This is a genomic window from Mesorhizobium sp. WSM4976, assembly GCF_029625685.1.
Taxonomy (GTDB): Bacteria; Pseudomonadota; Alphaproteobacteria; order Rhizobiales; family Rhizobiaceae; genus Mesorhizobium.
Genome location: NZ_JARTVT010000019.1, coordinates 54,645 through 110,043, shown reverse-complemented (window position 1 = coordinate 110,043; position 55,399 = coordinate 54,645). Strand labels below are relative to the sequence as shown.

Genomic DNA, 55,399 nt, shown 5'->3' with positions numbered 1-55,399 from the left:
CGGCCGCTTCGCGGCCACCTCTCCCCCGCTTTGCGGGGGCGAGGAAAATCAGCGCTGCCGCAATCTTCAGACCGCGTAGCGCGCCGCCGGCTTGCCGGAGAACAGGCTGCCGAAGAACTGGTCCCTGGCGCCGAGATAGGTCGTCAGCCCGGCTGAGTCGGCAAGGCCGGGCGCGGTGACGGTCTCGCCCTGGGCGAAGCCGGCAAGCGCCGCGTCGACCAAATCGTCGGCGCTCATGATCCAGTCAGGATTGATGCTGTCGAGGCTTATACCGGAGACGTCCCACAACTCGGTGCGGATCGGACCGGGCACGACGGACTGGACTTTCACATTGGTGCCGGCGACTTCCTTCTGCAGCGCTTCGGTGAAGTTCGCGACATAGGCCTTGGTGCCGCTGTAGATGCCACCGACGGCGATGCCATAGGCGACGACCGAGGCGATGTTGATGATCCCGCCGCGATTGCGCGCAAGCAGGCCCGGCAGCACCGCGCGGGTCAGCCTGGTCAGCGCAATGACATTGACCTTGATCATGCGCTCCGCCGTGTCGGCGTCGGCGTCGGCAATCGTCTCCAGACCGGCCACGCCGGCATTGTTGATCAGCAGCGTCACGCTGTCATCCATCGCGACCGCCTGCTCGACGCGGCGCAGATCGGCATCGACCGCAAGGTCGGCGACGATCGTCTTGACCTTGCGGCCGTAGGCATAGGCGAGCCTGTCCGCCACCTCCTGCAGCCGGTCGGCGCGGCGCGCCACCAGCACCAGATCGTAGCCCTGCCCTGCCAGCCGGTCCGCATAGACCGCGCCGATGCCCGACGATGCGCCGGTGATGACGGCCGTACCCTTGTTGTCCTTCGTGCTCATTGTCCTGTTCCTTTGTTTACTTCGCCCAGCGCCGGTGATCGCATCATCCGCCGAGTCCCACATTTCTTTTAGTGGCATATGCCACTTTTTCCGAAGTAGGTATATGCCACTATCTTGTCAACGGCAGCTGCAAAAACTATTTCTGCGGCAGGCCGGCGCGTCTTTGCGCCGGCAAGGAGTGACCAATGACCGAAGCTCGCAAGCCCGGATTCAGCGATTGCAACAATGCCACGCTGCGGCGCGCCGCGCGCAGCCTCGGCCGCTTCTACGACGACGCGCTGGCGCCGTCGGGCCTCAAGGGCACGCAGTTCGGGCTGCTTTTTCAGATCCATGTCAGCGATGAGCCGGCAATGGGCACCATCGCCGAGGCGCTGATCATGGACCTCTCGGCGCTCGGACACACGCTGAAGCCGCTGATCCGCGACGGCTATGTCGAGACCTTTCCCGACAAGGACGACCGCCGTGTCAAGCGCGTGCGGCTGACGCCACAAGGTCAGGCCAAGCTCGACGAAGCGCTCAAGCTCTGGAGAGTCGCGCAGCAGCAGTTCGAGAAAAAGGTCGGCGCGGAGCAGGCGGCAAAGCTGCGCGCCGCACTGGACGCCGTGGCCGAGCTCGACCTGGAAATGCCGGCGGCCGCTCCTTCTGTCTGAAGAAGCGGCCGCCAATCAGGCTCTGTGTACCGGCTTACTCGGCTGGCATTGCGGCAGGGCTAGCCAACATCCGACCGGCCAGCACGACGCCCAGGCCGACGATCGGGAATACCGCCGCAACCAAGCCGAGATCGGCCGGGACGCCGAAGCGCAGCACCGCGGCGCCGACCACCGCGCCCAGCGCGACGCCGAGATAGAGCGCCGAGGCGTTGAGCGACAGCACGATGGGCGCGGCATCGGGCGCAAGCTTGATGATGCGGCTGGCCTGCGCCGGCGGGAAAGCCCAGCCGACGATACCCCACGGCACCATCATGGCCATCAGCGCCGGTCCGGCGAGATGGTGCGGCAGGAAGGCCGGGATCAGCGAGAAGGTGACGAGCATCGCGGCCGACAGCGTCAGCGACCAGGCGACGGTGCGTGTGGCGCCGAAGCGGTCGGCGGCCTGCCCACCGGCGATATTGCCGATGACGGCGCCGACGCCGAAGGCGAGCAGCATGCCCGGCAGCGCGATCGGCGAGAGCCCGCCGCCTTCGATGGCCAAAGGCGCGATGAAGCTGAACACCGTGAAGGCTCCGACCAGCGCGAGCGCCGTCGTCAGCAGGATCGGCATCACGCCGGGGCGCACCGCCGCCGCCAGCCTGCGCTTCAGCGGCAGCCTGGTGCCGATGATGCCGCGCGGCAGCCGCCACCACAGGATCGCGCCGGACAGCGCGCCGAGCGCGGCGATGGCGAAGAACGTGCCGCGCCAGCCGGCGATCGCCGCAACCAGCGCGCCGAGCGGTGCGCCGACGGCGACGGCCACCGTGGTGCCGCCGACGACGACAGCAATGGCGCGCGCCCGGTGATGGTCGTCGACCAGCGCCACGGCCGTGCCCTGCGCCGTCGCGGCGAACAGGCCGGACGACAGAGCCATGACGATGCGCGCGATCAAAAGCAGCTCGAAGGACGAGCTCACCGCCGCCACCAGATTGCCGATGACGAAGAAGACCAGCGTCCACAGGATGACGCGCCGCCGGTCCCATTCGCCGGTCAGCGTCGCCAGCACCGGCGCGCCGATGGCATAGGCGAGCGCGAAGGCGGTGATCAGCGAGCCGGCGAGCGGCACGGAAATGCCGGCGTCGGATGCAATGTCGGGGAGAAGGCTCGAGATGACGAAGCCTTCGGTCGAGATCGCGAACGACCCGAGCGCCAGCCAGAAGATCCGCTTGTCCATGAGAATTGTCCTTAGTTCAAAAGTTATTGAACAATTGGACATAACAAGGCATGATGTCAACCGAGCTGGGAGAAAATAGCTGAACCCTGCTGACAGCCCTGTGTCAGGACCGGACCGGACGAAAGAGGCTATATCTATCGGCGGAAAGGGAGCCGCGTTGAAGTTCGTGCCGTTTGTGCTTAATTCTGGGTCATGAGCCTGCCCCATCCAACCGCCGACCAGATCAGCCTGCCGATCGTGCTTGCCGTGCTCGGCGACCCGACCCGGCTTTCCATCGTGCGCTATCTGGCTCGCAAGGAAGGCGTGCCGATGAACTGCAGCAAGTTCCTCGACCTCGCCTCCAAGACCAATCTCAGCTACCACCTAGCCAAGCTGCGCGAGGCGGGCGTCACCCGCAGCGAAGCGGTCGGCACCAGCCGCCTGATCACGCTGCGCCGCGCCGACCTCGACAAGCGTTTCCCCGGCCTGCTCGACAGCGTGATTGCCGCGGCTGACGGCGACAAGGATCTGCCGGCGGTCGGCACCGCCGACATCGAGCTTTCGGCCTGAGCGAGATTTGCGCGTCCCGAGCCTCACAATCGCCGCTAAATTCAGGATGACATCCGGCGGACCCGCCGCCTATATCTGATTGCGCCTGGGACATTGCAGCCAAAAGATGAAGCGCAAAGCTACGCTCCGACCGACGCTGAAGACACTCTTGGCCGCTCCATTGCTGCTCACCCCCCTGTCGGCCCTGGCTCAGGATGCCCCCGGGACAATCATCTCGATCATCGGCGGCCTCGCGCCGGATGATTTGCTCAACATTCGCGCTACCGCTTCAGCGGGCGGAAAGATCGAAGCGCGCCTGCCCAACGGCGCGGCGCTGAAGAATTACGGCTGCAAGACCGTCAACAACAATCCGTGGTGCAAGGTCGAGGACACGCAGGACGCCCACATAACCGGCTGGGCGCCGGCGCGCTACCTCAGCCCCAACAACCCTGCGTCGCCCCCTGAAGACACCGCAGCGCCGTCGGCCGTGGCTGCCGCGCCTCAGCCAGCTCCCGAAGAACCGCAGCCCGACATAGCGGCGCGCCTGGGCGGCGGCGAGCCGGCCGACCCACCATCCGCCGCCGAGATCGGCAGGACCGCCATGCAGGACGCCTACCGCCTCGCCTTCGCGACCTCGGCTAGCGCCGAGCCCGACGCCCCTGCCCCCCACGCCGCAGGCGGCATCCCCTGCGCGCGCCGCATTGGCCAGCCAATGACCCGCTGCGACGTCAGCGTTGCCCGCAAGGACGGCGACAGCACGGTGACCGTGACCTGGCCCGACGGCGGAGCGCGCGTCATCATCTTCCATGGCGGCCAGCCGGCCAGCTCGGATTCGCCCGACGAATTGCGGTTCACGCGTGAAGGCACGCTGAACATGATCCGCGTCGGCGTTTCCGAGCGTTTCGAGATCACGGACGAACTAGCGCTGGGCGAATAGAGGGATTAGGCCGTCGGGGAAGACCGATCCGCAGCTTACTCCCCTTCATTTTCGGGGTTACATCCCGCAAAACTCTTCCCTATAAGGCCCTCCTAGCCTGATACCAGAATCGCAAGCACAACCGGCCGGGTCCTCCCCCCGTCCCGGTTTTTCGTGCAAGCCGCTCGCCGAACGGATTTTTCGAATATGCCAAGACGCACCGACATCAAGTCGATCCTGATCATCGGGGCCGGCCCCATCGTCATCGGCCAGGCCTGCGAGTTCGACTATTCCGGCACCCAGGCCTGCAAGGCGCTGAAGGAGGAGGGTTTCCGCGTCATCCTGGTCAACTCCAACCCGGCCACCATCATGACCGACCCGGAGCTGGCCGACGCGACCTATATCGAACCGATCACGCCCGAAGTGGTGGCCAAGATCATCGCCAAGGAGCGGCCGGACGCGCTGCTGCCGACCATGGGCGGCCAGACGGCGCTGAACACGGCGCTGTCGCTGCGGCGCATGGGCGTGCTGGAGCGCTATCAAGTAGAGATGATCGGCGCCGATGCGCATGCCATCGACAAGGCCGAGGACCGCGCGCTGTTCCGCCAGGCGATGAGCAAGATCGGGCTGGAGACGCCGCGCTCGATGCTGGCCAACGCCACCGACGTCAAGAACGCCGACCGCAAGACGCATGAGGCCGAGCGCGCCGCGCTCAAGGCGGAAAACCCGGAAAATCTCGACGCCGCGCTCGACGCGCTGGAAACCCGCTGGAACCTCGGCGAAGGCGACCGCAAGCAGCGCTATATCAGCCACGCCATGGCGATCGCAGCCCAGGCGCTCGACCATGTCGGCCTGCCGGCGATCATCCGCCCCTCCTTCACCATGGGCGGCACCGGCGGCGGCATCGCCTACAACCGCGCCGAATTCTACGACATCGTCCAGTCCGGCCTCGACGCCTCGCCCACCACCGAGGTGCTGATCGAGGAGAGCGTGCTCGGCTGGAAGGAGTATGAGATGGAGGTCGTCCGCGACAAGGCGGACAACTGCATCATCGTCTGCTCGATCGAGAACCTCGATCCGATGGGCGTGCACACGGGCGACTCGATCACCGTGGCCCCTGCCCTGACGCTCACCGACAAGGAGTATCAGATGATGCGCAACGCCTCGATCGCGGTGCTGCGCGAGATCGGCGTCGAGACCGGCGGCTCGAACGTGCAGTTCGCCGTCAACCCGGCCGACGGGCGCCTCGTCGTCATCGAGATGAACCCGCGCGTCTCGCGCAGCTCCGCCTTAGCCTCGAAGGCAACCGGCTTCCCGATCGCCAAGGTCGCGGCCAAGCTTGCCGTCGGCTACACGCTGGACGAGCTTGAGAACGACATCACCGGCGGCGCGACGCCGGCTTCCTTCGAGCCGACCATCGACTACGTGGTGACGAAGATCCCGCGCTTCGCCTTCGAGAAATTCCCCGGCGCCGAGCCGGTGCTGACCACCGCCATGAAGTCGGTGGGCGAAGTGATGGCCATCGGCCGCACCTTCCAGGAATCGCTGCAGAAGGCCTTGCGAGGACTGGAAATCGGCCTAACCGGATTGGACGAGATCGAGATCCCCGGCCTCGGCCACGGCAGCGCGCCCGCCAGTCACACCGACGATCGCAACGCGATCCGCGCCGCGCTCGGCACGCCGACGCCGGACCGGCTGCGCATGGTGGCGCAGGCGATCCGCATGGGCACCTCGCTGGAAGACGTGCACGCCATGTGCAAGATCGACCCGTGGTTCCTCGAGCAGATCGCCGGCATCATCGCCATGGAGGAGCGCATCCGCGAGCACGGCCTGCCGCAGGACGCCGTCAATCTGCGCATGCTGAAGGCGATGGGCTTTTCCGACGCCCGTCTCGCCTCGCTGACGAAGACCGATGCCGAAGCTGTCCAAAAGGCCCGGGAGAAGCTCGACGTTCATCCGGTCTACAAGCGCATCGACACCTGCGCCGCCGAGTTCGCCTCGCCGACCGCCTATATGTACTCGACCTATGAAGTGCCTTTTGTCGGCGAACCCGCCAACGAGGCGCGCGTGTCGGCGCACAAGAAGGTCGTCATCCTCGGCGGCGGCCCGAACCGCATCGGCCAGGGCATCGAGTTCGACTATTGCTGCTGCCACGCCGCCTTCGCGCTGCGCGATGCCGGCTATGAGGCGATCATGGTCAACTGCAATCCGGAGACCGTCTCGACCGACTACGACACCTCCGACCGCCTCTATTTCGATCCGCTGACGGCGGAGGACGTGCTGGAGATCCTGCGCGCCGAGCAGGCCTCGGGCGAGCTGGTCGGCGTCATCGTCCAGTTCGGCGGCCAGACGCCGCTGAAGCTGGCCGACGCGCTGGAGAAGGCCGGCATCCCGATCCTCGGCACCTCGCCCGACATGATCGACCTCGCCGAAGACCGCGACCGCTTCCAGAAGCTGCTGCACAAGCTGAACCTCACCCAGCCGAAGAACGGCATCGCCTATTCGGTCGAGCAGGCCCGCCTCGTCGCCGGCGAGCTCGGCTTCCCGCTGGTCGTGCGCCCCTCCTATGTGCTCGGCGGCCGCGCCATGCAGATCATCCATGACGAGAGCATGCTGCAGACCTACCTGCTCGACACCGTGCCCGGCCTGGTGCCGGAGGACATCAAGCAGAAATACCCCAACGACAAGACCGGCCAGATCAACACGCTGCTCGGCAAGAACCCGCTGCTCTTCGACACCTATCTCAAGGGCGCGATCGAGGTCGATGTCGACTGCCTGTGCGACGGCAAGGAGACCTTCGTCTCCGGCATCCTGGAGCATATCGAGGAGGCCGGCATCCATTCTGGCGACAGCGCCTGCTCGCTGCCGACGCATTCGCTGCACCCGGACCTTGTCGACGAGCTGGAGCGCCAGACCGCGGCGCTCGCCCGCGCGCTCAATGTCGGCGGCCTGATGAACGTGCAATACGCCATCCAGGACGGCACGGTCTATGTGCTGGAGGTCAACCCGCGCGCCTCACGCACCGTGCCTTTCGTCGCCAAGACCATCGGCCGCCCGATCGCCAAGATCGCCGCCCGCATCATGGCCGGCGAGACGCTGGAAAACGCCTTCGCCCATTACGGCGCCATGCCCGACCCGCGCAATCCCGGTCACATCGCGGTCAAGGAAGCCGTCTTCCCCTTCGCCCGCTTCCCCGGCGTCGACATCCTGCTCGGTCCGGAAATGCGCTCGACCGGCGAGGTCATGGGCCTCGACCGCGATTTCGCGCTGGCCTTCGCCAAGAGCCAGCTCGGCGCCAATGTCGACCTGCCCCGCTCCGGCACGCTGTTCGTCTCGGTGCGCGACGAAGACAAGAAGGGCATCCTGCCGGCGGTGAAGCGCCTGGCCGAGCAAGGCTTCAAGGTGCTCGCCACCTCCGGCACCGCCCGCTTCCTCGCCGAGAACGGCGTGGTCGCCGAAAAGATCAACAAGGTGCTCGAAGGCCGCCCCCACATCGAGGACGCCATCCGCAACCGCCAGGTCCAGATCGTGTTCAACACCACCGATGGCCAGAAGGCGGTGTCGGACTCAAAGTCGCTGCGCAGGGCCACGCTGATGCAGAAGGTGCCGTATTACACGACGCTGTCGGGGGCCGCGGCCGTGGCCGAGGCGATTGCGGCGCTGCGGGCGGGGAACCTCGAAGTGCGGCCTCTGCAGGAGTATTTTGCTTAGGGGGATGGCTGAATCTTTACCCTCTGTAGGGGAGATGGTCAGCAGGCCAGAGGGGCTGCCCAATCGATTTGGCTGGCTAGCTTTTCAATCCTGTTCCCAGCAAAGACGGTATCACGCCTACGCGAACACCAGGCTACTCCCAGTTGTCACGCTCCGCGTCTCAAACTGATCGACGATCACCTGCCGGAGATTCCGCTCCGAGATACTATATTGTTTCCGATAAACACTGATTCCTGTTTTCTCAGGAACTCCCATGTCGACGTTGGATAGCAAACCTCGAAGTGAACAGACTGTTTTTGAAGAGCTCCGAGAGCTCGCAAAGGCTCCCGGATTTGCTCACGCCATTGCGTACATATGTTTCCGAGATAACGTATTCACTTTCAAAGACAAAATATCAGTTGACGATATCCACCAAAAAAATCGAAATGAACAACTCACAAGAACCGAAATTTCCACCTTAATCGGCCTGCTCGCTCAAGGCGAAATGGACTTGCGGCACCCTGGCCCTCGAACAATGCAGTCCTATATAGATCAAAGCGGAGCACTGCTGCACGAACTGCACCTAGCCCTGATGGAACCGATGATGATCGCAATGCGACGCGCGGTCGAGATGGGCAGAGAAAATGCTGATCCCTTCAACTCAGGCGCCGCGATGAGGGAACCGATCTTTTATGGTGGCGAGTCGGCCTACGATTTTCAATACGCCGCACTGGCAGCCGAGAAATACGAAGCTGACGCGGAATGGCTAGTCGCTAACAAAGGGTTTTCGCTTCGCGACCTGCTTGCCGTTGAAGCACATATCAAGGCGATTCAACCTGCCCGGCTACTTAACCACCGCAGCATCCTTCGAAGGACTCATCCAGATGACTGGACGTTCCTAGAAGTGTTCACTCTGAGCATAGATGAAGTCGCCAAATCCACAAAATTGAGTATTGATATTGTCAGGGCTATTTTTTCATCTTTTTCTGATAAAACAAGGCCTAGAAATTCAGGATTTAAGTCTCTCGGTGATTTTAACACGGCAAACTCTAACCCTTTTATAGATATCGATGGTGGCCAGAGATATTTACTTTTTCAGCACTATAGCTTTGTAGAATCGATATACGAATCGCCGTTCTATTGGATGATTTCAGATAAGACTTACAGAGAGATTGCCGCGGAGAACCGCGGCCGCTTTACGGAGCATTTTACCGCCGAGCGGCTACGATCAGTATTCGGTCACGATGCAGTGTACGAAAACGTCAAATTTGTCGATCGCAGCAAGACAGTGAAGGGGGAAATTGACGTAGCTGTAGCCTTTGGAACTAGATTTCTCGTGATACAGGGGAAATCAAAGCGGCTGACTATTGCTGCCAGGAAAGGCAATGACCAGGCTGTTCGTGCAGATTTTGCAGCAGCCGTTCAAGACGCATACGATCAGTGTCTCAGCTGCTCCGATCTTCTTTTGGACGCTAATTTCGACATGATCGATAGTGGCGGTAATATAATTACTCGACCGAAAACGATTGATCGAATCATCCCTCTTTGCGTCGTCTCGGACAACTATCCGGCGCTTGCGTTTCAAGTTCGGCAATTTCTAAGGCACGTAGAAACGACTAAGCGTATCGCGCCTTTGGTAATGGACGTATTCCTTATAGACGTTATTTGTGAGATGCTGTCGACGCCATTGTCTCTTATAAGTTATTTGGAGAGGCGTTCTGGTTATCATGAAAAACTTGTTTCAACCCAAGAACTTGGAATCCTAGCTTATCATCTTAAGTCAAATCTGTGGGTCGAAGATAAGTTCAGCATGGTTATGATTGCTGACGACTTCAGCGCCGGGCTTGACATCGCCATGATGGCTCGCCGTGCAGGGGTGCCCGGCAGAAAGACTCCTGAAGGGATACTGACAGTTCTGGCAAAGCCGCCGATAGCAAATATTTTGAAAGCTCTTGAGAAATCGGATCAACCTGCGAAGTTTAATTTAGGGCTTTTACTTCTAACGTTAAGTGGAAAGACCATAGAATTTCTAACCAAGGGTATTCAAAAAATCGTCAGAGAGGCTCGCGCCGATGGGAAGAAACATGATTTTACCGTCTCACTGAAGGGTGGCAAAACGGGATTAACGATTCACGTTACAACAGAACCGCTGCCGATTTGCGGACCGAGTTTGTCCGATCATGTCAGGCGCAGAAAATATATCAGTAAGGCTGAGAGCTGGTTTGGTCTAATTCTCGATCCACACACTGTTTCGCCACGAGCCGGGACCGAGATAAGCTCGCCTTGGACCAACTCGGCGGATATGGAGGAATTGACCGAGGGTATGCGCCCTGATCCTGCCGAAGTGCCAGACAACGCAACGTTCGAAACTATGACTCGTAAGCCCGGCAGAAATGAGCTTTGCTGGTGCGGCAGCGGAACAAAGTATAAGCGTTGTCACCTTGATGACGATATCGAACTTGGACGCTTCTCCAAGAGATAGGCATTCTCCAAGGTCAGGCGCACAGCGTCTCGGAGTTGTCAAAGCCAGTTCGAGGAGAGACGCAAGCTGCCCTCACGCCACCGCCACGCACTCAATCTCGATATCGAACTCCATCGGCCATGACGCCACCGGCACGAAGCTGCGCGCCGGCGGATTGGTGGCAAAATACTTGGCATAGATCCGGTCGATGGCATTGTAGAAGCCGGAATTGACGGCGTAGATGCGCACCATCACCACCTTGTCCAGCGATGTGCCGGCCGCTTCCAGGCAGTGTTTCAGCGCCTTCAGCGACGCCTCGGTCTGGTCTCGATGTCGCCGCGCACCATCTCGCCGGTCACCATGTCGACCGGCGGCGTCGCCGAGATGAACACGAAGCCGTTGGCCCGCACCGCCGTCGAGCACGGCAGGCCGAGCGCGCGCACCTTTGCCGACATCACGGGTACTTCGATGACTTCCTTGTCCATGGTGGGTCTCCCTAATTTGCGAGGGAGCTTAGCGCGGCGGCGAGGGAACGCCAGCGGCTTAGCCCTGCCCCGGATTATACGAGCCGTGACAGATCGAGCTGAAGAGCCAAGCGCCGGTTTGGTATTCGTCTAGAACCGATGGAAAATGCGCAGCGTCGCGATCCTTCGCGCCCCCCTCTGTCCTGCCGGACATCTCCCCCACAAGGGGGGAGATCAGATGTCGCCCCGGCCTTCGCCAATCGCCAGCGTTGCAGGACGAGCGAGGCGCCGAAGCCGCTAGATGTCCGGCAGGACAGAGGGGGCGCCGTAGAGCGCCATCGCTGGCCGCTTGCCCAGCACAGGCCCCCTCACTGATGCGCGACCGCCAGTTCCTTCACGTGCTTCTCGTGCATCTTCAGCACCGGCAGCGTCTTCTTGGCGAATTCCTTCATCGCCGGGTCGTCGCCGGAATTGGCATAGGTGGAAAGCAGCGCGACAGCATCCTTGTGCGCGTCGCTCTGCATCTTGATGTATTTGGCGTCGAAATCCTTGCCGCTGGCAGCCTTCAGTTCGTCGAGCATCTGCTGCTCCTTCGGCTGCAGCGCCGGGCCCGCGGGCTTGATCGACGCGGTGGTCTGGCCTTGGCTGAGCGCGGCCTTGAAATCCTCGCCGGCCTTGGTGTGATCCTTGATCATATCGGCGGCGAAAGCCTTGACGTCGGCCGATGCCGACTTCTCCTCAGCCAGCTTGCTCGACTGGATCTCGAACGCGTTGGCGTTGGGCACGGTGGTGACGAAGGTCTGGGTATCGACCTTGTTCTGGGTCACCATCGGTCCCACGGCGTCTGTGTTGGTGTCGTTCGATTGGGCGAACGCGGCGGGCGCGCCGGCAATAAGCGCGACGGCGACCAGGGGCAGCAGCGTTTTCATCTCGATCTCCGATCCGAAACAGCCCCTCCGCCTTCCCCAACGCGGCACCGGCGTCAGGGTTGCCTAAGGCCACCTCGAAAAGCAGGCGGAACCGGTCCGGCTTTGCCGCATTGCTTCGCGTCAGCTAGAACCACTCGGGAACGGGGAGCAAAAATGTCCGAAACCGAAGAAATCGACCTGCGCTGCCCGCAGGTCGTTGCCGACAACGCCGCCAAGGGTCTGAGGCTGCGCAAGGAATTCGGCCGAGGCGGCACCGAGATCGGCGTCGCGCGCGCCACCGAGCTCAAGAACCGCAAAAACCTGTCGCCCTCGACCATCCGGCGCATGGTCAGCTATTTCGCGCGCCACGAGGTCGACAAGAAGGGCCGGAATTACGGCAACGAGGACAATCCTTCCGCCGGCTACATCGCCTGGCTGCTGTGGGGCGGCGATGAGGGGCGCGCCTGGGCGCTCGACATGAAGAAGAAGGTCGGCAACGCGCCCGACATCTAGCCCTTCACCCCGCCGGCGGTGAGGCCGGAAACGATGCGGCGCTGGAAGATCAGCACCAGCACCACCAGAGGCACGGTGACGATCACCGAGGCGGCCATGATGTTGCCCCAGGGGATCTCGAACTGCGAGTTGCCCGACAAAAGCGCGATCGCCACCGGCACGGTGCGCTGCGTGCTGGTGGAGGTGAAGGTGAGCGCGAAGAGGAACTCGTTCCAGGCGCTGATGAAGGCAAGCAGCCCGGTGGTGGCGAGCGCCGGCCACATCAGCGGCAGGAAGATGCGCGTCAGGATGATCCACGGCCCCGCCGCGTCGAGGATCGCCGCCTCCTCGATCTCGACCGGCAGGTCGCGCACGAAGGTGGTGAGCACCCAGACCGTGAACGGCAGCGTGAAGATCATGTAGGACAGGATGAGCGCCAAGAGCGAATTGTAGAGATGCAGCGCCCGGACGATCTCGAACAGCCCGGCAAGGGCGGCGACCTGCGGAAACATGGAGACCGACAGGATGGCGAGCATCAGCGCCGAGCGCCCGCGGAAGCGGATGCGCGCCAGCGCATAGGCCGCGGTGACGCCGAGCAGCAGGGAAACCGCCACCACCGCGCCGGAGACGATGAGCGAGTTGACCAGATTTCGCAGGAAGGGCCCTTCGGTCAACACATTGCGGTAGTTGGCAAGGCTGAACGATCGCGGCCAGAGCCCGGCCTGGAACAGTTCGGTCCCTGACTTCAGGCTGGTGACGATGGCGTAGTAGAATGGAAACACCGCGATGAGGACGATCGCGAGAAGCAGCAGATAGAAGGCGGCGCGCTTCAGCATTTTCACCTCACCGCCCTCCCTCGAAACTCAGCCGTCCAAGCCGGATATAGGCGATGGTGAGCAGGCCGATGATCAGAAACAGCAGCGTCGAGGCGGCTGAGCCATAGGCGAACTTGTCGAACTCGAACAGGTTCTCGCGCGCGAAGATCGACATCGATTTGGTCTGGACGTTGTTGGGCGTCAGCACATAGATCAGATCGAAGATGCGCAGCGCGTCGAGCGCGCGAAAAATCACCGCCACCATCACCGCCGGGCGGATCAGCGGCAGAGTCACGCGCCAGAAGATCTGCCAGGGGTTCGCGCCGTCGAGCTTCGCCACTTCGAGGATCTCGCGCGGCAGCATCTGCAGCGCCGCCAGGATGAGCAGCGCCATGAACGGCGTCGACTTCCAGATATCGACGATCAGCACCGCGATCATCGCTGTGTCGGCGCTGGCGGTCCAGGCGATCTTGTCGTGGATCAGGCCGAGATTAAGCAGCACGACATTGATGATGCCGAACTGGTCGTTGAGCATCCACTGCCACATCTTGGCCGAGACGATGGTCGGGATCGCCCAGGGAATGAGGATCGCTGCCCGCACGATGCCGCGTCCCGGGAATTCGGCGTTGAGCGCCAGCGCCACGATCATGCCGAGCACCGTCTCGCAGGCCACCGAGATAATTGCGAAGCGCACCGTGTTCCATACCGCCCGCCACCAGACCGGGTCGACCAGCAGCCCGTCATAGAGCAGGCGCCCGCTCGGCAGGCGCAGCACCGAGAAATAATTGTCGAAGCCCACCCATTGCCGCGCGTCGAGATCGGCCAGCGAAGCGTCGGTGAAGCTGTAATAGACCGTGCGCAGGAACGGCCAGCCGGCGACGGCGGCGAGCATGAAGAGCATCGGCGCGAGGAACAGCCAGGCCGTGCGCACGCGCCGGCGCGTCAGCGGCGATCGCCCTGCCGCGCTCACCAGCCCTTGCCTTTCAGCTTGTTCAGCCTCGCCTCGAGATCGGCCAGATTGTCGGCAGCGGTGCCGTTGCCTGAGAGCGTGTTGTGGACCGCGGTCCAGAACAGGCTCGACGCCTCGTTGTATTTGATCCTGAAGGTTGCCGACGGGCGCGGCTGCGCGTTGAGGAAGATCTCTTTCCAGCGCGGCACAATCGGCTGTTGCCTGGCGATGTCGGGGTCGTCATAGAGCGCCACGATAGTCGGCAGGTTGGCCGTCTTCAGCGTCCGGTATTTCTGCATCTCGGGCGAAGCGATGAACTTGACCAGATCGATCGCTGCATCCGGATGTTTCGAATATTTGGACACGGCAAGGTTCCAGCCGCCCAGTGTTGCGACCGGATGCCCGCCATCGCCGGCCGGTAGCGGCGCCACGTCGAACTTGCCCTTTATCGGCGAATTCTCGCTGTTGCCGAGCGCATAGGCATAGGGCCAGTTGCGCATGAAGACCGCATTGCCGGTCTGCCAGACGCCCCGCGCTTCCTCCTCCTGATAGGCGAGCGCGCCCGGCGGCGCGATCGTGCCGATCCAGCCCTTGACCCTGTCGAGCGCCGCCGCCGCCTTTGGATTGTTGATGGAGATGCGGCCGTCCGGCTCGATGATCGCGCCGCCGCCATTCGACATCACCCATTCGAGCGCATTGCAGGTCAGTCCCTCATAGGCATTGCCCTGGAAGACATATCCCCAGAGGTCCTTGTTGCCGGCCGCCCGCTCCCTGTCCATGACGAGCTTCGCGGTGTCCTGCAATTGCTGCCAGGAGGTGGGTACCTGGGCGCCATACTTGTCGAGCAGGTCCTTGCGGTAATAGAGCGCCGGCGCGTCGGTGAAGATGGGCAGCGCGACCAGCCTGCCGTTGACCGTCTGCGATTGGACGATCGACGGGAAATGCTTGCCCACCACATCTTTGGTCGCCTCCGTCAGGTCGACCAGTTGGCTGGCAAGCTGCGGCGCCCAGATGACATCGGTCTGGTAGACATCGATATCGCTGCTGCCGGCGGCAAGCCAAAGCCGGTATTGGCCGAACTGGTCGGTGGTCGAAGGCGGGATGACGACGATGTCGACCTTGTTGCCGCTCTTCTTCTCGTAGAGGTCCAAGATCTCGCGCAGCACCTTGATGCCGTTGCCGGTGTCGCCCGAGACGATCGACAGTTCGATGGCTCGTGCATGGACAGTGCCCAGCAGGATGACAACGGCCAGCGCAAGGAACGCGCAAACAAATTTCACGGGATTGCGGGCCTCCCTCAGCGGCCGGCGGCGCCATCTCGGCGTCGCGGCTCATCCAGGCCCCTGCGATGAATGCACGATGCCGCTTAGGGTTCCATGCGCCCGAGCGCGCCGGGCCGGCCGGCAGGTCGGTGAAGCCGCCTCGGTCGGCGCGACCGCGGCGGCGTCCTGCTTCCTTCACCCGCTTTCACGAAAGCGGACGGGCTCCGAAACCCCCGCCCCGGAGCCCGTCTGGGAGTGGCTGACGCATGCCGGCACAGCCCCCTCCGACGCCTTGCCAGCGTCGATCCGCCGATCGGCCGCCCGGCACGACAACGCATTAGCATGCCCTAACGTCAGCCTATGTGAAGGAGTTCACAATGCCGGGACGCCATTAACCTTCCCAGTCGACCGGGATCATGCCGAGGCGCGCATCCCGATGCTCGAACGCGCTTCCGGCCAATGCGGCACGGTGAGCGTGTGGCCTAGCAGCTTTGCGCAGGCGGATGTCGTTGGGCGCCGGCGGGCGGGGAGTCGTATTTTCAGGCATGGCGCTGTCTCGAAACGCCGGTGCCGGACTGTCCGCTCAGGCGTCGGGCGGCAGGCGATGCCGCCTGCGGTCGAGGCCAAGTCCCGTCGCCTCGAGCAGGCCCTTGCGCTTGGCGTCGTAGTAATAGCCGGTCTGGTAGAGCGTATCGGCGCGCTTGGCGTTGCCGCCCGAAACCAGCCAGGCGCCACGCAGATATTTCACGGCATATTTGAGATTGGTCTCGGCGTCGAACAGGCCGGTCGCCGGGCCATCGTAACCCATGCCGCGCGCCGTAGCGTGCTTGATCTGCATCAGTCCCCAATGGCCGTGATTGTAGGCCTTCGGGTTGAAGGTGCTCTCGCGGTTGACGACATGGCGCACCAGCTCGACCGGCACTTCATAAAGCGCCGAATATTTCTCGATCAGTCGCTCGATCTCGCCGCGCGGCCCACTGGCGTGCTGCTCGGGCTGGCCGGGAGCCGCCAGCAGAGCGGGGTTGTCCGGCGCCACATAAGCAACTTGCTGGACACCGGGCATCGGGGCGACTTTCGCCGACTGGCCGGTGACCGGCATGGCGACGCCTGCGGTCGTATAGACCGCCGCTTGCTTGGGGGATCCCGCCTGTTTGATCGATCCGGGACCGGTGGGCGAGCCACCGGCCGTCAGCACCGGCGGCGGCGGAAACTTGCCGGCCATCGGCGTCGCCCCCGCGAAAGCCGCGGGCTGAGCCAGCGCCGCGCCGGGCTGGACAGGAGGCGGCAAAAGCGCGCTTTGCGTCGCAAGCGAGGCGGGCGTCACGGGCGCGCCGGAGGGAGTCGCCATGGCAACGGTATCCCCGGTAAGCGCGGCGGTCTGCACCTGCGCGAGGCCGGATGGCTCCGGCAGCACTGCCACCGTTTCGGGCAGCGCGACCGTCGGCGTGTCGTCGGCCACGGCAGGCGTCGAGGCTTCCGCAAGCGCTGGCGCGGCCTTCATTTGCGAGGTCGACGTGCAACCGCTCAGACCAGCAGCGGCAATAAGCACGCCGATCGCGGTGAATATGATTTTAGCTGGCAAGCCGTGAGGGTCCGGTTTGTCTGTTGTTAAGGAGTCCTTACACCAGCGATTCACACCCGGCAATCGGGGCCACCAGGCGGTTTTCGGGTGGCGGGAACAGGGCCGAAATGCCATATTGTTCTGGATATGTACTCGTTTTTCGCTGTTTTGCCGAAGGAAAACGCCATGAAACCCGCATCTGAGATCACGGCCGGCCACGCAGTGTTAGAAACAGTGATCGGCTTCATGGGCATTGCCTGGAACGAGAAGGGCCTGATCCGGCTCTGCCTGCCCGAACGCAGTCGCGAGGCGATCGAGCGCCGGCTGTTCCGCCACGCCGGTGTTTCGGCCGCAACCGACCAGCCGCAATGGGTGGTCGATTTGATCGCCTCGATCCAAGCCTATGCGGCCGGCGAGAACGTCGATTTCTCCAATGTGCCGGTCGATCTCGACGGCGTCGATGACTTTCGCCTCGCCATCTACGATGCCGCGCGCAAGCTCCGCTTCGGCGAGACCACCACCTATGGTGAATTGGCCAAGCGCGCGGGCCATGCCGGCCTTCCGCGCGAAACGGGCGCGGCGCTCGGCGCCAATCCGGTGCCGCTGGTCATCCCGTGTCACCGCATCCTCGCAGCCGGCGGCAAGATCGGCGGCTTCTCCGCGCCGGGCGGGTCGGCCACCAAGGAGAAGATGCTCGCCATGGAAGGCGTTCGCGTCGGCCCTCCGCCCGCCGCGCAGGCCTCGTTCGGGTTCTGAGATCCCGCCGGATTATCAGTGGCGGCGGGGGAAAAATCGTCGGCGGAAATGATCGAAATCCGGCCGCTTGCAGACATAGACCGCGCAGGATTTCGTGTCGGCGCTGGGCACATAGGCTCGCGACCTCACCTCGCCCGCGTTGCAGAAGCGCTCGTCGCGTACATAGCGGTCGTAGAGCGGCAGCCCCGGCACGCGCGTCGACTGATAGCGCAGGATGACGGCGCCCTGCCTGGCGATCGTCGCCTGCACCCGGTCGCAGCTCATGCGCGTCGGATCATAGCGTGACACCGCTTGCGCCTCCGCGGCCAGCAGCAGGAAGCAGGCGGCAAGCAGAATGGTTTTCATGGGGCTCTCCCTGGAACGGCAAGCATCTCATCTCTCCACAACGTGAGACGGGTGTCAAAACTTCCGTGCGCCGCTTCCAAACGCCTGAGACTGCACGCCGGCAGCGCGCGAGCGACCGTCTTGTTTTCCTGCAAAAACTATCCTATATCCGAGGCATTGAATTTGGCCGATCGATCGGGCCGCGATCTTCGCGTTTGCTGACGTCTATCTCCAAAGTTTCGATATCGCCGGCCGGACATTGGTCCGGTCAAACAAAAGCAAATGTGAAGGGCATTCTATATGGCAACTGGTACGGTCAAGTGGTTCAACGCCACCAAGGGCTACGGCTTCATCCAGCCTGACAATGGCGGCGCGGACGTTTTCGTCCACATCTCCGCTGTCGAGCGCGCCGGCATGACGAGCCTGGCTGAAGGCCAGAAAATCAACTTCGAGATCGAGCAGGACCGCCGCACCGGCAAGTCCGCAGCTGGGTCTCTGAGCAAGGCAGCCTGATTTGGCTTAAGCATTTTGCAGCCAAGCGCAATCGCTTGGCGTTGCAGAAATGCGGCTAAGTAAAGGCGCGCGCCGGACAAAGGTTCGGGGCGCGCGGCAAGTCACGGATGTACTGACGGTCGCGCGATAAGCGCGCCGGAGCGGAAAGACCGACAAGCTGGAACAGCAGATAGCTGCCAGCCCGAACCGGACGCTCCCGATCAGGCTACCGGCATAGGAAGGCGGGCATTGCCCGCCTTTTTTGTTGTCTGGATTTGGGCGATTGGCATCCTTCTTCACGGGGAGAAGGTCGCTGTCGCTTAGGCCTTTCGGCAATCGTCAGCGTCACTCAGGCACCCACTCGATCGGCACATGTCCCTTGTCCGCCTCGACCCGTTTCAGCCAGGCGGCGACGGCCGGATAGGCGTCGAGCTGAAAGCCGCCCATCTCGGCGGTGTGGGTATAGGCGTATAGCGCGATGTCGGCGACGCTATAGGCGTTGCCGGCAAAGAATGCGTTCTGCTCCAGATGCTGGTTCATGACGCCCAGCGCCTTGTTGCCGCGCTCCAGCGTTAGCGCCAGCCGTTCAGGCGTGGCGTCCTTCGCCCGTTCCGGAAAAGTCAAAAGCGCCTTGCGCACTGCAATATAGGGCTCATGGCTGTATTGTTCGAAGAACAGCCACTGGTAAGCCAGCGCGCGTTCGTACTTGTCGGCCGGCAGGAAGCGCGTGCCTTCGGCGAGAGAGAGCAGGATGGCGTTGCTCTCGGCGATGCGCCTGCCGTCGTCGAGCTCCAGCATCGGCACCATCGCGTTCGGATTCTTGGCAACGTAGTCGGGTCTGCGCGTCTCGCCGGTATGCGAGCTAACCTCGACCCGGGTGAAGGGGATGCCGAGCTTGGCCATCAACAGCCGCGGCTTGTAGCAGTTGCCGCTGTCGGCCATGTCGTAAAGGATCATGCCCCTTGGCCTTTCGAGTCTCCTGGGACCGCTTTAGCGCGCGCAGCTAGTTCCCATCCAGTGATTTGTTTTTGCGAAAAACCATCAGCGGCGCTGATAGGTTGTCGTGGGCATCAGCCTTGCTGGTGCAGGGGCACAACCTTGTTGCCGGGGTCGAGCAGGTCGTCCACGGAAAGCGGCTCTTCCTTGAAGATCGTGCCTGCGAGCGCCGGTCGGGCGAGATGGAAACCCTGCAGCAGGTCGGCGCCGCCCTCGAGCGCGACGCGCAAGTGCTGGGCACTCTCGATGCCCTCGACCAGCACTTTGGCGCCTCGCTCCTGCAGCATGCCCACCAATGGCCGGAAGAAGCGCTCTGCGGCAGCGTGGCGGCAGAGCGCGCCGAACCAGGCGCCGTCGATCTTCACGATGTCGGGCGCGAGCAGATTGATGCGCGCCTCGGTGGAATGCCCGGTGCCGAAATCGTCGATGGCGATGCGAATGCCGTCGCGCCGCATTTCGCGCACTAGGCTGGAAAGAACGTGCTCGTCGGCTGCTTGTTCGGTGATCTCGCAGACCAACAGGCCCGGCTCCAGCTCGAAATCGCCGAGATGCCTGGCCATGAGCCGGATTTCGGCCAGCGCCCGCCCGAGATGATCGTTGATCATCGGATTGTAGTTGAAGAACAGCGTCAATCCCTCGGCGCCAATGTTGCGGTAATTGCCGAGATGCAGCATCCGGCACATGGTTTCGACAAACAACCGGTCGGATGCGGGGACGCCGTCGAAGAAGATCGAGGGGGCCACGGGCTCGGCGATGCGGCGCGGCTCGATCAACCCCTCGACGGCGACCGCCCTAAGCACCCTATCCTCCGGGGCGAAAATCGGCTGATAGGCGCTCCACAGCCGGAAATCACCATAGATTCCGAACTGAAGGCCGATCTCGTCGGCGAAGATCGCCCTGGCGACGTTGCGCCGCCTCTCATGCCTTTCGTTCATGGCGCGGCCTTGCGCCCGAATACCCTCATCGGCCGCGACCGCGTCGACGGAGCCGTAGGGCTTGCGGCAGCCGAGACCGTGCGCTCGCCGGCCGGAGGCTGCTGGAAGACGCGAAAGCTGGTGGGAGCAAGTTCGGGCCGCGCAAGCACATAGCCTTGCACCATGGAAGCGCCGGACTTCTCGGCAAGCTCCAGTTGCCAGCCTTCCTCGAGACCTTCGAAGACAGTGTGGATACCCTGGGTTTCGAAGCCCTTCACCATTGTCGTGAGCAACGCGAAGCCGGCGCCGGACTCCATCAGATGCGTGATCCACTGCGCATCGAACTTGACGATGTCGGGCTTCAGTTCCTTGATCCGGTGGATGTCGGATTCATCGGCACCATAGTCGTCCACCGCGATGCGGAAGCCATTGGCCCTCAGCGCCTCGACAAAATCGTAGAGAGCTTCCTGCGAGGCCGACTTCTGCTCGGTAACCTCGCAAACGATGCGGCGCGGATCGATACCGGCTTCGTGCAGCACCAGCCGCATATCGCGCAATGCCTTGTCGGCAATGCTGCGATCGGTGAAGACCGACGGGTCGAAATTGATGAAGACGGACGCCTCTTGCGGCAGGCAGGCACCGGCGTTCAGAAGATGCAGCGTGCGCGTCAGCGCCTCGATATGCAGCCGGTCGGCCGCCGGGCAGGTGCCGAAGAACGCTGCTGGCGACTGCGGCTCGCCGTCGCGGAACGGCCGGATCAGCCCCTCGAAGGCGACGACCGAAAGCTTGCCCTCCTTGAAGGCGAAGATCGGCTGGAACGCGCTCTGCAGCGTATAGATGCCCCAGACACCGGTCGCGGTGCCGTCATCATGACAGATGATGTGGGCAAGCCCGATGCTGCGCGACAAGGTTTCTCGCTCCGCGAATGGCGCAATCCCGATCTGCGATCCTGCCAGCCAAGGGTTTACCGGCCGTTGATGAATTTAGCGTTGCCGCTCACGCAGGCTGACTTTGGTCACGCCTCCTTGACCTCTGGCTCATCGCACAATGCTTGCGCTCCACGCGATGATGCGACATGAGAGGCGCCGCGGCCGCTCCTGGCCGCCTTTCCTAGGAGACTTCTTGTCATGGCCTTTCTCGCCGACGCCCTTTCCCGCGTTAAGCCTTCCGCGACGATCGCGGTGACGCAGAAAGCGCGCGAGCTGAAAAATGCCGGCCGTGACGTGATCGGCCTCGGCGCCGGCGAGCCGGACTTCGATACGCCCGACAACATCAAGAACGCGGCGATCGAGGCGATCCGCCGCGGCGAGACCAAGTACCCGCCGGTGTCGGGCATCGTGCCGTTGCGCGAGGCGATCGCGAAGAAATTCAAGCGCGAGAACAATCTCGACTACCGGCCGGAGCAGACCATCGTCGGCACCGGCGGCAAGCAGATCCTGTTCAACGCCTTCATGGCAACGCTGAACCCGGGCGACGAGGTCATCATCCCGCGCCCCTACTGGGTGAGTTACCCCGAAATGGTGGCGATCTGCGGCGGCACGTCGGTCTTCGCCGACACCTCGATCGACAACGGCTTCAAGCTCACGGCCGAGGTGCTGGAAAAGGCGATCACGCCGAAGACCAAATGGCTGCTGATGAACTCGCCGTCCAACCCGTCGGGCGCCGCCTACACGGAGGCCGAGCTGCGGGCGCTGGCCGATGTTCTGCTCAAGCATCCGCATGTCTGGACGCTGACCGACGACATGTATGAGCATCTGACCTATGGCGACTTCGTCTTCAAGACCATCGCCGAGGTCGAACCGAACCTCTATGAGCGGACGCTGACGATGAACGGAGTGTCGAAAGCCTATGCCATGACCGGCTGGCGCATCGGCTACGCCGCGGGTCCGGTGCCGCTGATCAAAGCGATGGACATGATCCAGGGCCAGCAGACCTCTGGCGCCTGCACCATCGCGCAATGGGCATCCGTCGAAGCGCTCAACGGCCCGCAGGATTTCATCGCCAAGAACAAGGCGATCTTCCAGGGCCGGCGCGACCTCGTCGTGTCGATGCTCAACCAGGCGCGCGGCATTTCCTGCCCCTCGCCCGAAGGCGCCTTCTACGTCTACCCGTCCTGTGCCGAGTTGATCGGCAAGAAGACCAGGACGGGCAAGGTGATCGACAATGACGAAGCCTTCTGCTCGGAACTGCTCGACGCCGAAGGCGTGGCGGTGGTGTTCGGCTCGGCTTTCGGCCTCGGTCCGAATTTCCGCATCTCCTACGCCACGTCGGAAACCTTGCTGGAGGAAGCCTGCACGCGCATCCAGCGCTTCACCGCCTCGCTGACCTGATCGACGCAAAGTCGCCAAACGAAAAACCCGGCTGCGGCCGGGTTTTTGTCAGGGGGCCTGTCTCAGCCGCCATATTGCTCCGATGTCACCGCTTCCAGCCAATCCGCATGGACCCCGTCCAGCGCCTCTTGCATGGCGATGTGGGTCATGGCTGTTTTTGTACCGGCGCCATGCCAGTGCTTTTCGCCGGGCGCGAAGGATATGACATCCCCTGCCCTGATCGTCTGGATCGGTTCGCCCCAGGTCTGGGCAAGTCCGGCGCCGGCCGTGACATAGAGCGTCTGCCCAAGCGGATGCGTGTGCCAGTAAGTGCGCGCGCCGGGCTCGAAACTGACCAGCGTCGCCCTCAGCCGAGCCGGTGCCTCTTTCTCGATAATCGGCGTCTGCAGCACTCGCCCGGTGAAATAGGTCCCCGGCGCAATGATCGTCGGCACGCTGCCGCACGCAATGATCTTCATCGTTCAGATCCTCGAACTCGTTGGTCGGACAAGGGCCGCGCGCGACCACTCATGGAGCAGTCTCCCCCTGTGGAGAGGCCATTGCAACAGCTTTAGAATGTTGCCGAGCGACAGCTCCGATTGCGAGCTCAGGCACCGGGCGGTTCCTATGTTAGAATGTCTGAATATCGTCATAAATCGTTGCTTTTTAACCATAAAATCGACACCTCGATCCAGCTGCCAGAAAACAGATCAAGACAATCGCCGCGCTCAGCGTTTGTTAACGGCTCAGGTCCTAGCCATGGCGCGTGCTGTGGGGGCGCGGACATGAGTATCTTGGCGACAATCAAGGATCACAGCGGTCGTGTCTATCGCGGCATCCAGGCTCTGCTCGTGATGAGCATCGCCGCCGCCGGGCTCGCGGCTTTCGTGCTGACGGAGAACGCCTCCCGCGCCGGCGCGCTGACGATGTCGGCGGCATCGACCCTGATGGCGCTTCTGGTCTTGATGTATATGCGCTCGAGCGTCGTCCAGCGCCTGCAATCGGCGGAGGATGCGGAAGCCGAGAAGCACCGCTTTCTCACCGTCGATGCCATGACCGGCGCCATGACCCGGCGCTATTTCATCGAAGCCCTGCGCGAGCGGCTGGGCGGTTTGCGCAACCGTCGCCAGGCAAGCCTGCTTCTGATCGACCTCGATCATTTCAAGCAACTCAACGACACGTTCGGCCATCAGTTCGGCGACCTGGCGCTGGCGCATCTTGTCGGCGAAACGCAGCGCATCTTCGAGGACGGCGTTATCGGCCGGCTTGGCGGCGACGAGTTCGGCGTCATGGTTCCGCATGGCGACGTCGCCGTCATCAATAAGGACGTGCGCCGGCTGCTCGATGCGATGCGGACCGGCAAAAGACATGAAGGCAAGATCATTCCGCTGTCGATCTCGGTGGGTGTGGCGCTTGCGCCGCTGCATGCTTCGAACGGCGCTGAGTTGATGCTGCTAGCCGACCTTGCACTTTACGAAAGCAAGGCCGGCGGGCGCGGGCGCGTCACGGTCTTCGACGAGGAGATGCTGTCGGACAAACGCTATCGCCGGCTGGTGGAACGCGAGCTGCGCGCCGCGATCTATCTCGGCGAATTGGAGCTGCATTACCAGCCGATCGTCGATCCCGATGGCTCGGTCGACGCGCTGGAGGGATTGATCCGCTGGCGCCATCCCGTGCGCGGCTTGATCTCGCCGGCGGAATTCGTCCCGATCGCCGAGCGCTCGACCCTGATCGATATGATCGGCGAATGGGTCTTCAAACGCGCCTGCGCCGATATCGGGCATTTTCCCGGACGGCGCATCTCGATCAACGTCTCCGGCGAGCAGCTGAAGCGCGATGAGATCGTGACGATGTGCGACAGGATCCTACGCGAATCCGGCCGGTCCGCCTCGCAATTTATCATCGAGATCACAGAGACAGTGGCGACGGCCGCGACGCCCGAGGTCCTCAGGCGCCTGGAGGCGCTGCGCGGCCTCGGCTTCCACATCGCGCTCGACGACTTCGGCACTGGACATTGCGGTTTCAATTATCTGAAGTCGCTGCCCATCGACAGCGTCAAGATCGACCGCTCCTATATCCGCAGCCTCGCCCATGACCAGGTGGCGCAAATCTTCGTTTCGGCGCTTGCACAGATCGCCCGCATCCAGGAGATCGCCATCGTCGCGGAGGGCGTCGAGACCGAGCAGGAATTCACCCTCGCCCGAACAGCCGGCTGCAGCCGCTTCCAGGGCTATTTCTTCGGCAAGCCGGCGCCACGCGACAAGGCAAGCGCCTTGTGTGTCGCCGGCCGCGAGCCGCTCGCCCTCACGGCCTGACAAACCCAAGCCGGCGAACATCCTATTTCTCTTGCCCTCCCGGCGAACCCGTGTGACGATGGCTTTGGGAAGGGGTGGATAAACCCCGCTCGCGACGGCCGAACAGGCCGGCCGCCGCTCTGCATAGGGTGCGATCGGACGCAAAACCGGTTTCCACTTTTGCTGATCGCTCTCTTGGGAAACGCCTGAGTGGAGGTCAGCCATGGGTACTCGCGCCGGAGGACGACGCACGGGACCGAAATGCATCGTCATAGTCGGTCCCTTTGCAAGCGGTAAGACGACACTTCTCGAAGCAATCCTCGCCCGCACGGGCGCCATTCCCCGCCAGAACCCCGTTTCATCGGGCAACACCGTCTCCGATCATTCGCCCGAAGCCCGCGCCCACGCCATGAGCGTCGAGGCGACCTTCGCCACCACCGATTTCATGGGCGAGCAGATCACCTTCGTCGATTGCCCCGGCTCCATCGAATTTGCCTTCGAGGCCGAGCCCGTGCTTGCCGCTTGCGACCTTGCGGTCGTCGTCGCCGAGGCCGACGAGAAGAAGATCCCGGCGCTGCAGCTCATCATGCGCAAGCTCGACGATCTCGCCATTCCTCGCATCCTGTTCCTGAACAAGATCGACAAGGCGATTGCGGGCGTCCGCGAGACGCTGAAGATGCTGCAGCCAGCAAGTTCTGTACCGCTGCTCTTACGCCAGATTCCGGTGCGCAAGGATGGCATCGTGATAGGCTCGATCGATCTGGCGCTGGAACGTGCCTACATCTATCGCGAATACGCCGAAAGCCAGGTCGCCGAGATCCCGAACGACGACAAGGCGCGCGAGCTGGAAGCGCGTTTCTCCATGCTGGAGACGCTTGCCGATCACGACGATCACCTGATGGAGCAATTGCTGGAGGAGATCGAGCCGCCGAAGGACGCGATCTTCGACGATCTCTCGGCTGACCTGCGCGCCGGCGCGGTAACGCCGGTGCTGATCGGCACGGCTGAGAAGGGCAATGGCGTGCTGCGTCTGTTGAAAGCCATTCGGCATGACGCGCCGGATGTCGAGGCGACGAGGAAGCGCCTTGGCGCGCCGGAAGACCAGTCGGTGGTGCAGGTGATGAAGACCATCCACACCGCGCATGGCGGCAAGCTTTCGGTGTCGCGCGTGCTTTCAGGCCAGTTGGCCGACGCGGCCGAGCTTTTCCTTTCCAACGGCGACGCGACGAAGGTATCCGGCATCTATAGGATGCTCGGCAAGGACCAGATCAAGCAGACATCCGCCAAGGCGGGCGACACCGTCGCGCTCGGCAAGCTCGACAACGTCAAGACCGGCCAGACGCTGAGTTCGGCCAAGGGCGGTGTCCGGCCATTGGTAACGTTGGAGCCGCCACAGCCCGTCTTTGCCTTCGCGCTTCGCCCGAAGGAGCGCAAGGACGAGGTCAAGATGTCGGCGGCGATCCAGCGGCTGGCCGAGGAGGACCCATCACTCAGCCTGCGCCACAACCAGGACTCTGCCGAAACCGTCCTGTCGGGCCACGGCGAGATGCATCTGCGCGTGGTGCGCGAGCGCCTCGAGGGCAAGAACCAGATTCCGATCGAGGGCCACGCCCCTGCAGTGCCCTACCGCGAGACGATCCGCAAATCGGCACAGCAGCGCGGCCGCCACAAGAAGCAGTCCGGCGGCCACGGCCAGTTCGGCGACGTGGTGATCGAGATCAAGCCGCTGCCGCGCGGCTCCGGCTTCCAGTTCTCCGACACCATCACCGGCGGCGTGGTGCCGAAGACTTACATCCAGTCGGTCGAGACCGGCATCCGCGACTATCTGAAGACCGGCCCGCTCGGCTTTCCGGTCGTCGATGTCGCCGTCAACCTGTCGGACGGCTCCTACCATGCGGTCGACTCCTCCGACATGGCCTTCCAGATGGCGGCCAAGCTCGCGATGAAGGAAGGCATGGCTGCCTGTTCGCCGGTCCTGTTGGAGCCGATCATGAAGGTCGAGATCGTCACGCCTTCCGACGCGACCTCGAAGATCATAGCCCTGATCCCGCAGCGGCGTGGGCAGATCCTCGGTTATGACGCACGGCCAGACTGGCCAGGCTGGGACGTCGTCGAGGCGACCATGCCCCAGGCCGAAATCGGTGACCTGATCATCGAGCTGCGCTCGGCGACCGCCGGCGTCGCCAGCTACAAGGCTATCTTCGACCACATGGCCGAGCTCACCGGCCGCCTTGCCGACGAGGTCATGAACGCCAACGGCAAAGCCGCCTGAACAGGTCGGCGCGGCTGACAGGCTATCTGGCCTGACGGGTTGTCTGCTGATGATGTGAAAACGGCGCCCGGTTCAACCGGACGCCGTTTTTATTGCGGACCGTTTTCCTGGGAGGCAACGGCTGGTCCGCCGCATCCGGACAAATGGTTCGGACGCGGTAGCTGCCTGAGCCCGGCCATTTCGAGTGATGCCCCCATCTCTCGAACCGACCAACCGCGTCCTATGCTCTAGATAAACCATAGACTCCGTCTGCGACATGTTACCCGATGTTACATGTCACTGTTACGTGACGGATTCGGTCGTGTTTTTGCCGGCTCGAAGGAATGCGGGCAACAAAAAAGCCGGATCAATAAAGATCCGGCTGAGTTTGATTGGAAGTGCCGATTAAGGCTAACCTCCAGAGGGGAACACTCGAGGGCGCTAATGGGAGGAGAACGCGCCCTGGAGATGCCACTATATATGTGCTCATCATGCTCAAGAAACAAGCATCTATTTTGCAACACACGCATGCAAAAAGACGCAGGCTGTGGTCCAACCTATTCCAGGAAGCCATAGGACCAGCAAAATTGGGGCGATTCCACCGTATTTTCGGATCAAAAGCGATTGCTGGAATGCAAAATGCGGTCAATTTTGCTCTGAACTTTGTAAACCAGCGAAATGATGCCGACTTCGGCAGGCCAAGTTTATTTTTGCGGCACAGGTGCGCGGATGCGTAGTTTTTCAGCAATCGTCGGTAGCGCGCTGTTTCTGGTCGTCGCGCCGGGCGTCGTGGCCGGGCTGGTGCCGTGGCTGCTGACCGATGACTACCACACGCCACTGTCGGTAGTGCCGGGCTTCGTGGCTGCCGGCTCGATCCTGGTGGTCGTGGCGACCGCGATCCTACTTCATGCCTTCGCCCGCTTCGCGCTTGAAAGTCTCGGCACGCCAGCGCCGGTGGCGCCTACCGAGAAGCTGGTGGTCGGCGGCATCTACCGCCATGTCCGCAACCCGATGTACGTGGCCGTGCTGGCGATCATCCTTGGCCAGGTTCTCATCTTTTCGAGCTGGCCGGTCCTGGTCTACGGCCTTATCGCCGCGGCAGCGATGATCTCCTTCGTCAAGTTCTACGAAGAGCCGACGCTCGCTCAACGCTATGGCCAAGAGTACGAGGTCTACCGCCACGCTGTACCCGGCTGGCTGCCCCGCTTCACACCCTGGCACGGGCAGTAGTCTCCGCCGGCCTTTTCAATAAGACCAGCTGCGTGCCTTCGCGATGATGAAATCGCGAAAAACGTGCAGCTTCGCCTGGTTCTTCATCGCGTCAGGATAGGCGAAATAGGTGTCGAAGGACGGGACCTCGGTCTCGGGCAACAGCTGGACGAGGTTCGTGTCCTTGTTGATCACATAATCGGGCAGCATGGCGATGCCCGCGCCGCCCTGCACCGCCCGCTTGATCGACAGGATGTCGTTGATCTGCAGCGTCGGCACGCGCTGCGCGCCTTCGAAATCGCCCACCGTCTCAAGCCAGTTCAACTCCGACAGATGCGAAGGCACCGGCACGCCGAAAGTTACGATGCGGTGGTTCCTGAGCTCGGCGATCGAGGCCGGCCTGCCGAACTTGGCGATGTAGGACGGCGCCGCGTAGAGGTGGAAATGCACCGTGAAAAGGCGCCGCTGGATAAGGTCGGGTTGCTGTGGCTGGCGCAACCGGATCGCGCAATCGGCCTGGCGCATGGTGAGGTCTAGTTCCTCATTGGCCAGGATCAGTTGCAGGCTGATCTCGGGATAGAGCTCGATGAATTCCTGGACGCGCTCGGTGAGCCAGCCGGCGCCCAGCCCCACCGTGGTCGTCACACGGAGCACGCCCGACGGTCGGTCCTTGGTCTCGGTCAGCCTGGTCTTGATGGTTTCCAGCTTCATCAGCACGTCATGCGCCGTGCGGAACAGCATCTCGCCCTGCTCGGTCAGCACCAGGCCGCGTGCATGACGATGGAACAGCGCGACGCCGACATCATGCTCCAGCGCGCTGACCTGCCGTGAAATGGCTGACTGCGACAGATGCAGCGTCTCGGCGGCATGGGTGAACGACCCAGCCTCCGCCGCTGCGTGAAATACGCGTAATTTATCCCAGTCCAGCGCCATGATTCCCCTCGCGTTGCGTTTGGCGTCTGAATGAAAAATCAGGCTTTTAAACGGCTTTTTTCAGCCGATTTGTCACTCCGCCGCTTCGCGGTGAACCTCGATGCCAGCCAGATATTTTTCCGCCTCGAGCGCCGCCATGCAGCCAAGCCCCGCAGCCGTCACCGCTTGGCGATAGACATCGTCGGTTACGTCGCCGGCCGCGAATACGCCGGGCACGTCGGTGCGGGTCGAATCCGGCGCCGTCCACAGATAGCCGTTCGGCTTCTGCTTCAGCTTGCCGACGAACAGCTCGACCGCCGGCGCATGGCCGATCGCGACGAAGACGCCGTCGACCGGCAGCTTCGATTCCTGGCCGGTCACGACGTTGCGCAGCGTCAGACCTTCGACGGAAGGCGGCAACGGCGCCTTGCCTGGACGTCCCGTGATTTCGTCCACCACCGTGTCCCAGATGACGCGGACATTGTCCTTCGCAAGCAGCCGCTCGCGCAGGATGCGCTCGGCGCGGAAATCGCTGCGCCGATGGATGACGGTGACGCTCTTGGCGAGGTTCGACAGATAGAGCGCTTCCTCGACCGCGGAATTTCCGCCGCCGACCACCGCGACGTCCTTGCCGCGGTAGAAGAAGCCGTCGCAGGTGGCGCAGGCCGAAACGCCGAAGCCCATGAAGGTCTGCTCCGACGGGATGCCAAGCCACTTGGCTTGCGCGCCGGTGGCGATGATCAGCGCATCGGCCGTGTATACTGTGCCGGAATCGCCGGTGGCGCGGAATGGCCGCACATTGAGGTCGACCTCGGTGATGATGTCGTTGATGATATCGGTGCCGACATGCTCGGCCTGCGCCAGCATTTGGCTCATCAGCCAGGGGCCTTGGATCGGATCGGCGAAGCCCGGATAGTTCTCGACATCCGTGGTGATCATCAATTGGCCGCCCTGCTGCAGGCCAGCGACCAGCATCGGCTTCAGCATGGCGCGGGCGGCATAGATCGCCGCCGTGTAGCCGGCCGGGCCGGAACCGATGATAAGAACGGGCGCATGTTTGGTGTTCATGAAAAAGTCCCCTGCGGCTCATGGCCGTGGTTTGTCGCGAGTAATGTAAGTGTTGCCCGCTGAGCCAGCAAGGCAAGTTGGCCTTCGTCCCCGGAAAGCTTCATCCCCGACATATCGGGCCATATCGTCGACCGTCATCAGTGCATGACGCCCAGAGGGGGCGCAGTCCGGGCATCATCACTTGCATCAAACACGGAGAAAATCTTCGGAAAGCTATGGCCACCGGGGCGAAACCAAATTACAAAATCGCGAAAGATTCTTGCGCGAAAGCCCTTCATGCCGCTCAAAGCCGATCTCGACGCCATCGACTGGAAGATCTTGCGCGAATTGCAAAGCGACGGGCGCATGACCAATGTCGAATTGTCGAGCCGGGTCGGCATCTCGGCGCCGCCTTGCCTCCGCCGCGTCAGACGGCTGGAAGAGGCCGGCATCATCCGCGGTTACCGCGCACTGCTGAACGCGCCGGCGCTCGGCATGGACGTCGTCGCCTTCTGCCTGATCGGCCTGCATCATCAGGCCGATGCCGAACTGAAGACCTTCGCCGAACGCACGCGCGGCTGGCCGATCGTCCGCGACGCCTGGATGGTCTCGGGCGAATCCGATTTCCTGCTGCATTGCGTGGCGAGCGACCTCGGCACCTTCCAAACCTTCGTCATCGAGGAGCTGGCTTCGGCCCCGAACGTGGACACGGTGCGCACCGCCTTGACCATCCGCCGCGTCAAGGATGAGGGGCTTGTGGCTTTCTAATCCTTGGACAGCTCGACAATTGCATCACACAGTCTGCGATGGTCATTGCCCGTCGTCAGCTTGCGGGTGGTGAAACCGCCATCGGGCGTCTTTCGGTTGAACCTGCCGCCGACAAGCCAGCCTTCCGCCAATCCGGCTCTCCGGCCGGCTTCCATGTCGTCGGCCTTGTCGCCAACAATGATCGATCCGGAGATGTCGAGGCCCAGCAAATCTCTAGCGTGTAGAAGCATTCCCGCATTGGGCTTACGCATCGGATGATCGCCGATCGCCAGTTCACCTTTGCCGCTCGAATGATAGGCGCAGGCAAGCACGAGATCGATTTGACATCCGTGCCCATCAAGAAGGGCCAGCAACCGGGCATTCACGGCGGCGAATTCCGACCAGCCAAAATACCCGCGGGCAATGCCCGATTGGTTCGAGACGATGATTGCGGGCAAGCCGGCAAGGTTAGCCGTCCGGATTACGGGCAGCATTTCCGGCCGCAGCACGACATCCGCAGGATCGCTCGGATAGCCGGTATCGACATTGATCGTGCCGTCACGATCCAGGAACAGCGCCGGCCGGCCAGCCGGAAACGTCCTGTCGCCGATCCGTTCAACCCATAGGCCCGGCTCGGCCAGGGGAAAGCCTTCGCTCTCAGTCATTGCTGAGACGCGCTTCGACCGCCTCGCAAAGATGGTGGTAGAGGCACAGATGCCCCTGCTGGATGATCGGCGTCGAGGTCGATGGCACGTTGAGCAGGATGTCGGTGAGCGGCTTGAGCTTGCCGCCGGTCTCGCCAGTCAGGCTGATCACCGTCATCCCCATCGCGCGCGCCTGCTCGGCCGCGGCCAGGATGCTCGGCGAATTGCCGCTGGTCGAGATCGCCAGCAGCACCGCGCCTTCCGATCCATGCGCTTCGACCTGGCGCGAGAACACCGTGTCGAAGCCGTAATCATTGCCCCAGGCGGTCAGCACCGCGGCGTTGGCCGGCAGCGCGATGACGTTGTAGGCCTTGCGCTCCTTCAGGAACCGGCCGACCAGCTCGCCGGCGATGTGGATGGCATCGCTGGCCGAGCCGCCATTGCCGCAGATCAGCAGCGCCTTGCCTTGCGAAAGCGCGGTCACGACCGTGCTCACCGCGCGCTCCATCTCGCCGGTGAGGTCGCGCTCGACCATCGCCGAGATCACCTCCGCGGAGCGGAGCAGATAGTCGTTCAAATCGGACATGAGATCCTCAGTTTGCGGCACGCAGCCTGCCGATCGTGTTCGTCGTGCTCTTACCGGCGAGGAGGTCGACCAGCACCACGCGCCCGCCCGCCTTCTGCACCACATCGGCGCCGACCACGGTCTCGATCGTGTAGTCCGCGCCCTTGACCAGGACGTCGGGCAGCAGCGCCTTGATCAGCTTGAGCGGCGTATCTTCCTCGAAGATGACGACGGCATCGACCGAGGCAAGTGCTGCCAGCACGCAGGCGCGGTCATGCTGGTTGTTGACCGGACGCCCAGGCCCTTTCAGCCGGCGCACTGAGTCGTCGCTGTTGAGGCCGAGCACCAGCCGGTCGCACTGGCTGCGCGCGGCATGCAGCAGGCTGACATGGCCGGCATGCAGGATATCGAAGCAGCCATTGGTGAAGCCGACCGTGAGGCCCTCTTCCTTCCAGGCAGCGACCATCCTGGCCGCGGCATTGGCGTCAAGAATGGCATCGGTATGGCTCGTCGGCCCATGCGAGCGGAACAGCGCGCCGGACAGTTCCTCGACATTCAATCGTGCGGTGCCGCGTTTTCCCACCACGACGCCGCCAGCCGCATTGGCGATGATGGCGGCATGCACCCGGTCGGCGCCAGCGGCGAGCGACAGCGCGAAGCTCGCAATGACCGTGTCGCCGGCGCCGGAAACGTCGAACACTTCGCGCGCCTGGGTGGAGATATGGCGCGCATCCTCGGCGGATACGACGCTCATGCCTTTCTCGCTGCGCGTGGCGACGATGAACTCGAAATCATGCTCGGCGATCAGGTCGCGCGCCGCTGCCACGATCTCGTCGTCGCCGAACACCTTGCGCCCGACCGCCTCGCCAAGCTCCTTGCGGTTCGGCGTCACCGCCGTAGCACCTGCATAGCGGGCGTAATCGCGCCCCTTCGGGTCGACCAGCACCGGCTTGCCGGCATCTCGGCAGATCGCGATCAGCTCGCCGGCGACGCCGTCGAGCAGAATGCCCTTGCCGTAATCGGAAAGGATGACGATGTCGGCGCGGCCAAGCGCGGCCTGGAAATGATCGATGAGCTTCGCCCGCTCAGCGGAAGTGAGCGGCTTGATCTCTTCCTCGTCGAAACGCAGCACCTGCTGGTTGAGGGCGCTGAAGCGGCTTTTCGACGAGGTCATGCGGTCCTGGCGCTGCAGAAGCCCGTCCGTGTCGACGCCGATCTCGCTGAGCATGCGCATCAGATTGTTGCCGGCCTGGTCGGCGCCGATCACCGAAATGGGTATGGCGGCCCCGCCCAGCGAAAAGATGTTTGAGACGACGTTGCCGGCGCCACCCATGTTCAGCGTTTCTCCCCGTCCATGCAGCACGGGGATCGGAGCCTCCGGCGAGATGCGTTCGATCACGCCGCTGACGAAACGGTCGAGAATGAAATCGCCCACGACCAGCACGGTGACCTCGCCGAACCGGGCAATGGTGCGATGCAAAGGTTCCGGAGAGGGCGGATTGTGCTTGATCATCTCACTGGCGCGCCTGAGGGCGGGATCTGGTCGGTTCGAAGCGCCGGAATTGCAGCGCCCATCGTATTTGCGATGCCGATATACCGCAATTCGGGCTAGCGCAACGGCAGGCTGCGAACCAGGCAGACGGAACGGGCGCGAGTGAAGCGGGAGCTTTGCGGCGCGACTATGGCCGAGCATTGCCGGCTTTGCCCGCGAACGTGCTTTATCGACACTCCGGCCCACCTCCCCTATAAGAGCCGGAATCGGCAACGGAGCAAGGCTGAAAAGCATGATCATCGTCACGGGCGGCGCCGGCATGATCGGCTCCAACATCGTCGCCGCTCTCAATGCCGAGGGGCATGACGACATCGTCGTGGTCGACGATCTCACCGACGGCCACAAGATCGCCAACCTCGCCGACCTTCGCATCGCCGACTATCTCGACAAGGACGATTTTCTCGCCCAGCTCGCGAATGGCGCGCTCGGCCGCATAGATGCGGTCTTCCACCAGGGCGCGTGCTCGACCACCACTGAGTGGAACGGGAAGTTCATGATGGACGTGAACTACACCTACTCCAAGCGGCTGCTGCATGCCTGCCTCGCCTTGCGCGTGCCCTTTCTTTATGCCTCCTCTGCATCGGTCTATGGCGGCGGCAGCGAGTTCCGCGAGGAGCCCGCGTTCGAGCGCCCGCTCAACGTCTATGCCTATTCGAAGAAGCTGTTCGACGACTACGTCCGCCGTAACGTCGACGCCGACCATTCACAGGTAACGGGGCTGCGCTATTTCAACGTCTACGGACCGCGCGAGGCGCACAAGGGCGCCATGGCCTCCGTCGCCTTCCATCTCTTCAACCAGGTCGAGCGCGGCGAGAATCCCAAACTGTTCGGCGCCTATGGCGACTTCGGCCCGGGCGAACAGAGCCGCGACTTCATCCATGTCGGCGATGTCGCGGAGGTCAATCTGTGGCTGTGGAAACGCGGCTTGAGCGGCATCTTCAACTGCGGCACCGGCCGCGCGCAGCCGTTCCGCGCCATCGCCGAGGCGGTGATCGACACACTGGGCAAGGGGGAGATCGAGTTCATCCCCTTCCCGGACCATCTCAAGGGAAGCTACCAGAGTTTCACGCAGGCTGATATGGCCCGCTTGCGCGCGGCCGGCTACAATGGCCAATTCCGCACAGTCGAAACCGGCGTGAGGGACTATGTCGAATGGCTGAAGGCCCAACGATCCTCGTGATCGGCCCGCGCTGGGTGGGCGACATGGTCATGGCGCAGTGCCTGTTTGCGGCGCTGAAGGAAAAACATCCGCACGCGGCCATCGATGTGCTGGCGCCGGCTTGGGCTGCGCCTTTGGTAAAGCGCATGCCCGAGATACGCAACCAGATTGATTTTCCCCTGATGCCGGGCGCACTCGAATTCCGCAGCCGGCGGCGCTTCGGCCGGCTGCTGCGCGGCCGATACGATATGGCGTATGTGCTGCCGGGAAGCTGGAAATCGGCGCTGATCCCATTCTTTGCCCGCATCCCGCGCCGCGTCGGCAATCTGCGCGAGATGCGCTACGGCCTGCTGACCGACGTGGTGCCGCTGCCCGAGGCGCTGAAGCGGCGCACGGCGCGCGCCTATTTCGGCCTCGCCCGCGGCGGCACCTTTCGCGCGCCGAAGCTCACCGTCGACGAGGCAAACCAAGCCGATCTGCTGGCGCGGTTCGGGCTGACCGGGGAAAAATTCATCGCCCTGATGCCCGGCGCCGAATTCGGTCCGGCAAAACGCTGGCCGAGCGATCACTATGCCGGTCTTGCCCGGGACATGATGGCACAGGGTTTGGGCGTCGTGCTGCTCGGCTCGAAGAACGATGCCGGCGTGACCGGCGAGATCGCGACGCTCGCGCCCGGCGCTATCGACCTTGCCGGCAAGACCCGCCTCGAGGACGCCATCGACCTGATCGGCGCAGCGAAGCTTGCGGTTTCGAACGACAGCGGCCTGATGCATGTCGCGGCAGCTGTCGGCACGCCGATCGTGGCCGTCTATGGTTCGACGTCGCCGGAAAATACGCCCCCGCTCAGCGAGCGCTCCGAACTGATCTGGCTGCATCTGTCCTGCTCGCCCTGCCACAAGAAGGTCTGTCCGCTCGGGCATCTCAACTGCCTTAAGACGCTCGATGTCGCTCGCGTCACTGCCGCGGCCAACCGCCTGCTCAAGGTTCCGGCGGCCGCATGAAAGTGCTGATCGTCAAGACATCGTCGATGGGTGATGTCATCCACACGTTTCCGGCCGTCGAGGACGCGGTGAGAAATCGCCCGGATATCAACTTCGACTGGTGCGTGGAGGAGCCGTTTGCCGGCATCGTGGCGTTGCATCCGGCGATTGGAGTGATCCATAAGGTGGCGGTCCGGCGCTGGCGCAAGAGGCTTTTCGACGGCGTGACGTGGCGTGAGATAGCCGGACTGCGCAGAGCACTCCGTGCCTCCCGCTACGACCTCGTCATCGACGCGCAAGGCTTGTTGAAGTCGGCCCTCGTCGCCATCCAGGCCGGCGCGCCGATTGCCGGTTTCGACCGGGCGAGCGCCCGCGAGCCTTCGGCGACACTGGTCTATCAGCGGAAATTCGCCGTGCCGCGCGACCTGCATGCCATCGAGCGCACCAGGCGGCTATTCGGTCTGGCGCTCGGCTACCGACCTGACCTGTCGACGCTCGACTCCGGCATCGTGCCGCCGGTGCGCGCACTACCCGGCGTTGAAGGCAAAACCGCCTTCCTGCTGCACGGCACCAGCCGCGAAGACAAGAAATGGCCCGTCGAGGATTGGATTGAAACCGCGCGCGAGTTGAACGACCGCCAATTCACGCCGGTGGTTACCTGGTCGAATGAGGGTGAAAAGAAAGTAGCGGAAGCCATTGCCGGCGCCGTGCCAAAGACAGCGCTGGTTGCGAAATCGCCGCTCGCGGATGTCGCCGCGATCCTCGGCCGCGCGACGCTGGTCGTCGGCGCCGACACCGGCCTGACTCACCTCGCCAGCGCCTTCGGCCTGCCGACGGTCGCCATCTTCCTGGCAACCGAACCCGGTCTCACCGGCCCGCGCGGACCGTTCGCATCGACCTTGCTTGCGCCGCCCGGAGGCAAGGTGACGCCGGCTGAGGTGGTTGCGGAGGTTGAACGGCTGCTGGCGCAGCGCGCTATCTCCCCCTTTTGAGGGAGGATGGATTTTCACGGTCTTAGCCGGAGCCCTTCGCGGAGGCTAAGTCGTAGAAAATCCAAGAGAGGGGATTTCGTTGGAAGCCTAGCCCCTCGTCGCACAGCGCTTTTCGCCTCCCTCGCGATTTCTGACACTTAGCCTTCGGCTAAGATGTTGAAATCGCTTTCTCCCCCACAAGGGGAGATTGGAGCTAAATAAACTGCACCTGGACGATCTCATACCCCCGAGCGCCGCCCGGAGCGTTGACCTCGATGGCGTCGCCGACTTCCTTGCCGATGAGCGCTCGCGCGATCGGCGAAGAGATCGAGATGCGGCCGGACTTCACGTCCGCTTCCTGGTCGCCGACGATCTGATAGGTCTTCTTTTCCTCGGTGTCCTCGTCGACGAGCACGACGGTCGCGCCGAACTTCACCTTGTCGCCGGAAAGCTTGGAGACGTCGATGACCTCGGCACGCGCGATCAGATCCTCGAGCTCGTTGATGCGGCCTTCATTGTGGCTCTGCGACTCCTTGGCCGCGTGATATTCGGCATTTTCGGACAGGTCGCCATGCGAGCGCGCTTCGGAGATCGCCTCGATGATGCGCGGACGCTCCTCTTGCTGACGCCAACGCAGTTCTTCCTTCAATGACGCGAACCCCTCGCCTGTCATCGGGACCTTGATCATATGCCTGACCTTTCCTGCCGCCACCCCCGCTTTTCGGGAGCAGCCTTGTCAAATGGGTACAAAAAGAAAACGGTCCGGCAGCCTCGGGCTAACGGAACCGTTTCACCACAATTTCCCTGAATATAGCGATCTTGGCGCGATTTTCACGTGCAAAAATGAAGTTCGGCAAAATGATCACCGCTTTCGCGGACGCCAGCCGGCGGCGAACAACAAAAAGCCGGCTACGATTGCTCGCAGCCGGCCCGAAGAGTTTGCAGCCCTGTTCAGCTCCGCAGGAAATGATCGATCTGTTCGGACAGCATGCCGTATTCGCGCGAGCCCGTGCCGGTCCGCTTTTCGATTTCCTTGAGCTGTTCCTGAGCGCCGGCGAGATCGCCGATCTGCAGATGCGCTTCGCCGAGATATTCGCGCACCAGCGTGTAGTTCGGGTCGATGCGCAGCGCTTCCTCGTAATAGCCAAGGCCGACAGTGACGCGGCCCGAATGGCGATGCGAATAGCCGAGATAGTTGAGGATGCGCGGATCCTGCTTGTTGGCGGCGAGCGTCAGCACCGAGATCGCCTCGTCATAGCGCCCGGCCATCGCCAGATCGTGGCCGGCCTCGTAAATGCTGTCGTCATCCAGCATGCCATATTGCGGCTTCACGCACTTGTTCTTCTTCTTGTCCCAGACCTCATCCTTCTTGCACTGGGTAGTGGTTTGACTGCTTCCGCCGCCACTTTCCCCGGCTGCAAAAGCCGGGGCCACGAACAGCGGCAGCGCCGCAATAGCCATGACTTGAACAAGCAATCGTCTGCGCATCGATGCCTCCGTGAGCGTGACAATGGCAGACTAACGCCGGCCCGATCCGGTTTCATCCCGAAAACTCGTCATCGGCCGAACTATTTTGGACGGCCCGAAAGAGAGCCTTGCCTCCGGACGTGACGCGCGCTGCAAATCCGCTATCATCGGGGCCAAGCGCATCACGTGGAGAAGGACCGTGCAGCAGCGCCTCGAGAAAGAATGGGAGCTTTCCATAGACCCGGACACGGTGCGCCTGTTCATCCTCAAGGCCAAGGCGCTGAGCGCCGCCGTCAACGAGGATTATGACGACGGCGCCGAGCACGAGGTCGAGTTCGACGGCGACGCGCATGCCAGCCATCACCATGACGGCCTTGTCGAGGAAGCTTCGGAAGACCTCACCGAGGAGGAATTCCGCGAGCTGATCAACGATCTCAACATCGACGAAGCGGCCGAACTGATCGCGCTCGCCTGGCTCGGGCGCGGCGACTATGACGTATCCGAATGGGCTGACGCGGTGGCAGCCGCCAAGGAGCGTCCCAAGAAGCGGACGGCCAAATATCTGCTCGGCCTGCCGATGTTGGCCGACTGGCTGGAGGAAGGCCTTGAAGCCATAGGCGCGTAACGCGCCGGTAATCGATTGTGATCGGCAGGGCCGGTGGTGCAAGCAACTTCGCGACGCGACCGCCGTTTCGGGGCGATGGCAACGCTGAGCCTTTCACGACTTTGCAGACTGGCGCTGCCTGTGGCGGCCGCGATCCTGCTGATTTCGCCAGCCTTGGCCAAACACCATTATCGGCACAAAAGACATCTGCCGTCGCCGAGCCAGAGCGCCGCTCCGGCACCGGAAACGCCTCCGGCGACGCCGGTTCCGGTGCCGCGTCCCCAGGATATGGAGAACGGCGCCGATAAGTCCGGGCAAGAAAAAAGCCGCCTCGGCAGCAATGACGACTTCCTCAACCAGGATAAGTCGCATCCGAAATGGGATGCCCGCCCGCCGCGCTCGAAGGGCGCTCAGTCCGCGCCGCGCACCGAATCCGAGCCTGAGACGCCGGATGTCGTGCCGACGCCGCCGGAGAAGCCGGCCGAACTGGAACCGGAGCCGCCGGAAACCGCGCCGCAACCGTCGGAAAAACCCACCCAGCCAGCGGAGGAAACGATGCCTCCCGATCCGCGCTCGGCCGATGTGCCGGCCGACAAGATGCCGGCGGAGGAAAGCGCGTGTCGCGAGCGGCTGAAGGCGCTTGGAGTCGAGTTCGAAGAGCACAAGGCCGAGCACGACGCGGAAATCGGCTGCTCGATCCCCTACCCGATAATTTTGAAGACGCTCGGCAAATCCATTAGTGTCAGTCCCGGCACCGAACTCAATTGCCCGATGGCCGAGGCAGCGGCTCGCTTCATGGCCGATGTCGTCCAGCCCACGGCAAAGGCCGAGCTCGGCGCCGATTTGAAGTCGGTCAACCAGGCCTCGGCCTTCGTCTGCCGCCCGCGCAACGGCACCCGGAAACTGTCAGAGCACGCCTTCGGCAACGCGCTAGACATCGCAAGCTTCACCTTGTCGGACGATAGGAAGATCGAGGTCGGGCCCGCGCCTCCGGAAAAAGATGCGAAGTTCCTCGACGCCGTGCGCAAGGCCGCCTGCGGACCATTCAAGACGGTGCTTGGGCCGGGCGCTGACCCCGACCACGCGCTGCATTTCCATCTTGATCTGGAGCCGCGACGTCATGGCGGCACCTTCTGCCAATAGGCACGATCTCGGAAGTTTCGACTACGTCCCTACAAGAACAGCGCCGCAATTCCGCCCCATGCGTGAATGACGCGCTGATCTTTCCTTTACAATTGACGGTTAACCTTGCGCCATCTGGGGACAGGATGCCTTTCAATGGCCAGAACACTTGGCGCGATGCTTGCCGCGGCGCCGTGGAACAATTTTGCCCGCTTCGCCGCCGGGTTGGTCTCAGCCCTTGCCATCATCACGGTATCGGCCTGCACCACCGGCGACGTGTTTGCGTTGCAGCCGGCTGTCGACGTCGGCAGCCAGACGGCGGCCGTGCCACAGCCCGACGCACCGCAATATTCCGGCATGCAGCGCCTTGTTCCGTCCAATCCCTACATGACCCAGGCCGCCTATCCGCGAATGGACGAGCCGATGTCGCCAGTCGAGCAGATGCCGGCCAGCGAAATCGACTGCCGTAACGAGCTCAAGCGGATGGGAGTCGTCTACCAGGACATCCAGCCGATCCACGAAGGCCAGTGCGGCATCGACTATCCGGTGAAGGTGACGGCGATCGGCAGCGTCGCAATGAAGCCGGCGGCGACGCTGACTTGCAACATGGCCGCCACCTTCGCCGCCTGGACGAAGAATGAGCTGCAGCCGGCCGCCCGCTGGCGCTACTTCTCCGGCGTCAGGGCAATCCACCAGGGCTCCAGCTATTCCTGCCGCAACATCGCCGGCGAAGGTGTGCTGTCCGAACACGGCAAGGGCAACGCGCTCGACGTCATGAGCATCGAGCTCAACAATGGCGACGACATCGACGTGCGCAAGCCCGGTTGGTTCGCCTTCCGAACCCGTGGCTTCCTCAACAATGTTCGCGCCGACGGCTGCCAGTATTTCACCACGGTGCTCGGCCCCGGCTACAATTACGACCACCGCAACCATTTCCATTTCGACATCAAGAACCGCAAAAGCGGCTACCGCGCCTGCCGCTGACTTGTGGCGATCGCGAGGCAGCCCGCTCCATCTCATCGAGGTCTGCCCAAAAACGGCCAACACCGCATAAAATGGTCGCGCATGGATTTGGGAGCGGGTTGTCGTGGGTGAGCGAAGCCTGACGCGGCGGGCGGCCATCTGGCTTGGGGCGGTTTGCGCCTTCTATCTGGCGCTCGCCTATATAGCCGCGCCGGAATTCTGGATCTGGCGGGAGCGCGGCTTCCGCACCCGCCCCTTCGAGATGGTGACGCATACGCCACAGGGCATTCCCGGCGATCCGATCAATGTCGGCGTTGTTGGTACTGAGAAGGAGGTGGTCCACGCCTTCGCGGTCGCGGGCTGGGATACGGCCGATGCCGTCACGCTCAGGACCGCGATCGACATCGGAGAAAGCGTCCTGTTTTCCCGTCCCTACCCCGATGCGCCGATGAGCCGCCTTTTGTTCGAAGGCCGCGCCCAGGACCTTGCCTTCGAGAAACCGGTCGGCGGCAGCGCCGACCGGCGCCACCACGTCCGCGTCTGGCAGACAGACACTGTCGGCGACGACGGCCGCCCGCTTTGGCTGGGCGCCGCGAGCTTCGATCGCGGCGTCGGCCTCAGCCACGACACGGGCGCCATTACCCACCATATCAGCCCGGACATCGACGCCGAGCGCGACTTCCTGATCGGCGGCCTGAAGGCCGACGGTCTGCTTACCTCAACCAGCGAGATACCGGGGATCGGTGCCACCAGGACGGGACGCAATGGCGGCGGCGATCCCTACTTCACCGACGGCACGGCCGTGATCGGCGTGTTGAGCGCACAGCAGTGACGGCACGACGAAGCCGAGAGGCGGCGCAGACCGTCATGCGGATGGGGGCCCGGTCCGCGGCTTCAGGCTGTCCCTTATGGCTTTCGCCTCCCGGACGAGCGACGACCAGTTCGATCCAAGCAGCGAGATCAGTTCCAGCGCCTGCGCCTCGGTAATACCAGTCTCCTCCAGAAGCTTCTGGACGAGGCTGCGTTTCGGTTCGAGCGCCATTGGGCAATCCCCCGCAAGCTGTTCTAACTATATCATTTGATATTGGTTCCACTCTATCCCATTGATTTTGCATGATCCGCTTTTTTGATTTCGTGGCGGTATCCTACCCGAGTGCCAAACTCGCCACGGCCTGCTGACGCGTCCTGCCGAACGACCGTTCGGAAGCCGCCGGGTCGCGCGCCAAAGCTGTCATGTTCCAAAAATACCGGCAGGCTATTTTCGAATGCGCTGCAGCAATGCTATTGACCGCGCATGCTTTATGTTGAAATCGCCGTCGTGGCCGTCCTCATTCTGGTGAACGGCCTCTTGTCGATGTCGGAGCTAGCCATCGTCTCGTCGCGGCCCGCCCGCCTCAAGGCGATGATCGACCGCAACATCAAGGGCGCCGGCCGCGCGCTGGCACTGGGTTCCAATCCCGGCAAGTTCCTGTCCTCGGTGCAGATCGGCATCACACTCGTCGGCGTTCTCTCAGGCGCCTTCTCGGGCGCCACGCTCGGCGAAAGGCTGGCGCAATATCTGGCGTCGACCGGCATCCGCGAAAACATCGCCGACCCCGTCGGTGTTGGCATCGTCGTCGCTCTGATCACCTATGCCTCGCTGATCGTCGGCGAGCTGGTGCCGAAGCAGATCGCGCTCAAGGACCCGGAACGCGTCGCGGTCAGGGCCGCGCCGGCAATGACGATCCTCGCCACCGTCTCGGCGCCGCTCGTGTTCCTGCTCGACCTCTCCGGCCGCGCCGTGCTGTGGCTGCTCGGCCAGGCCGGCGAGGCGGAAGAGAAGGTCACCGACGAGGAGATCAAAATGCTGGTCGCCGAGGCCGAGCATCACGGCACCATCGAATCCGACGAGCGCCGCATGATAGCCGGCGTCATGCGCCTCGGCGACCGCGCCGTGCGCGCCGTGATGACGCCGCGCACGGAGGTCGACTGGCTCAACCTGCAATCCGACGAGACGGTGACCCGAAAGCTCTTGATGGAAACGCAGCACTCGCGGCTGCCCGTCGGCGACGGCAATGTCGACGCCATGGTCGGTGTCATCCAGACGCGCGATGTGCTGGCAGCCCTTCTGGCCGGAAGGGTTTTGGATCCGCGCCAGCATGTGCGCGCCGCCCCCATCGTGCATGACCAGGCCGACGCGCTCGACGTGCTGCAGAAGCTCAGGGAATCGGATGTGCCGATGGCGCTGGTCCATGACGAATACGGCCATTTCGAAGGCATTGTCACGCCGGCCGATATCCTCGAAGCGATCACTGGCGTGTTCCGCTCCGACCTCGATGCGGGCGAGGAGGAAAACGCCGTCAAGCGCGACGACGGCTCCTGGCTGCTCGCTGGCTACATGCAGGCCGACGAGATGGCCGAGGTGCTGGGCATCGACCTGCCCGAGAACCGCGACTACGAGACCGTCGCCGGCTATGTGCTGTCGCATCTCCACCACCTGCCGACGACCGGCGAGTGCGTCGACGCGCAAGGTTGGCGCTTCGAGGTGGTGGACCTCGACGGCCGCCGCATCGACAAGCTGATCGCCACCCGGCTGCCCGACGGTCATCGGCAGGTCGTGCGCTGAGGGGAACCTTAGCGTCAACTTGCGGTTTCAGGTCATGGGGAAAAATCCATGGCCGACAACAAGCAAGAACGCGACGAGCGACTGAAGGCAGAGAAGGAATTCCGGGTCCGGTTTCTCGTGAAGGAGACCGGGATCACCGAGGCCCAGGCGCGCGAACTTGTCGAGATGATCGGCATCGACGCCAACTCGCTTCTTCGGGAGGCGCGGCTGTTGAAGAAGAAATAGATGGAGTTCGCCCCTACGCAAATTGACTCGTAACGGTCACGTTTCGAGCACTACGTTCATTCGTCGTCCGTACCGAACAGAGGCAAGCGGACGCTGGAGGCGGCCGTCATGCTTTCGTCTCTGTCAAGGGAGGCAAGCATGTCGGCATACGGCGGGCGTATTCCGCCGAGCTCGACGTCAAAAAAAGCCTTGAACGACTACTGCGCGAGGCACCAGATCGCACGATAGGCAGCTCGGTACTAGCACTAAAAAAAGGGGGCGGCGCCCGGCGCCGCCCCTTTCTTACTGGGAGGACAAACTCAATTGATCGCTTAGGCGGCCTGGGCTTCGCCGGCGATCGCATCGGCTGCACGCGCCGCCTTCAGCACTTTCGCCCACCAGGCGACGTCGTTGACAAGCGCCGCGGCCGACTGGTTCAGATGCTCGAGGTCCTCGAGCTTCTTCTCGCCCTGGCGGACCGCAAGGAAATCGCCCCAGGCGATGTGGACGGCCGACTTGACCGGAGCCATCTGCAACTCGACGGCGATCAAGCGGAGCTGTTCGACCGCGCGTGCGCCGCCGACCGAGCCATAGCCGACAAAGCCGGCCGGCTTCTTGTTCCATTCATTGGCGGCGTAATCGATGGCGTTCTTCAGGACACCAGTCGGAGCGTGATTGTATTCGGCGGCGGTGAAGATGAAGCCGTCGAACTCGGCGACCTTCTTCTGCCAGCGCTGCGCCACTTCGTTCTGCGACGGCGCCCAGGCGGAGGATGCGACCTCGTCGAAGAAAGGCAGCGGCCAGTCGCGCAGATCGACAATCTCGACGTCGATATCGGCATGGGTCTTGGCGATCTTGGCGATCCACTGCGCCGGCACGTCGGCGAAGCGGGCGGCGCGCGTCGAACCGACGACAATGGCAATTTTGGGCTTGGACATAAGGGGCTCTCCTTGCGGGAATTTCTGGTATCGTTTGGATACCGGCGCTATATGTGATACTGACAAATCAGCGCGCAAGGGGGCACGTTTATGTTACTGAGGCACCCGCATATCACCGAAGACTGCCGAGCCGTGTCGGAAATCCTGCAACGGGTCGGCGACAAATGGACCGTGCTCGTGGTTGGCAAGCTGGGCGACGGCGCGCTGCGCTTCAACGAATTGCGCGCCGCTGTCGGCGGCATTTCGCAGAAGATGCTGACAACTACCTTGCGCGGTCTGGAACGCGACGGGTTCGTGACGCGAAAAGTGTTTCCGACCATTCCGCCACGTGTCGATTACGAGCTGACCGAGCTCGGCCACGAGCTGCTCGTGCCGGTCGGCGCGCTCGGCGAATGGGCGCGCAAGAATACCAATCGGGTCCGCGAGGCGCGCGCGAAATTTGACAGCCAGCAGGTCTGAAACCCTTGTGGTTCAAAGGTTTCTGAACCGTCGGATGAACAATGCGGCTCGGCGCCGGGGCTTTCGTACCTTCCGTCTTTGATCGGATTTGCAGCGGCTCCGCAGCCAGCCTCGCAAGTGCCTGCATGCATCCGTCTCGACAAGGGTGACTGTCTTTAGCCGGCCACCGATCAGGCACTTCGAATGGTGCCGCCGCAGCACGTCGTCGAGCAGCTTTCCAACTGCACCGGCCTCCTATCCGCCGCCTTGAGACCTCTCGAGCAGGCGACTCGCGGAAGGTCTTTCCTGACCTCCGTGTAGGCCGTTATGCCGAGCAGGCAGACCAGCGCGATAAGAGCCGTCACGAGCCAGCCGTTCAGTATGTGTTGACGCATTGTTTTCCCCTCGCAGCCACAAACTGGGGCGCGAAAGCAACCATTGGATGTCGCACAGCGCATCTCCCGCGCGGGCGTCGTTACAAAACGGCAAGTTTTGCGGAATCAGCTCTCGGCCGGAACCGGCTTCGGCTTGCCCTCGCCGTCGAGCGCCACCATGACGAAATCGGCATGGGTGACCTTCTCCATCAGGTCGGAAAGGTAGCGCTGCGCCCAGGCCTCGACCTTGAGCACCATGGAAGTGCGGCCGACGCGCTCGACATGGGTATAGATGCAGAGCGTGTCGCCGATCTTCATCGGCTTGGCGAAGGACATCTCCTTGACCGCGGCGGTGACGACGCGCCCCTTGGCACGCTCGGCGGCGCGGATGCCGCAGGCAAGGTCCATCTGCGCCATTACCCAACCGCCGAAGATGTCGCCGGCGGCATTGGCGTCGGACGGCATGGCAAGCGTGCGCAGCGTGAGGTCGCCGAGGGGTTTTCCGTCCGCGTAATGCACCATAGGAAAGTCCTCCAGCCGCTGCTTTCCTGAACCCGTACCAATGCGATTGCGTTGTCGCAAGCTCTGCTGAAAGCGAAAACTGCGCCGCCGGAGCAGTCGCTTTTTTCACAAGCCATGCCGGAAGGTCCGGCGACGACGTGAACCGGCAATGTCTAGGCTAGACCGCGAATTTCGGAGCGCGCCCGCCTGTCATGCAGACTTATGATTTCATCGTCGTCGGCTCCGGCTCGGCCGGTTCGGTCGTGGCCGACAAATTGTCGGCTTCGGGCCGCTTCTCGGTGCTGGTGCTGGAAGCCGGCGGAACCGACCGGCGCTTCTACGTCCAGATGCCGCTCGGCTACGGCAAGACTTTCTTCGACCCCATCGTCAACTGGAACTACAAGGCCGAGCCGGATCCGGGCCTCGCCGGCAATGCCGACCACTGGCCGCGCGGCAAGCTGCTCGGCGGCTCGAGCTCGATCAACGCCATGGTCTTCATCCGCGGCGCGCGCGAGGATTTCGACGCCTGGGCCGCCGCCGGCAATCCCGGCTGGAGCTATGACGACCTCCTGCCCTCCTTCAAGGCGATGGAAGACAACGCGGCCGGCGCCGACCGGTGGCGCGGTGTCGGCGGCCCCCTGCATGTCACCGATTGTTCGCGCGCGGTGCACCCGCTGACCAAGCGCTATCTCGCCGCCGCCGAGCAGGCCGGCCTCCCCTTCAATCCCGACTTCAACGGCGCCTCCCAGGAAGGCGTCGGCGTCTACCAGATAACGACCAAGAACGGCCGCCGCATGTCGGCCGCCCGCGCCTTCCTGCGGCCGGCGATGAAGCGCGGCAACGTCCGTGTCGAGACCAACGCGCTGGCGACGAAAATCCTGTTCGAAGGCACGCGCGCCGTGGGCATCGAATATGAGCAGAACGGCGAGAAGAAAACTGCTCGCGCCGGCCGCGAGGTGATCCTCTCGGGCGGCTCGATCAACTCGCCGCAGCTGCTGCAGCTCTCCGGCGTCGGGCCGTCGGCGCTGCTTGGCAATTTGGGCATCCCGGTCGTCGAGGCCAACGACAATGTCGGCGCCAATCTTCAGGACCATGTCGGCATCAACTACACTTTTAAAGGCAAGCTGCCGACGCTGAACCAGATCCTGCGGCCCTGGTGGGGCAAGCTGCTCGTCGGCATGCAATACATCCTGCTGCGCTCCGGACCGTTGTCGCTGTCGATGAACAATGCCGGCGGCTTCTTCCGCACCGACGCCTCGATGGAGCGGCCGAATATGCAGCTCTATTTCCAGGCCTTCTCGACCGTCATCCCGAAGAGTGGTGAACGTCCGATCCTGACGCCCGACCCCTGGCCGGGGTTCTCGATCGGTCTGTCCAACTGCCGCCCGTCGAGCCGCGGCGAGATCATGATCCGCTCAAGCAATCCGCGCGACTATCCGAGGATCACGGCCAATGCCTACTCCACCAATGCTGATGTCGACGAGATGCTGGCGGCGGTGAAGTTCGTGCGCAGGATCGCCGCGATGCCGGCGATGGCCGACATCATCGAGGAAGAGGTTTTGCCTGGACCGTCAATCACTTCGGATGCCGATCTGATCCAGGACTTCAGGAAACGCTCGGGCACGGTCTATCACCCGGTCTCGACCTGCCGCATGGGGCCGGACGCCGCGCGCGCCGTCGTCGATCCGCGACTGAAGGTTCACGGGCTGGAGGGTCTACGCGTCATCGACGCTTCGATTTTTCCCGACAATATCACGGGCAACACCAACGCCGCCTCGATACTGACAGGGTGGAAGGGCGCCGACCTGGTTCTGGAGGATCAGAAATGAAAATCACCGACGTCAAGACCTGGGTTGTCGGCAACCCGCCCCCTGGCATCGGTGGCAAGTATTTCATTTTCGTCAAGATCACAACCGACGGCGGCGTGGTCGGCTATGGCGAAGCCTACAACGCCACCTTCTCGGCGCATGTCACTGCGAAAATGATCGAGGACATGGCCGAGCGGTATCTCGTCGGATGCGACCCGCACGACATCGAGAACTTCTTTCGCCGCGCCTATTCCTCCGGCTTCACCCAGCGCCCCGACGTCTCCGGCATGGGCTGCTTCTCGGCGCTGGAAATGGCCTGCTGGGACATCATCGGCAAGGAGGCCGGCAAGCCGGTCTACAAGCTGCTCGGCGGCCAGGTCCATGAGACGCTGCGCTCCTACACCTATCTCTATCCGCATTCCGGAAGCGTCCATTCTGAGGATGCGCGCGGCCAGAATGTCTACAACGACCCCGACATGGCTGCCGCCTGCGCGCTTGAATATGTCGAGCAGGGCTTCAACGCAGTGAAGCTTGACCCGGCCGGCCCCTACACCGCCTATGACGGCCACCAGCCGCGCCTGATCGACATCGATCTGTCGGCGCGCATGATCAAGGCGATCCGTGAGGCGGTCGGAACGCGGGCCGACATCCTGTTCGGCACGCATGGCCAGTTCACTGCTTCGGGCGCGCTGCGGCTTGCCCGCGCCATCGAGCCTTTCGATCCGCTGTGGTTCGAGGAGCCGGTGCCGCCGGATATGCCGGAGGTGATGGCGCAGGTCGCCCGCGGCACCTCGATCCCGATCGCCACCGGCGAGCGGCTGACGACCAAGTTCGAGTTCGCCCGAGTCATCGAGAACCGCGCCGCCACAATTCTGCAGCCCGATCTCGGCCGCTCCGGCGGCATCCTGGAAACCAAGAAGATCGCCGCCATGGCCGAGGCCTACCACATCCAGGTGGCGCCGCACTGCTATTGCGGCCCGATCGTCGGTGCCGCAAACATCCAACTGGCGGTGACGCTGCCCAACTTCCTCATCCTGGAATCGCTGAAACAGTGGGACGGTTTTCACGCCACGCTGCTCAAGAAGAAGATCGAATGGCAGGCCGGCAACGTGATCCCGTCGAAAGAGCCCGGCCTTGGCGTCGAGCTCGACGAGACGGTCTGCGACGCGCACCCCTATAGCGGCAAGGACCTGCATCTGCAGATGATGCAGACGCCGTTGATGCCATGACCCTCGCTTACGCCTTCATCGGACTTGGTCATCTTGGCGGCAATCTCGCGGCCAGCCTGCTTCGCAACGGCTTTGCCGTCACGGTGTTCGACAGAGACCCGGCGGCGGTCGAGCGCCTTGTCGCGCTCGGCGCCACGGCGGCGACGAGCCCGGCCGAGGCCGCCGCCCGCGCCGGCAATGCGATCACCTGCCTGCCCTCGCCGAAGGTCAGCGAAGCGGTGCTCGCCGGCGCGGACGGATTGCTGCAGGGTCTGCCTAAGGGTAGCACCTGGATCGAGATGTCGACCAATGGCCGCGACGAGATTCTGCGACTTGCCGCGCTTGCTTCGGCAATGGGCATCGAGACGCTGGAATGCCCGGTCACCGGCGGCGTGCATCTGGCGGCCGCAGGCAGGATCACGGCGCTCGTTGGTGGCGACGCCACGCTCTACGAGCGCCATCGCCCGGCCATCGAAGCGATGTGCGCGAAGTCTTTCCTGATGGGGCCCGTCGGCTCGGCTGCGGTCATCAAGGTCATCACCAACATGCTGGCCTTCATCCATCTCGTCGCAGCCGGCGAGGCATTGATGCTGGCCAAGCAAGGCGGCCTCGACCTTGCGCAAGCCTATCACGCGATCGTAGCCTCCTCCGGCAATAGCTTCGTCCATGAGACCGAAAGCCAGCTCGTGCTCAACGGCTCCTACGACATCGGCTTCACCATGGACCTGGCGCTGAAGGATCTCGGCTTCGCGCTCGCCATGGGCAGGGAGTTCGGCGCGCCGCTCGATCTGGCGACACGCGTCAACGCGATCTTCGAGGAAGGCAAGCGTGCCTATGGGGGCAACGCCTGGTCGACGCAGATCGTCAAGCTGCTCGAGGATGCGGTGGGTGTGGAGCTTCGCGCGCCGGGCTTCCCGGCCAGGCTGGAAGTATGACCCGGCAACAATTCAGTCAACTATTTCAATTATCTGGCCGCACCAGCTGAATCAAACGCTCACAGAGTTGATTCAACCTCTCAGCGTCAGCGCCCCGGGCAGTATCTCGAAAGTCGCCGGAATCCGCCCCGGCGACTCGCCGTCTATGTCGACCAGCGCGCCGTTCATCTCGACATCGCCCAGCGGCTCGACCAGCACCTTGCGGCCGCGCAGGATGGTGATCGCCGGATGGTTACGGTGCCTGCCGCCATAGAGCAGGCGGATGTCTCTTATCAGGCCGAGCTTGCCGGCGGCGCGCAGGATGACGATGTCGAACTGGCCGTCGGCGAGCTCGGCGTCCGGGGCGATCATCATGCCGCCGCCGAAGAATTTGCCGTTGGCCACCGCCACCAGCGCCATGCGCGCCTCGACCGGCTCGCCGTCGTCGATGGTGATCCGGACATCCTGGAAGCGATAGCGGATGAACTCCAGGACCGTGCGCAAGAAGAACAGCGCCTTGACCGACACCATGCCCTTGCGCTTGTCGGCATTGACGGCGCGATCCGTCGCGCCGGACAGGCCAAGGCCGGCGATGTTGATGAAGTGGCGGCTAGCCAGCGCGCCATGGTCGTCGATGTAGCAGACGCGGCCGGCGTCGATTTTCCGGCCCTTGGCATCCGCGATTTGCTTGACCGAAGCTCCTATGCCGCGCGGCAGGCCAAGCCCGCGCGCGAAGTCTATGCCGGTGCCGCAGGGCAAAAGTCCAAGCGCGCTTTCATGACCGATCTCGTCCTGCGCCTGCAGCAGCCCGTCGGCAACCTCGCTGGCGGTGCCGTCGCCGCCGGCCGCAATCACCAGCTCGCATCCGCTGGCGGCGAGGTCGATAGCCAGCCGCTCGGCGTCGCCGCTGGCTTGCGTCTCGCGCAGGTCGAAATCGCCGAAATTCGCCTTGAGCGACGCCGCCGCCTCCGCCCAGTGCCGCTTGAGCCTGCCGCCTCCGGCAATCGGATTGAGAACCACGCCGACCTTCAATCCCGACCCTCCCCCGAGGCACATCCCGCAAATGCGCGGCAGAGTCCACGCTGGCGCCCAAAGTCTTTTGCCGACATTCAAACGCGGACCGGTCGGCGGGGCAAGGCTCCAACATGGAAGGTCGCTAAAAAAGCGGGGCAGGCTGTCTAAGGGGTTCGGCCGCCGAATTCCGAGGGTTTTGTCGTCGGTCCCCGATAATCCCGCTATCCACAGGCGGGCGGGCATTCCCTGAACCCCTTACCCGGCGTACATTCAACCCATCTCAGGCGGCCACTGAACGCCCCAGCCGAAAGGCAAAAGCGCAAGGCGGATTTCCTGAGGCCCGTACGGCCCAGAACGAGAGCAGGCTCGCCTGTTGGAGGGACGGATGCCGAGACCTACGGGTGCCGCGGAAAGCGTGCCAACGCCGACGGCGGACCGATGCTGCCATGAAGGCCGGGAAAAACCTTCGATGGCACGCCGGGAGAAGCCCGCAAGGGTGGAGATCGGCGTGGTCTGGAACGGGCGCTGCCCTCGGGTGGCGACTGGCAGGACCGTCAATATCAAGGCTGGCCTGGCGCGACGACTTTACGGAAGTTGCTGCCTCAACCGGTTCCTGATCTGACAGGGAGGCGCTGGGAGAAATCCCAGCGCCGACTGTCTTTTGGGACAGGCCAAGCCTGCCTGAGGCATTTTGGTCACAGTCGCCGCCTCAGCAACCTTCGGAAACGTCCCGTCATCCACATTTCATAATCGCGGCCAAATCCCGCCTTGTTCGGCGCGGATTGATGCAGGTGGGGATGGGGAACAATTTCGAAGGGACAAGACCGTGATCAAGACCGCCCTTGTCGCCATGACCATCGTCGGCTGCGACTGCGACGCCAAGCTCTGCGAATATATCGGCGAGACGCCGGCCAAATGGGCGACGATCGCCGACTGTGAAGCGGCGATGAAGAGCCAGATGTTGCACCAGCGCAATTTCAACTATCCGCTGGTTTCGGGCATTTGTCGCGCCAAGGGCTCGGCCACTTCCTCCGAGCTTGCCGCGAAAGCATCCAGGCCGGATCTGAAGCCCAGGAACCGCATCGTCGAAACCATCGCCCCGCTGCCGCCCGAACTCGACCATCGCCCGAGCGTTCCCGTCGGCGGAGCAGTGACCGCCAGCGAAACGGAATCAGCGAAGCCGGTCGCCTTCGACGGGTCGGTCGACGGCGGCCGCGCCGTGCTTTACCGAACCAAGGCCGGCTATGCCGTGGTCAAGACCGATCTAAGCCGCGCCGCGGGCGCTACGGTGGACGCGGCGAAGCGCTCGGCAAGCTGGCTGGCCGGATTGACCGGGCTTTGATCCGGACCACTACAGTTTAATCTTCAGGGTCTCCCAGAACTTGTCGATCGTAGGCCGTTCGGTGGCGTTGTCCTGATCGCCGATGCGCGTTCTGTCCTCTCCGCGCAGTTCCATTCGACCTATTCTATGTTGGCGGGGCCGGTTCGATTGATACTGCCGACTTATTGCAGGAAGATAGAGCCCTTAATTGGAATTGGGGGACATCATGACCTTTGCCGTTCGTGTCGCGTTATGCCTACTGCTGGCGCTCGCTCCATTGCCCGCTCGGGCGGAAGGCGACGACAAGGCCATGATGATCGCGTCCGACGATGCCGAGATGGCTACCGCGATCGAGAAGGCGCGGTCGAGCCTGGACGAATTCCTGGCCTTGGCCGACGCCCCGCCGCCAGGAACCGACAGGTTCAAGCTGAAGGTGATGATCGCCGACGGCAATGCGACGGAGCATTTCTGGGTCATCCCCTTCAAGCGGACCGAGACCGGCTTCGTCGGCATATTGGCGAACCAGCCGGAAATCGTTCAAAACGTCGTCCTCGGCCAGAACATCGAATTCACCCGGGACGATATTTCCGACTGGGGCTACACCAGGAACGGCCGTCAGGTCGGCAGCTTCACCGTCTGCGTGATGCTGAAGAAGATGTCGAAGGAAGAAGCGGAGTACATGCGCACCCAACACGGCTTCGACTGTTGAGGTCTATTCGGCAACCTCGTCCTTTGCACCGATCTTGCGCACCAGCGCAGCGGTGGCCAGCATGGCGCCGAGATCGGTGTTTCGCGTAGCATCCTGTCGAACGAGTTCGGCCGGTACTCCATTCCGGTAGCGCACGTCGCGCACGAAGCCGAGGATCATGGCAGCTGCGTATCGCGGAAAGATTGTTGCAGCTGCGTCGCCGGCCTCAGCGCCTGGAAAGAGAGCAGCTCCGCGACGACCATGCCGCCGAGATGGACGGGCCGACGAACACGGGCACCCGCCAGCGGACCTGTCTCCGGGCCGACGCCCGTTTCGCGTCATACTCCTCGATGCCGTGCCTGATGCCCGCGATCATCGCCTCGCTCGGCATGAAATCCGCTGCTTCCATGGCCGCCCCGGCCGCCGCTGAGATCGGCTTATGACAGCGGCTTTTGCGCGAACGTCGGATGTGCCTGCCGCGGGAGGGGGCTAGTTGCCCGAAATCGGGAAAACCGTCTCCAGCCGGGCCGCGACGCGCTGCTTGAGCGCAGCGCCCAGAGCCTCCACCGGCACAAGCCACTCATGGCCGCCTTTAGCTAAGCGCATGAAGAAATGCAGCCGGTAGGCGGCGATCATGCCGCGCGTGGCTGCATCGGCGCTAATATCGACTATGAGGATCGACCCTATGCGGCCGGGCCATGGCGGCTTGGCGAAGGCAGTGCCGAGGAAATCGCCGAGCCCATAAGCGGTGACGCTGCCACCGATGCGCTCGATTGGCTGCACCACATGGGCATGATGGCCGACGATCAGCCCGGCGCCCTTGTTCGCCAGCAGCCTCGCCAGCACTCGAGTCGCCGTGCGCGGAAAATGCCGGAACTCCCAGTCCCAGTGCGGCACCGCGCAGGTAAGGTCGACGCCGGACATGGCGTCGCGGGGCCATTCGGCCGCCTGCATCGAGATACGTTCCTCAAACGGCGCGGCACCGGTGTTGCGCCAGAGCGTGAAGGCCGCGAAGCCGATCGTCAGCGATCCGGCGGCATGACGCTGGACAGATCCGCCGGCAACCGTGCCGATTGTTCGGATTCCGAGCCGGTCGAGCGCCACAAGCGTTTCCTCGAAACCGGCTATGCCCTGATCGAGCACGTGATTGTTGGCCAAGGACAGCACGAGCCTGTCGCGCGCGATGCCGGCGGCTGCGAGCGCATCGGCCAGGAAATTCTCGCTCATCGCATGATGCGTGCCGAGCCGCGTCCCCATGGTCGTGTATGGACGTTCGACGATCGGGCTTTCGCAATTGCCGACCACAAGGTCGGCAGACGAAAGCAGGGTGGCAATCGCCGGATCGCATTCCGGTGCATCGCGATTGGCAACGGCCGAAATGTCGCCCACGAACGCCAGCCGCACGGTTCGGATGGGCGACGGAGCGATCAACCTCGCCTTGGACGCAGCGAAACCATTGCTGTCGCCGCCGAGCGACGGTCTCAGCAAGCGTGGCAGCCACGACAGTTTGTAGGAGAGCGGATAATTCGACACGGGCAGGTCCAGTTTTGCTTTGTCTAGACTGTCTGCCCGGCCGATTGAAGCCGGCCCCCGCATCGAAAGCAGGCCCGCCAAATCGGTGTGGGGGCGACGCCACGAGTCGAATGCGTGTATGATTGCTACATGACGCATGTGGAGGGCGATGACAGTGCGTAGAGCGATCCTTGCAGCAGCCTTGTTTGCATTCCTGCCGACGTCCTTCGCCCGAGCGGAGATGCCGGACGCAGCCAAGTCCATGTTCGAAGCGAAGAGCGTGGTTGAGCGGAACACGGCGCTATCGACGCTGGAGGCGTCAGCGGCCAAGGACCCGGCCTCGGCCTATGCGGCGGGTGCCGGTGAATTCTTCACCGCGCTTGAACTCCTCGCCGGCGGCTTGCATCGCCATGGCTTCGAGAGCCCGAAATCCTTCATGTTGCCGCTGATGCAGCTGCCCGTGCCGGACAATCCCAACCCGCAGCCGCTGACCTATGAGAAATTCCGCGCCATCCTGGTCTCTTTCCGTGACCGGCTCGAAAAATCCGCCGCCATGCTGGGCTCCGTGCCAAAAAGTGCCGACATCGGCATGGTCGTCGACCTCACCCGCGCCGGTATCGACCTCAACGAAGACGGCGCCATCACGCCCGACGAAAGCTTCGCCGCGATCATGGCCTCGCTCGCGCATGGCAGCATCGACACGAGCGCTGCCGCGCCTTCGCTCACCTTCCGCTTTGATCGCGCCGACGGTTTCTGGCTGCAAGGCTATGCCGAGTTCCTGATGGCGCAGGCCGATTTCTGGCTAGCGCATGATTTCAGGGCCATG

Annotated in this window: 56 protein-coding genes and 1 pseudogene (1 of these 57 running past the window's edge); 30 read left to right on the top strand and 27 right to left on the bottom strand. The window is 63.1% G+C overall.

Features of this window, described 5'->3' with window-relative positions:
* Positions 1–66: 66 nt before the first annotated feature.
* Positions 67–861: an SDR family oxidoreductase gene (locus P9272_RS22955; RefSeq protein ID WP_278162291.1), complete on the bottom strand. Its 795-nt coding sequence runs from the start codon at positions 859–861 to the stop codon at positions 67–69.
* 185 nt (positions 862–1,046) lie between these two features.
* Here P9272_RS22955 and P9272_RS22950 point away from each other — a divergent pair, with 185 nt between their 5' ends.
* The gene (locus P9272_RS22950; RefSeq protein WP_278162290.1) at positions 1,047–1,511 is read left to right on the top strand and encodes a MarR family winged helix-turn-helix transcriptional regulator; all 465 of its coding nucleotides are present in this window, start codon (positions 1,047–1,049) and stop codon (positions 1,509–1,511) included.
* Positions 1,512–1,545: 34 nt separating this feature from the next.
* On the opposite strand, the gene P9272_RS22945 is transcribed toward P9272_RS22950, so the two are convergent.
* Positions 1,546–2,724 (bottom strand): MFS transporter, encoded by a 1,179-nt coding sequence (locus tag P9272_RS22945; RefSeq protein WP_278162289.1) that lies wholly within the window; start codon positions 2,722–2,724, stop codon positions 1,546–1,548.
* A gap of 192 nt (positions 2,725–2,916) precedes the next feature.
* Here P9272_RS22945 and P9272_RS22940 point away from each other — a divergent pair, with 192 nt between their 5' ends.
* The 4 genes from P9272_RS22940 to P9272_RS22925 all read left to right on the top strand — a co-directional run bounded on the left by P9272_RS22940 (position 2,917) and on the right by P9272_RS22925 (position 10,340).
* Entirely contained in the window at positions 2,917–3,273 is a 357-nt protein-coding gene (locus P9272_RS22940) for a helix-turn-helix transcriptional regulator (protein ID WP_128258326.1), read from the top strand.
* 106 nt (positions 3,274–3,379) lie between these two features.
* Positions 3,380–4,189 carry an SH3 domain-containing protein gene (locus P9272_RS22935; RefSeq protein ID WP_278162288.1) on the top strand — a complete coding sequence of 270 codons (810 nt, stop codon included), beginning with the start codon at positions 3,380–3,382 and terminating at the stop codon, positions 4,187–4,189.
* Positions 4,190–4,375: 186 nt separating this feature from the next.
* Positions 4,376–7,879: a carbamoyl-phosphate synthase large subunit gene (carB, locus tag P9272_RS22930; RefSeq protein WP_278162287.1), complete on the top strand. Its 3,504-nt coding sequence runs from the start codon at positions 4,376–4,378 to the stop codon at positions 7,877–7,879.
* Positions 7,880–8,132: 253 nt separating this feature from the next.
* Positions 8,133–10,340, top strand: a complete 2,208-nt coding sequence (locus P9272_RS22925; RefSeq protein ID WP_278162286.1) for an SEC-C domain-containing protein — start codon at positions 8,133–8,135, stop codon at positions 10,338–10,340.
* Positions 10,341–10,412: 72 nt separating this feature from the next.
* Here P9272_RS22925 and P9272_RS36090 read toward each other — a convergent pair.
* Both P9272_RS36090 and P9272_RS22910 read right to left on the bottom strand, forming a co-directional pair.
* Positions 10,413–10,804, bottom strand: a pseudogene (locus P9272_RS36090) (RidA family protein).
* 347 nt (positions 10,805–11,151) lie between these two features.
* Entirely contained in the window at positions 11,152–11,712 is a 561-nt protein-coding gene (locus tag P9272_RS22910) for a DUF4142 domain-containing protein (protein ID WP_278162284.1), read from the bottom strand.
* Positions 11,713–11,865: 153 nt separating this feature from the next.
* Between P9272_RS22910 and P9272_RS22905 the strand changes: the two genes are divergently transcribed.
* Positions 11,866–12,204, top strand: coding sequence for a hypothetical protein (locus P9272_RS22905; RefSeq protein WP_278162283.1), 339 nt, complete (start codon positions 11,866–11,868; stop codon positions 12,202–12,204).
* On the opposite strand, the gene P9272_RS22900 is transcribed toward P9272_RS22905, so the two are convergent.
* The 4 genes from P9272_RS22900 to P9272_RS22885 all read right to left on the bottom strand — a co-directional run bounded on the left by P9272_RS22900 (position 12,201) and on the right by P9272_RS22885 (position 16,791).
* Complete coding sequence (locus tag P9272_RS22900) at positions 12,201–13,019, bottom strand: carbohydrate ABC transporter permease (RefSeq protein WP_278162322.1); 819 nt, start codon at positions 13,017–13,019, stop codon at positions 12,201–12,203. The genes P9272_RS22905 and P9272_RS22900 overlap by 4 nt on opposite strands.
* A gap of 7 nt (positions 13,020–13,026) precedes the next feature.
* Positions 13,027–13,899 (bottom strand): sugar ABC transporter permease, encoded by an 873-nt coding sequence (locus P9272_RS22895; RefSeq protein WP_278162321.1) that lies wholly within the window; start codon positions 13,897–13,899, stop codon positions 13,027–13,029.
* A 65-nt stretch (positions 13,900–13,964) separates the two neighbouring features.
* Entirely contained in the window at positions 13,965–15,227 is a 1,263-nt protein-coding gene (locus tag P9272_RS22890; RefSeq protein WP_278162282.1) for an ABC transporter substrate-binding protein, read from the bottom strand.
* Positions 15,228–15,792: 565 nt separating this feature from the next.
* Complete coding sequence (locus P9272_RS22885; RefSeq protein WP_278162281.1) at positions 15,793–16,791, bottom strand: transglycosylase SLT domain-containing protein; 999 nt, start codon at positions 16,789–16,791, stop codon at positions 15,793–15,795.
* Between the two features lie 165 nt (positions 16,792–16,956).
* Here P9272_RS22885 and P9272_RS22880 point away from each other — a divergent pair, with 165 nt between their 5' ends.
* Positions 16,957–17,526 carry a methylated-DNA--[protein]-cysteine S-methyltransferase gene (locus tag P9272_RS22880; protein ID WP_128258336.1) on the top strand — a complete coding sequence of 190 codons (570 nt, stop codon included), beginning with the start codon at positions 16,957–16,959 and terminating at the stop codon, positions 17,524–17,526.
* Between the two features lie 15 nt (positions 17,527–17,541).
* Here the strand turns inward: P9272_RS22880 and P9272_RS22875 are convergent, their stop codons facing one another.
* Positions 17,542–17,871: a hypothetical protein gene (locus P9272_RS22875; protein ID WP_278162280.1), complete on the bottom strand. Its 330-nt coding sequence runs from the start codon at positions 17,869–17,871 to the stop codon at positions 17,542–17,544.
* A 279-nt stretch (positions 17,872–18,150) separates the two neighbouring features.
* On the opposite strand from P9272_RS22875, the gene P9272_RS22870 reads away from it, so the two are divergent.
* Entirely contained in the window at positions 18,151–18,363 is a 213-nt protein-coding gene (locus P9272_RS22870; RefSeq protein WP_027168154.1) for a cold-shock protein, read from the top strand.
* Between the two features lie 324 nt (positions 18,364–18,687).
* On the opposite strand, the gene P9272_RS22865 is transcribed toward P9272_RS22870, so the two are convergent.
* The 3 genes from P9272_RS22865 to P9272_RS22855 all read right to left on the bottom strand — a co-directional run bounded on the left by P9272_RS22865 (position 18,688) and on the right by P9272_RS22855 (position 21,160).
* Entirely contained in the window at positions 18,688–19,299 is a 612-nt protein-coding gene (locus tag P9272_RS22865; protein ID WP_278162279.1) for a glutathione S-transferase family protein, read from the bottom strand.
* A gap of 113 nt (positions 19,300–19,412) precedes the next feature.
* A complete protein-coding gene (locus P9272_RS22860) occupies positions 19,413–20,273 on the bottom strand; it encodes an EAL domain-containing protein (RefSeq protein WP_278162278.1) in 861 nt (286 codons plus the stop codon).
* Positions 20,270–21,160 carry an EAL domain-containing protein gene (locus tag P9272_RS22855; RefSeq protein ID WP_278162277.1) on the bottom strand — a complete coding sequence of 297 codons (891 nt, stop codon included), beginning with the start codon at positions 21,158–21,160 and terminating at the stop codon, positions 20,270–20,272. The genes P9272_RS22860 and P9272_RS22855 overlap by 4 nt, the downstream gene beginning before the upstream one ends.
* A gap of 219 nt (positions 21,161–21,379) precedes the next feature.
* Between P9272_RS22855 and P9272_RS22850 the strand changes: the two genes are divergently transcribed.
* Positions 21,380–22,582, top strand: coding sequence for a pyridoxal phosphate-dependent aminotransferase (locus P9272_RS22850; RefSeq protein WP_278162276.1), 1,203 nt, complete (start codon positions 21,380–21,382; stop codon positions 22,580–22,582).
* Between the two features lie 62 nt (positions 22,583–22,644).
* Here the strand turns inward: P9272_RS22850 and P9272_RS22845 are convergent, their stop codons facing one another.
* The gene (locus P9272_RS22845; RefSeq protein ID WP_128258342.1) at positions 22,645–23,040 is read right to left on the bottom strand and encodes a cupin domain-containing protein; all 396 of its coding nucleotides are present in this window, start codon (positions 23,038–23,040) and stop codon (positions 22,645–22,647) included.
* 306 nt (positions 23,041–23,346) lie between these two features.
* Between P9272_RS22845 and P9272_RS22840 the strand changes: the two genes are divergently transcribed.
* From P9272_RS22840 to P9272_RS22830, 3 genes are all read left to right on the top strand, one after another.
* Positions 23,347–24,876 carry an EAL domain-containing protein gene (locus P9272_RS22840; RefSeq protein ID WP_278162275.1) on the top strand — a complete coding sequence of 510 codons (1,530 nt, stop codon included), beginning with the start codon at positions 23,347–23,349 and terminating at the stop codon, positions 24,874–24,876.
* Between the two features lie 202 nt (positions 24,877–25,078).
* Positions 25,079–27,127, top strand: a complete 2,049-nt coding sequence (locus tag P9272_RS22835) for an elongation factor G (RefSeq protein ID WP_278162274.1) — start codon at positions 25,079–25,081, stop codon at positions 27,125–27,127.
* Positions 27,128–27,835: 708 nt separating this feature from the next.
* Positions 27,836–28,336 (top strand): isoprenylcysteine carboxylmethyltransferase family protein, encoded by a 501-nt coding sequence (locus tag P9272_RS22830; protein WP_278162273.1) that lies wholly within the window; start codon positions 27,836–27,838, stop codon positions 28,334–28,336.
* Positions 28,337–28,351: 15 nt separating this feature from the next.
* On the opposite strand, the gene P9272_RS22825 is transcribed toward P9272_RS22830, so the two are convergent.
* Positions 28,352–29,248, bottom strand: a complete 897-nt coding sequence (locus P9272_RS22825) for a LysR family transcriptional regulator (RefSeq protein WP_128258346.1) — start codon at positions 29,246–29,248, stop codon at positions 28,352–28,354.
* A gap of 72 nt (positions 29,249–29,320) precedes the next feature.
* Positions 29,321–30,295, bottom strand: coding sequence for a thioredoxin-disulfide reductase (gene trxB, locus P9272_RS22820; protein WP_126059818.1), 975 nt, complete (start codon positions 30,293–30,295; stop codon positions 29,321–29,323).
* Between the two features lie 276 nt (positions 30,296–30,571).
* On the opposite strand from trxB, the gene P9272_RS22815 reads away from it, so the two are divergent.
* Positions 30,572–31,042, top strand: coding sequence for an Lrp/AsnC family transcriptional regulator (locus P9272_RS22815; protein ID WP_128258348.1), 471 nt, complete (start codon positions 30,572–30,574; stop codon positions 31,040–31,042).
* Here the strand turns inward: P9272_RS22815 and P9272_RS22810 are convergent.
* The 3 genes from P9272_RS22810 to rfaE1 are packed head-to-tail and all read right to left on the bottom strand — an operon-like array spanning position 31,039 to position 33,743.
* Complete coding sequence (locus P9272_RS22810; protein WP_278162272.1) at positions 31,039–31,686, bottom strand: HAD-IIIA family hydrolase; 648 nt, start codon at positions 31,684–31,686, stop codon at positions 31,039–31,041. The two genes, P9272_RS22815 and P9272_RS22810, sit on opposite strands and share 4 nt — an antisense overlap.
* Positions 31,679–32,251: an SIS domain-containing protein gene (locus P9272_RS22805; RefSeq protein ID WP_278162271.1), complete on the bottom strand. Its 573-nt coding sequence runs from the start codon at positions 32,249–32,251 to the stop codon at positions 31,679–31,681. The genes P9272_RS22810 and P9272_RS22805 overlap by 8 nt, the downstream gene beginning before the upstream one ends.
* A gap of 7 nt (positions 32,252–32,258) precedes the next feature.
* Entirely contained in the window at positions 32,259–33,743 is a 1,485-nt protein-coding gene (gene rfaE1 / locus P9272_RS22800) for a D-glycero-beta-D-manno-heptose-7-phosphate kinase (protein WP_278162270.1), read from the bottom strand.
* Between the two features lie 271 nt (positions 33,744–34,014).
* Between rfaE1 and rfaD the strand changes: the two genes are divergently transcribed.
* From rfaD to waaC, 3 genes are read left to right on the top strand one after another with little or no spacing between them, the layout of a single operon-like run.
* A complete protein-coding gene (rfaD, locus tag P9272_RS22795; protein WP_278162269.1) occupies positions 34,015–34,962 on the top strand; it encodes an ADP-glyceromanno-heptose 6-epimerase in 948 nt (315 codons plus the stop codon).
* Entirely contained in the window at positions 34,935–35,942 is a 1,008-nt protein-coding gene (gene waaF / locus P9272_RS22790) for a lipopolysaccharide heptosyltransferase II (protein ID WP_128258353.1), read from the top strand. Before rfaD ends, waaF begins: the two co-directional genes overlap by 28 nt.
* Positions 35,939–36,913, top strand: a complete 975-nt coding sequence (gene waaC / locus P9272_RS22785) for a lipopolysaccharide heptosyltransferase I (RefSeq protein ID WP_278162267.1) — start codon at positions 35,939–35,941, stop codon at positions 36,911–36,913. Before waaF ends, waaC begins: the two co-directional genes overlap by 4 nt.
* Positions 36,914–37,106: 193 nt before the next feature.
* On the opposite strand, the gene greA is transcribed toward waaC, so the two are convergent.
* The gene (gene greA / locus P9272_RS22780; RefSeq protein ID WP_027168132.1) at positions 37,107–37,580 is read right to left on the bottom strand and encodes a transcription elongation factor GreA; all 474 of its coding nucleotides are present in this window, start codon (positions 37,578–37,580) and stop codon (positions 37,107–37,109) included.
* Positions 37,581–37,843: 263 nt separating this feature from the next.
* The gene (locus tag P9272_RS22775) at positions 37,844–38,380 is read right to left on the bottom strand and encodes a tetratricopeptide repeat protein (protein WP_278162266.1); all 537 of its coding nucleotides are present in this window, start codon (positions 38,378–38,380) and stop codon (positions 37,844–37,846) included.
* Between the two features lie 178 nt (positions 38,381–38,558).
* Here P9272_RS22775 and P9272_RS22770 point away from each other — a divergent pair, with 178 nt between their 5' ends.
* From P9272_RS22770 to P9272_RS22755, 4 genes are all read left to right on the top strand, one after another.
* Positions 38,559–38,984, top strand: coding sequence for a DUF3775 domain-containing protein (locus P9272_RS22770; RefSeq protein ID WP_278162265.1), 426 nt, complete (start codon positions 38,559–38,561; stop codon positions 38,982–38,984).
* A 75-nt stretch (positions 38,985–39,059) separates the two neighbouring features.
* On the top strand, positions 39,060–40,106 hold the full coding sequence (locus P9272_RS22765) for an extensin family protein (RefSeq protein WP_278162320.1): 1,047 nt from the start codon (positions 39,060–39,062) through the stop codon (positions 40,104–40,106).
* A 135-nt stretch (positions 40,107–40,241) separates the two neighbouring features.
* Positions 40,242–41,069: an extensin family protein gene (locus P9272_RS22760; RefSeq protein WP_278162264.1), complete on the top strand. Its 828-nt coding sequence runs from the start codon at positions 40,242–40,244 to the stop codon at positions 41,067–41,069.
* Between the two features lie 103 nt (positions 41,070–41,172).
* A complete protein-coding gene (locus P9272_RS22755) occupies positions 41,173–41,880 on the top strand; it encodes an LssY C-terminal domain-containing protein (protein WP_278162263.1) in 708 nt (235 codons plus the stop codon).
* 33 nt (positions 41,881–41,913) lie between these two features.
* Here the strand turns inward: P9272_RS22755 and P9272_RS22750 are convergent, their stop codons facing one another.
* Positions 41,914–42,090: a hypothetical protein gene (locus P9272_RS22750; protein ID WP_278162262.1), complete on the bottom strand. Its 177-nt coding sequence runs from the start codon at positions 42,088–42,090 to the stop codon at positions 41,914–41,916.
* Positions 42,091–42,342: 252 nt separating this feature from the next.
* Between P9272_RS22750 and P9272_RS22745 the strand changes: the two genes are divergently transcribed.
* On the top strand, positions 42,343–43,653 hold the full coding sequence (locus P9272_RS22745; protein ID WP_128258358.1) for a hemolysin family protein: 1,311 nt from the start codon (positions 42,343–42,345) through the stop codon (positions 43,651–43,653).
* Positions 43,654–43,701: 48 nt separating this feature from the next.
* The gene (locus P9272_RS22740) at positions 43,702–43,878 is read left to right on the top strand and encodes a hypothetical protein (protein ID WP_278162261.1); all 177 of its coding nucleotides are present in this window, start codon (positions 43,702–43,704) and stop codon (positions 43,876–43,878) included.
* Positions 43,879–44,189: 311 nt separating this feature from the next.
* Here the strand turns inward: P9272_RS22740 and P9272_RS22735 are convergent, their stop codons facing one another.
* Complete coding sequence (locus P9272_RS22735; RefSeq protein WP_128258359.1) at positions 44,190–44,795, bottom strand: NADPH-dependent FMN reductase; 606 nt, start codon at positions 44,793–44,795, stop codon at positions 44,190–44,192.
* A gap of 90 nt (positions 44,796–44,885) precedes the next feature.
* Between P9272_RS22735 and P9272_RS22730 the strand changes: the two genes are divergently transcribed.
* A complete protein-coding gene (locus tag P9272_RS22730; RefSeq protein ID WP_128258360.1) occupies positions 44,886–45,254 on the top strand; it encodes a helix-turn-helix domain-containing protein in 369 nt (122 codons plus the stop codon).
* Between the two features lie 170 nt (positions 45,255–45,424).
* On the opposite strand, the gene P9272_RS22725 is transcribed toward P9272_RS22730, so the two are convergent.
* Both P9272_RS22725 and P9272_RS22720 read right to left on the bottom strand, forming a co-directional pair.
* Positions 45,425–45,628, bottom strand: a complete 204-nt coding sequence (locus P9272_RS22725; RefSeq protein ID WP_278162260.1) for a hypothetical protein — start codon at positions 45,626–45,628, stop codon at positions 45,425–45,427.
* A 105-nt stretch (positions 45,629–45,733) separates the two neighbouring features.
* Positions 45,734–46,129 carry an acyl-CoA thioesterase gene (locus P9272_RS22720; protein WP_042646168.1) on the bottom strand — a complete coding sequence of 132 codons (396 nt, stop codon included), beginning with the start codon at positions 46,127–46,129 and terminating at the stop codon, positions 45,734–45,736.
* A 191-nt stretch (positions 46,130–46,320) separates the two neighbouring features.
* Here P9272_RS22720 and P9272_RS22715 point away from each other — a divergent pair, with 191 nt between their 5' ends.
* From P9272_RS22715 to P9272_RS22705, 3 genes are read left to right on the top strand one after another with little or no spacing between them, the layout of a single operon-like run.
* Positions 46,321–47,937 carry a GMC family oxidoreductase N-terminal domain-containing protein gene (locus tag P9272_RS22715; protein WP_278162259.1) on the top strand — a complete coding sequence of 539 codons (1,617 nt, stop codon included), beginning with the start codon at positions 46,321–46,323 and terminating at the stop codon, positions 47,935–47,937.
* Positions 47,934–49,145 (top strand): mandelate racemase/muconate lactonizing enzyme family protein, encoded by a 1,212-nt coding sequence (locus tag P9272_RS22710; protein ID WP_278162258.1) that lies wholly within the window; start codon positions 47,934–47,936, stop codon positions 49,143–49,145. Before P9272_RS22715 ends, P9272_RS22710 begins: the two co-directional genes overlap by 4 nt.
* A complete protein-coding gene (locus P9272_RS22705) occupies positions 49,142–50,059 on the top strand; it encodes an NAD(P)-dependent oxidoreductase (protein WP_278162257.1) in 918 nt (305 codons plus the stop codon). Before P9272_RS22710 ends, P9272_RS22705 begins: the two co-directional genes overlap by 4 nt.
* Positions 50,060–50,131: 72 nt before the next feature.
* On the opposite strand, the gene P9272_RS22700 is transcribed toward P9272_RS22705, so the two are convergent.
* Positions 50,132–51,070 carry a diacylglycerol kinase family protein gene (locus P9272_RS22700; RefSeq protein WP_278162256.1) on the bottom strand — a complete coding sequence of 313 codons (939 nt, stop codon included), beginning with the start codon at positions 51,068–51,070 and terminating at the stop codon, positions 50,132–50,134.
* An 808-nt stretch (positions 51,071–51,878) separates the two neighbouring features.
* Here P9272_RS22700 and P9272_RS22695 point away from each other — a divergent pair.
* Both P9272_RS22695 and P9272_RS22690 read left to right on the top strand, forming a co-directional pair.
* Entirely contained in the window at positions 51,879–52,394 is a 516-nt protein-coding gene (locus P9272_RS22695; protein WP_278162255.1) for a hypothetical protein, read from the top strand.
* A 205-nt stretch (positions 52,395–52,599) separates the two neighbouring features.
* Entirely contained in the window at positions 52,600–53,082 is a 483-nt protein-coding gene (locus tag P9272_RS22690) for a DUF2314 domain-containing protein (RefSeq protein ID WP_278162254.1), read from the top strand.
* A 3-nt stretch (positions 53,083–53,085) separates the two neighbouring features.
* On the opposite strand, the gene P9272_RS22685 is transcribed toward P9272_RS22690, so the two are convergent.
* Positions 53,086–53,241 carry a hypothetical protein gene (locus tag P9272_RS22685; protein WP_278162253.1) on the bottom strand — a complete coding sequence of 52 codons (156 nt, stop codon included), beginning with the start codon at positions 53,239–53,241 and terminating at the stop codon, positions 53,086–53,088.
* Positions 53,242–53,267: 26 nt separating this feature from the next.
* Between P9272_RS22685 and P9272_RS22680 the strand changes: the two genes are divergently transcribed.
* A complete protein-coding gene (locus P9272_RS22680) occupies positions 53,268–53,504 on the top strand; it encodes a hypothetical protein (protein WP_278162252.1) in 237 nt (78 codons plus the stop codon).
* Between the two features lie 46 nt (positions 53,505–53,550).
* Here the strand turns inward: P9272_RS22680 and P9272_RS22675 are convergent, their stop codons facing one another.
* Complete coding sequence (locus P9272_RS22675; RefSeq protein WP_278162251.1) at positions 53,551–54,594, bottom strand: CapA family protein; 1,044 nt, start codon at positions 54,592–54,594, stop codon at positions 53,551–53,553.
* Between the two features lie 148 nt (positions 54,595–54,742).
* Here P9272_RS22675 and P9272_RS22670 point away from each other — a divergent pair, with 148 nt between their 5' ends.
* Positions 54,743–55,399 carry the 5' portion of a hypothetical protein gene (locus P9272_RS22670; protein WP_278162250.1) on the top strand. Its footprint extends 600 nt past the window's final position, so the window shows 657 of its 1,257 coding nt (coding positions 1–657); its start codon is at positions 54,743–54,745; its stop codon lies beyond the right edge, outside the window.

Bases quoted from the DNA above. Each gene is read 5' to 3' on its own strand.
- P9272_RS22870 (WP_027168154.1), top strand. From the start codon at position 18,151: ATGGCAACTGGTACGGTCAAGTGGTTCAACGCCACCAAGGGCTACGGC.
- trxB (WP_126059818.1), bottom strand. From the start codon at position 30,295: ATGAACACCAAACATGCGCCCGTTCTTATCATCGGTTCCGGCCCGGCC.
- P9272_RS22935 (WP_278162288.1), top strand. From the start codon at position 3,380: ATGAAGCGCAAAGCTACGCTCCGACCGACGCTGAAGACACTCTTGGCC.
- P9272_RS22685 (WP_278162253.1), bottom strand. From the start codon at position 53,241: ATGATCCTCGGCTTCGTGCGCGACGTGCGCTACCGGAATGGAGTACCG.
- P9272_RS22745 (WP_128258358.1), top strand. From the start codon at position 42,343: ATGCTTTATGTTGAAATCGCCGTCGTGGCCGTCCTCATTCTGGTGAAC.
- P9272_RS22720 (WP_042646168.1), bottom strand. From the start codon at position 46,129: ATGGTGCATTACGCGGACGGAAAACCCCTCGGCGACCTCACGCTGCGC.
- rfaE1 (WP_278162270.1), bottom strand. From the start codon at position 33,743: ATGATCAAGCACAATCCGCCCTCTCCGGAACCTTTGCATCGCACCATT.
- P9272_RS22945 (WP_278162289.1), bottom strand. From the start codon at position 2,724: ATGGACAAGCGGATCTTCTGGCTGGCGCTCGGGTCGTTCGCGATCTCG.
- P9272_RS22905 (WP_278162283.1), top strand. From the start codon at position 11,866: ATGTCCGAAACCGAAGAAATCGACCTGCGCTGCCCGCAGGTCGTTGCC.
- P9272_RS22815 (WP_128258348.1), top strand. From the start codon at position 30,572: ATGCCGCTCAAAGCCGATCTCGACGCCATCGACTGGAAGATCTTGCGC.
- P9272_RS22875 (WP_278162280.1), bottom strand. From the start codon at position 17,871: ATGAAAACCATTCTGCTTGCCGCCTGCTTCCTGCTGCTGGCCGCGGAG.
- P9272_RS22710 (WP_278162258.1), top strand. From the start codon at position 47,934: ATGAAAATCACCGACGTCAAGACCTGGGTTGTCGGCAACCCGCCCCCT.
- P9272_RS22835 (WP_278162274.1), top strand. From the start codon at position 25,079: ATGGGTACTCGCGCCGGAGGACGACGCACGGGACCGAAATGCATCGTC.
- P9272_RS22865 (WP_278162279.1), bottom strand. From the start codon at position 19,299: ATGATCCTTTACGACATGGCCGACAGCGGCAACTGCTACAAGCCGCGG.
- P9272_RS22860 (WP_278162278.1), bottom strand. From the start codon at position 20,273: ATGAACGAAAGGCATGAGAGGCGGCGCAACGTCGCCAGGGCGATCTTC.
- P9272_RS22925 (WP_278162286.1), top strand. From the start codon at position 8,133: ATGTCGACGTTGGATAGCAAACCTCGAAGTGAACAGACTGTTTTTGAA.
- P9272_RS22825 (WP_128258346.1), bottom strand. From the start codon at position 29,248: ATGGCGCTGGACTGGGATAAATTACGCGTATTTCACGCAGCGGCGGAG.
- P9272_RS22760 (WP_278162264.1), top strand. From the start codon at position 40,242: ATGGCCAGAACACTTGGCGCGATGCTTGCCGCGGCGCCGTGGAACAAT.
- P9272_RS22900 (WP_278162322.1), bottom strand. From the start codon at position 13,019: ATGCTGAAGCGCGCCGCCTTCTATCTGCTGCTTCTCGCGATCGTCCTC.
- P9272_RS22845 (WP_128258342.1), bottom strand. From the start codon at position 23,040: ATGAAGATCATTGCGTGCGGCAGCGTGCCGACGATCATTGCGCCGGGG.
- P9272_RS22805 (WP_278162271.1), bottom strand. From the start codon at position 32,251: ATGTCCGATTTGAACGACTATCTGCTCCGCTCCGCGGAGGTGATCTCG.
- P9272_RS22735 (WP_128258359.1), bottom strand. From the start codon at position 44,795: ATGTCCAAGCCCAAAATTGCCATTGTCGTCGGTTCGACGCGCGCCGCC.
- P9272_RS22940 (WP_128258326.1), top strand. From the start codon at position 2,917: ATGAGCCTGCCCCATCCAACCGCCGACCAGATCAGCCTGCCGATCGTG.
- P9272_RS22850 (WP_278162276.1), top strand. From the start codon at position 21,380: ATGGCCTTTCTCGCCGACGCCCTTTCCCGCGTTAAGCCTTCCGCGACG.
- P9272_RS22910 (WP_278162284.1), bottom strand. From the start codon at position 11,712: ATGAAAACGCTGCTGCCCCTGGTCGCCGTCGCGCTTATTGCCGGCGCG.
- P9272_RS22740 (WP_278162261.1), top strand. From the start codon at position 43,702: ATGGCCGACAACAAGCAAGAACGCGACGAGCGACTGAAGGCAGAGAAG.
- greA (WP_027168132.1), bottom strand. From the start codon at position 37,580: ATGATCAAGGTCCCGATGACAGGCGAGGGGTTCGCGTCATTGAAGGAA.
- P9272_RS22895 (WP_278162321.1), bottom strand. From the start codon at position 13,899: ATGCTCTTCATGCTCGCCGCCGTCGCCGGCTGGCCGTTCCTGCGCACG.
- P9272_RS22725 (WP_278162260.1), bottom strand. From the start codon at position 45,628: ATGCGTCAACACATACTGAACGGCTGGCTCGTGACGGCTCTTATCGCG.
- P9272_RS22750 (WP_278162262.1), bottom strand. From the start codon at position 42,090: ATGGCGCTCGAACCGAAACGCAGCCTCGTCCAGAAGCTTCTGGAGGAG.
- waaC (WP_278162267.1), top strand. From the start codon at position 35,939: ATGAAAGTGCTGATCGTCAAGACATCGTCGATGGGTGATGTCATCCAC.
- P9272_RS22810 (WP_278162272.1), bottom strand. From the start codon at position 31,686: ATGACTGAGAGCGAAGGCTTTCCCCTGGCCGAGCCGGGCCTATGGGTT.
- P9272_RS22715 (WP_278162259.1), top strand. From the start codon at position 46,321: ATGCAGACTTATGATTTCATCGTCGTCGGCTCCGGCTCGGCCGGTTCG.
- P9272_RS22950 (WP_278162290.1), top strand. From the start codon at position 1,047: ATGACCGAAGCTCGCAAGCCCGGATTCAGCGATTGCAACAATGCCACG.
- P9272_RS22880 (WP_128258336.1), top strand. From the start codon at position 16,957: ATGAAACCCGCATCTGAGATCACGGCCGGCCACGCAGTGTTAGAAACA.
- P9272_RS22830 (WP_278162273.1), top strand. From the start codon at position 27,836: ATGCGTAGTTTTTCAGCAATCGTCGGTAGCGCGCTGTTTCTGGTCGTC.
- P9272_RS22955 (WP_278162291.1), bottom strand. From the start codon at position 861: ATGAGCACGAAGGACAACAAGGGTACGGCCGTCATCACCGGCGCATCG.
- P9272_RS22690 (WP_278162254.1), top strand. From the start codon at position 52,600: ATGACCTTTGCCGTTCGTGTCGCGTTATGCCTACTGCTGGCGCTCGCT.
- P9272_RS22705 (WP_278162257.1), top strand. From the start codon at position 49,142: ATGACCCTCGCTTACGCCTTCATCGGACTTGGTCATCTTGGCGGCAAT.
- waaF (WP_128258353.1), top strand. From the start codon at position 34,935: ATGGCTGAAGGCCCAACGATCCTCGTGATCGGCCCGCGCTGGGTGGGC.
- P9272_RS22730 (WP_128258360.1), top strand. From the start codon at position 44,886: ATGTTACTGAGGCACCCGCATATCACCGAAGACTGCCGAGCCGTGTCG.
- P9272_RS22840 (WP_278162275.1), top strand. From the start codon at position 23,347: ATGAGTATCTTGGCGACAATCAAGGATCACAGCGGTCGTGTCTATCGC.
- P9272_RS22775 (WP_278162266.1), bottom strand. From the start codon at position 38,380: ATGCGCAGACGATTGCTTGTTCAAGTCATGGCTATTGCGGCGCTGCCG.
- rfaD (WP_278162269.1), top strand. From the start codon at position 34,015: ATGATCATCGTCACGGGCGGCGCCGGCATGATCGGCTCCAACATCGTC.
- carB (WP_278162287.1), top strand. From the start codon at position 4,376: ATGCCAAGACGCACCGACATCAAGTCGATCCTGATCATCGGGGCCGGC.
- P9272_RS22765 (WP_278162320.1), top strand. From the start codon at position 39,060: ATGGCAACGCTGAGCCTTTCACGACTTTGCAGACTGGCGCTGCCTGTG.